The sequence below is a fragment of the Planococcus sp. RAB007_Raresut genome (assembly GCF_057369535.1).
This window is the reverse complement of record NZ_JBXYIF010000005.1, coordinates 1-56,591: the sequence shown is the minus strand read 5'-3', so window position 1 is coordinate 56,591 and position 56,591 is coordinate 1. Positions and strand designations below refer to the sequence as shown.

At 45.5% G+C, this 56,591-nt stretch carries 60 protein-coding genes and 1 tRNA gene (1 of these 61 running past the window's edge); 47 read left to right on the top strand and 14 right to left on the bottom strand.

Annotated features, from left to right (window positions below):
- The 3 genes in view from AC2Q9J_RS10975 to AC2Q9J_RS10965 are tightly spaced (at most 44 nt apart) and all read left to right on the top strand, a layout consistent with a single transcriptional unit that may run on beyond the window.
- Positions 1-1,174 carry the 3' portion of a penicillin acylase family protein gene (locus AC2Q9J_RS10975; protein ID WP_499039837.1) on the top strand. Its footprint begins 1,193 nt before the window's first position, so only the last 1,174 of its 2,367 coding nucleotides appear in the window; its start codon lies off the left edge, out of view; the stop codon is at positions 1,172-1,174.
- 44 nt (positions 1,175-1,218) lie between these two features.
- Positions 1,219-1,563: a fluoride efflux transporter FluC gene (locus AC2Q9J_RS10970; RefSeq protein WP_499040458.1), complete on the top strand. Its 345-nt coding sequence runs from the start codon at positions 1,219-1,221 to the stop codon at positions 1,561-1,563.
- Positions 1,560-1,895, top strand: coding sequence for a fluoride efflux transporter FluC (locus tag AC2Q9J_RS10965; protein WP_499039836.1), 336 nt, complete (start codon positions 1,560-1,562; stop codon positions 1,893-1,895). The genes AC2Q9J_RS10970 and AC2Q9J_RS10965 overlap by 4 nt, the downstream gene beginning before the upstream one ends.
- A 117-nt stretch (positions 1,896-2,012) precedes the next feature.
- On the opposite strand, the gene AC2Q9J_RS10960 is transcribed toward AC2Q9J_RS10965, so the two are convergent.
- Positions 2,013-2,432, bottom strand: coding sequence for a universal stress protein (locus AC2Q9J_RS10960; protein WP_499039834.1), 420 nt, complete (start codon positions 2,430-2,432; stop codon positions 2,013-2,015).
- Positions 2,433-2,606: 174 nt separating this feature from the next.
- On the opposite strand from AC2Q9J_RS10960, the gene AC2Q9J_RS10955 reads away from it, so the two are divergent.
- Genes AC2Q9J_RS10955 through AC2Q9J_RS10945 form a run of 3 tightly spaced genes read left to right on the top strand, consistent with a single transcriptional unit; the run spans position 2,607 to position 6,169 of the window.
- Positions 2,607-2,963 carry an ArsR/SmtB family transcription factor gene (locus AC2Q9J_RS10955; RefSeq protein WP_499039832.1) on the top strand — a complete coding sequence of 119 codons (357 nt, stop codon included), beginning with the start codon at positions 2,607-2,609 and terminating at the stop codon, positions 2,961-2,963.
- Entirely contained in the window at positions 2,935-5,025 is a 2,091-nt protein-coding gene (locus tag AC2Q9J_RS10950) for a heavy metal translocating P-type ATPase (protein ID WP_499040456.1), read from the top strand. The genes AC2Q9J_RS10955 and AC2Q9J_RS10950 overlap by 29 nt, the downstream gene beginning before the upstream one ends.
- A 25-nt stretch (positions 5,026-5,050) precedes the next feature.
- A complete protein-coding gene (locus AC2Q9J_RS10945) occupies positions 5,051-6,169 on the top strand; it encodes a GNAT family N-acetyltransferase (protein ID WP_499039830.1) in 1,119 nt (372 codons plus the stop codon).
- Between the two features lie 55 nt (positions 6,170-6,224).
- Here the strand turns inward: AC2Q9J_RS10945 and AC2Q9J_RS10940 are convergent, their stop codons facing one another.
- Positions 6,225-6,380, bottom strand: a complete 156-nt coding sequence (locus AC2Q9J_RS10940; RefSeq protein WP_117313425.1) for a lmo0937 family membrane protein — start codon at positions 6,378-6,380, stop codon at positions 6,225-6,227.
- A gap of 164 nt (positions 6,381-6,544) precedes the next feature.
- On the opposite strand from AC2Q9J_RS10940, the gene mntR reads away from it, so the two are divergent.
- The 7 genes from mntR to AC2Q9J_RS10905 all read left to right on the top strand — a co-directional run bounded on the left by mntR (position 6,545) and on the right by AC2Q9J_RS10905 (position 12,431).
- The gene (gene mntR / locus AC2Q9J_RS10935) at positions 6,545-6,967 is read left to right on the top strand and encodes a transcriptional regulator MntR (protein WP_499039828.1); all 423 of its coding nucleotides are present in this window, start codon (positions 6,545-6,547) and stop codon (positions 6,965-6,967) included.
- Positions 6,968-6,987: 20 nt separating this feature from the next.
- Entirely contained in the window at positions 6,988-7,851 is an 864-nt protein-coding gene (locus AC2Q9J_RS10930; protein WP_499039826.1) for a CvfB family protein, read from the top strand.
- Positions 7,852-7,903: 52 nt separating this feature from the next.
- Positions 7,904-8,788, top strand: coding sequence for a DUF1002 domain-containing protein (locus AC2Q9J_RS10925; RefSeq protein WP_499039824.1), 885 nt, complete (start codon positions 7,904-7,906; stop codon positions 8,786-8,788).
- A 991-nt stretch (positions 8,789-9,779) separates the two neighbouring features.
- On the top strand, positions 9,780-10,751 hold the full coding sequence (locus tag AC2Q9J_RS10920; RefSeq protein WP_499039822.1) for a ring-cleaving dioxygenase: 972 nt from the start codon (positions 9,780-9,782) through the stop codon (positions 10,749-10,751).
- A gap of 16 nt (positions 10,752-10,767) precedes the next feature.
- Entirely contained in the window at positions 10,768-11,049 is a 282-nt protein-coding gene (locus tag AC2Q9J_RS10915; RefSeq protein WP_499039820.1) for a GNAT family N-acetyltransferase, read from the top strand.
- Between the two features lie 21 nt (positions 11,050-11,070).
- Positions 11,071-11,241, top strand: a complete 171-nt coding sequence (locus tag AC2Q9J_RS10910; protein WP_499039818.1) for a hypothetical protein — start codon at positions 11,071-11,073, stop codon at positions 11,239-11,241.
- A 590-nt stretch (positions 11,242-11,831) separates the two neighbouring features.
- The gene (locus AC2Q9J_RS10905) at positions 11,832-12,431 is read left to right on the top strand and encodes a DUF4064 domain-containing protein (protein ID WP_499039816.1); all 600 of its coding nucleotides are present in this window, start codon (positions 11,832-11,834) and stop codon (positions 12,429-12,431) included.
- Positions 12,432-12,768: 337 nt separating this feature from the next.
- Here the strand turns inward: AC2Q9J_RS10905 and AC2Q9J_RS10900 are convergent, their stop codons facing one another.
- The gene (locus AC2Q9J_RS10900) at positions 12,769-13,260 is read right to left on the bottom strand and encodes a GNAT family N-acetyltransferase (RefSeq protein WP_499039814.1); all 492 of its coding nucleotides are present in this window, start codon (positions 13,258-13,260) and stop codon (positions 12,769-12,771) included.
- Positions 13,261-13,354: 94 nt separating this feature from the next.
- Between AC2Q9J_RS10900 and AC2Q9J_RS10895 the strand changes: the two genes are divergently transcribed.
- Complete coding sequence (locus tag AC2Q9J_RS10895) at positions 13,355-13,822, top strand: GNAT family N-acetyltransferase (RefSeq protein ID WP_499039812.1); 468 nt, start codon at positions 13,355-13,357, stop codon at positions 13,820-13,822.
- Positions 13,823-13,885: 63 nt separating this feature from the next.
- Positions 13,886-14,266 carry a YbyB family protein gene (locus AC2Q9J_RS10890; RefSeq protein ID WP_499039810.1) on the top strand — a complete coding sequence of 127 codons (381 nt, stop codon included), beginning with the start codon at positions 13,886-13,888 and terminating at the stop codon, positions 14,264-14,266.
- A gap of 29 nt (positions 14,267-14,295) precedes the next feature.
- Here the strand turns inward: AC2Q9J_RS10890 and AC2Q9J_RS10885 are convergent, their stop codons facing one another.
- Positions 14,296-15,423, bottom strand: coding sequence for an MFS transporter (locus AC2Q9J_RS10885; protein ID WP_499039808.1), 1,128 nt, complete (start codon positions 15,421-15,423; stop codon positions 14,296-14,298).
- Between the two features lie 105 nt (positions 15,424-15,528).
- Between AC2Q9J_RS10885 and AC2Q9J_RS10880 the strand changes: the two genes are divergently transcribed.
- From AC2Q9J_RS10880 to AC2Q9J_RS10865, 4 genes are all read left to right on the top strand, one after another.
- The gene (locus AC2Q9J_RS10880) at positions 15,529-16,434 is read left to right on the top strand and encodes a diacylglycerol/lipid kinase family protein (protein ID WP_499039806.1); all 906 of its coding nucleotides are present in this window, start codon (positions 15,529-15,531) and stop codon (positions 16,432-16,434) included.
- Positions 16,435-16,716: 282 nt separating this feature from the next.
- Positions 16,717-17,502 carry a helix-turn-helix domain-containing protein gene (locus AC2Q9J_RS10875; RefSeq protein WP_084243052.1) on the top strand — a complete coding sequence of 262 codons (786 nt, stop codon included), beginning with the start codon at positions 16,717-16,719 and terminating at the stop codon, positions 17,500-17,502.
- 181 nt (positions 17,503-17,683) lie between these two features.
- On the top strand, positions 17,684-18,493 hold the full coding sequence (yidC, locus tag AC2Q9J_RS10870) for a membrane protein insertase YidC (protein ID WP_499039804.1): 810 nt from the start codon (positions 17,684-17,686) through the stop codon (positions 18,491-18,493).
- 54 nt (positions 18,494-18,547) lie between these two features.
- Positions 18,548-18,793, top strand: coding sequence for a hypothetical protein (locus AC2Q9J_RS10865; RefSeq protein ID WP_499039802.1), 246 nt, complete (start codon positions 18,548-18,550; stop codon positions 18,791-18,793).
- 292 nt (positions 18,794-19,085) lie between these two features.
- Here AC2Q9J_RS10865 and AC2Q9J_RS10860 read toward each other — a convergent pair whose 3' ends face one another.
- A complete protein-coding gene (locus tag AC2Q9J_RS10860) occupies positions 19,086-20,237 on the bottom strand; it encodes a 3-phenylpropionate MFS transporter (RefSeq protein ID WP_499039800.1) in 1,152 nt (383 codons plus the stop codon).
- A gap of 121 nt (positions 20,238-20,358) precedes the next feature.
- Here AC2Q9J_RS10860 and AC2Q9J_RS10855 point away from each other — a divergent pair, with 121 nt between their 5' ends.
- Positions 20,359-21,222: a M15 family metallopeptidase gene (locus AC2Q9J_RS10855; protein WP_499039798.1), complete on the top strand. Its 864-nt coding sequence runs from the start codon at positions 20,359-20,361 to the stop codon at positions 21,220-21,222.
- Between the two features lie 212 nt (positions 21,223-21,434).
- Here AC2Q9J_RS10855 and cls read toward each other — a convergent pair whose 3' ends face one another.
- The 5 genes from cls to AC2Q9J_RS10830 form a co-directional block, all read right to left on the bottom strand.
- Positions 21,435-22,889, bottom strand: coding sequence for a cardiolipin synthase (cls, locus tag AC2Q9J_RS10850; protein ID WP_499039796.1), 1,455 nt, complete (start codon positions 22,887-22,889; stop codon positions 21,435-21,437).
- Positions 22,890-23,028: 139 nt separating this feature from the next.
- Positions 23,029-23,859: a squalene/phytoene synthase family protein gene (locus AC2Q9J_RS10845; RefSeq protein ID WP_499039794.1), complete on the bottom strand. Its 831-nt coding sequence runs from the start codon at positions 23,857-23,859 to the stop codon at positions 23,029-23,031.
- Between the two features lie 204 nt (positions 23,860-24,063).
- Positions 24,064-24,783: an HAD-IIB family hydrolase gene (locus AC2Q9J_RS10840; RefSeq protein WP_499039792.1), complete on the bottom strand. Its 720-nt coding sequence runs from the start codon at positions 24,781-24,783 to the stop codon at positions 24,064-24,066.
- A complete protein-coding gene (locus AC2Q9J_RS10835; protein ID WP_499039790.1) occupies positions 24,728-25,990 on the bottom strand; it encodes a glycosyltransferase in 1,263 nt (420 codons plus the stop codon). The genes AC2Q9J_RS10840 and AC2Q9J_RS10835 overlap by 56 nt, the downstream gene beginning before the upstream one ends.
- A 217-nt stretch (positions 25,991-26,207) precedes the next feature.
- Positions 26,208-27,050, bottom strand: a complete 843-nt coding sequence (locus AC2Q9J_RS10830) for an MBL fold metallo-hydrolase (RefSeq protein ID WP_499039788.1) — start codon at positions 27,048-27,050, stop codon at positions 26,208-26,210.
- Between the two features lie 153 nt (positions 27,051-27,203).
- On the opposite strand from AC2Q9J_RS10830, the gene AC2Q9J_RS10825 reads away from it, so the two are divergent.
- Both AC2Q9J_RS10825 and AC2Q9J_RS10820 read left to right on the top strand, forming a co-directional pair.
- Positions 27,204-28,322, top strand: coding sequence for an NAD(P)/FAD-dependent oxidoreductase (locus tag AC2Q9J_RS10825; protein ID WP_499040454.1), 1,119 nt, complete (start codon positions 27,204-27,206; stop codon positions 28,320-28,322).
- 15 nt (positions 28,323-28,337) lie between these two features.
- The gene (locus AC2Q9J_RS10820) at positions 28,338-29,873 is read left to right on the top strand and encodes a GNAT family N-acetyltransferase (protein ID WP_499039786.1); all 1,536 of its coding nucleotides are present in this window, start codon (positions 28,338-28,340) and stop codon (positions 29,871-29,873) included.
- A 23-nt stretch (positions 29,874-29,896) separates the two neighbouring features.
- Here the strand turns inward: AC2Q9J_RS10820 and AC2Q9J_RS10815 are convergent, their stop codons facing one another.
- Entirely contained in the window at positions 29,897-31,123 is a 1,227-nt protein-coding gene (locus AC2Q9J_RS10815) for a helix-turn-helix domain-containing protein (RefSeq protein ID WP_499039784.1), read from the bottom strand.
- Positions 31,124-31,240: 117 nt separating this feature from the next.
- Between AC2Q9J_RS10815 and AC2Q9J_RS10810 the strand changes: the two genes are divergently transcribed.
- Together AC2Q9J_RS10810 and AC2Q9J_RS10805 are read left to right on the top strand one after the other, a co-directional pair.
- Positions 31,241-32,539 carry an MFS transporter gene (locus AC2Q9J_RS10810; protein WP_499039783.1) on the top strand — a complete coding sequence of 433 codons (1,299 nt, stop codon included), beginning with the start codon at positions 31,241-31,243 and terminating at the stop codon, positions 32,537-32,539.
- A 98-nt stretch (positions 32,540-32,637) separates the two neighbouring features.
- On the top strand, positions 32,638-33,495 hold the full coding sequence (locus AC2Q9J_RS10805; RefSeq protein ID WP_499039781.1) for an SDR family oxidoreductase: 858 nt from the start codon (positions 32,638-32,640) through the stop codon (positions 33,493-33,495).
- Positions 33,496-33,521: 26 nt separating this feature from the next.
- On the opposite strand, the gene AC2Q9J_RS10800 is transcribed toward AC2Q9J_RS10805, so the two are convergent.
- The gene (locus AC2Q9J_RS10800; protein WP_499039779.1) at positions 33,522-34,697 is read right to left on the bottom strand and encodes an MFS transporter; all 1,176 of its coding nucleotides are present in this window, start codon (positions 34,695-34,697) and stop codon (positions 33,522-33,524) included.
- Positions 34,698-34,990: 293 nt separating this feature from the next.
- On the opposite strand from AC2Q9J_RS10800, the gene AC2Q9J_RS10795 reads away from it, so the two are divergent.
- Complete coding sequence (locus AC2Q9J_RS10795) at positions 34,991-35,125, top strand: Lmo0850 family protein (protein ID WP_499039777.1); 135 nt, start codon at positions 34,991-34,993, stop codon at positions 35,123-35,125.
- 337 nt (positions 35,126-35,462) lie between these two features.
- Here AC2Q9J_RS10795 and AC2Q9J_RS10790 read toward each other — a convergent pair whose 3' ends face one another.
- Positions 35,463-36,650 carry an FtsW/RodA/SpoVE family cell cycle protein gene (locus AC2Q9J_RS10790; protein ID WP_499039775.1) on the bottom strand — a complete coding sequence of 396 codons (1,188 nt, stop codon included), beginning with the start codon at positions 36,648-36,650 and terminating at the stop codon, positions 35,463-35,465.
- Positions 36,651-36,809: 159 nt separating this feature from the next.
- Here AC2Q9J_RS10790 and AC2Q9J_RS10785 point away from each other — a divergent pair, with 159 nt between their 5' ends.
- The 7 genes from AC2Q9J_RS10785 (at position 36,810) to AC2Q9J_RS10755 (ending at position 44,983) form a co-directional block, all read left to right on the top strand.
- Entirely contained in the window at positions 36,810-37,580 is a 771-nt protein-coding gene (locus tag AC2Q9J_RS10785; RefSeq protein ID WP_499039773.1) for a hypothetical protein, read from the top strand.
- A gap of 217 nt (positions 37,581-37,797) precedes the next feature.
- Positions 37,798-38,868, top strand: a complete 1,071-nt coding sequence (locus tag AC2Q9J_RS10780; protein ID WP_499039772.1) for a D-alanine--D-alanine ligase — start codon at positions 37,798-37,800, stop codon at positions 38,866-38,868.
- Between the two features lie 13 nt (positions 38,869-38,881).
- The gene (locus AC2Q9J_RS10775; protein WP_499039770.1) at positions 38,882-40,240 is read left to right on the top strand and encodes a UDP-N-acetylmuramoyl-tripeptide--D-alanyl-D-alanine ligase; all 1,359 of its coding nucleotides are present in this window, start codon (positions 38,882-38,884) and stop codon (positions 40,238-40,240) included.
- An 18-nt stretch (positions 40,241-40,258) separates the two neighbouring features.
- A complete protein-coding gene (locus tag AC2Q9J_RS10770) occupies positions 40,259-40,957 on the top strand; it encodes an alpha/beta hydrolase (RefSeq protein ID WP_499039768.1) in 699 nt (232 codons plus the stop codon).
- A gap of 334 nt (positions 40,958-41,291) precedes the next feature.
- Entirely contained in the window at positions 41,292-42,812 is a 1,521-nt protein-coding gene (gene cshA, locus AC2Q9J_RS10765) for a degradosome RNA helicase CshA (RefSeq protein WP_499039767.1), read from the top strand.
- 169 nt (positions 42,813-42,981) lie between these two features.
- Positions 42,982-43,461 (top strand): PH domain-containing protein, encoded by a 480-nt coding sequence (locus AC2Q9J_RS10760; protein ID WP_499039765.1) that lies wholly within the window; start codon positions 42,982-42,984, stop codon positions 43,459-43,461.
- Entirely contained in the window at positions 43,454-44,983 is a 1,530-nt protein-coding gene (locus AC2Q9J_RS10755; RefSeq protein ID WP_499040453.1) for a PH domain-containing protein, read from the top strand. The genes AC2Q9J_RS10760 and AC2Q9J_RS10755 overlap by 8 nt, the downstream gene beginning before the upstream one ends.
- 575 nt (positions 44,984-45,558) lie before the next feature.
- Here the strand turns inward: AC2Q9J_RS10755 and AC2Q9J_RS10750 are convergent.
- Positions 45,559-46,167 (bottom strand): rhomboid family intramembrane serine protease, encoded by a 609-nt coding sequence (locus AC2Q9J_RS10750; protein WP_499039763.1) that lies wholly within the window; start codon positions 46,165-46,167, stop codon positions 45,559-45,561.
- A 68-nt stretch (positions 46,168-46,235) separates the two neighbouring features.
- Between AC2Q9J_RS10750 and acpS the strand changes: the two genes are divergently transcribed.
- The 15 genes from acpS to AC2Q9J_RS10675 all read left to right on the top strand — a co-directional run bounded on the left by acpS (position 46,236) and on the right by AC2Q9J_RS10675 (position 56,591).
- Positions 46,236-46,622, top strand: coding sequence for a holo-ACP synthase (acpS, locus tag AC2Q9J_RS10745; protein WP_499039762.1), 387 nt, complete (start codon positions 46,236-46,238; stop codon positions 46,620-46,622).
- Complete coding sequence (alr, locus tag AC2Q9J_RS10740; protein ID WP_499039760.1) at positions 46,606-47,721, top strand: alanine racemase; 1,116 nt, start codon at positions 46,606-46,608, stop codon at positions 47,719-47,721. Before acpS ends, alr begins: the two co-directional genes overlap by 17 nt.
- 101 nt (positions 47,722-47,822) lie before the next feature.
- Positions 47,823-48,107, top strand: coding sequence for a transcriptional regulator (locus AC2Q9J_RS10735; RefSeq protein ID WP_112224163.1), 285 nt, complete (start codon positions 47,823-47,825; stop codon positions 48,105-48,107).
- Positions 48,108-48,111: 4 nt separating this feature from the next.
- Positions 48,112-48,462, top strand: coding sequence for a type II toxin-antitoxin system PemK/MazF family toxin (locus tag AC2Q9J_RS10730; RefSeq protein WP_033543552.1), 351 nt, complete (start codon positions 48,112-48,114; stop codon positions 48,460-48,462).
- A 212-nt stretch (positions 48,463-48,674) separates the two neighbouring features.
- Entirely contained in the window at positions 48,675-49,505 is an 831-nt protein-coding gene (gene rsbRA, locus AC2Q9J_RS10725) for an RsbT co-antagonist protein RsbRA (RefSeq protein ID WP_499039757.1), read from the top strand.
- Positions 49,502-49,864 (top strand): STAS domain-containing protein, encoded by a 363-nt coding sequence (locus AC2Q9J_RS10720; RefSeq protein WP_071152217.1) that lies wholly within the window; start codon positions 49,502-49,504, stop codon positions 49,862-49,864. The genes rsbRA and AC2Q9J_RS10720 overlap by 4 nt, the downstream gene beginning before the upstream one ends.
- 2 nt (positions 49,865-49,866) lie before the next feature.
- Entirely contained in the window at positions 49,867-50,268 is a 402-nt protein-coding gene (locus AC2Q9J_RS10715) for an anti-sigma regulatory factor (RefSeq protein ID WP_033543555.1), read from the top strand.
- Between the two features lie 12 nt (positions 50,269-50,280).
- Positions 50,281-51,282 carry a PP2C family protein-serine/threonine phosphatase gene (locus tag AC2Q9J_RS10710; protein WP_499039754.1) on the top strand — a complete coding sequence of 334 codons (1,002 nt, stop codon included), beginning with the start codon at positions 50,281-50,283 and terminating at the stop codon, positions 51,280-51,282.
- Positions 51,283-51,392: 110 nt separating this feature from the next.
- Positions 51,393-51,722, top strand: a complete 330-nt coding sequence (locus AC2Q9J_RS10705) for an anti-sigma factor antagonist (RefSeq protein WP_084243392.1) — start codon at positions 51,393-51,395, stop codon at positions 51,720-51,722.
- Between the two features lies 1 nt (position 51,723).
- Positions 51,724-52,194 carry an anti-sigma B factor RsbW gene (gene rsbW, locus AC2Q9J_RS10700; protein WP_084243025.1) on the top strand — a complete coding sequence of 157 codons (471 nt, stop codon included), beginning with the start codon at positions 51,724-51,726 and terminating at the stop codon, positions 52,192-52,194.
- The gene (gene sigB, locus AC2Q9J_RS10695; RefSeq protein WP_084243024.1) at positions 52,172-52,954 is read left to right on the top strand and encodes an RNA polymerase sigma factor SigB; all 783 of its coding nucleotides are present in this window, start codon (positions 52,172-52,174) and stop codon (positions 52,952-52,954) included. The genes rsbW and sigB overlap by 23 nt, the downstream gene beginning before the upstream one ends.
- A complete protein-coding gene (locus AC2Q9J_RS10690; protein ID WP_499039751.1) occupies positions 52,954-53,553 on the top strand; it encodes a PP2C family serine/threonine-protein phosphatase in 600 nt (199 codons plus the stop codon). Before sigB ends, AC2Q9J_RS10690 begins: the two co-directional genes overlap by 1 nt.
- A 54-nt stretch (positions 53,554-53,607) precedes the next feature.
- Positions 53,608-55,764 carry a Tex family protein gene (locus AC2Q9J_RS10685; protein ID WP_499039749.1) on the top strand — a complete coding sequence of 719 codons (2,157 nt, stop codon included), beginning with the start codon at positions 53,608-53,610 and terminating at the stop codon, positions 55,762-55,764.
- A gap of 63 nt (positions 55,765-55,827) precedes the next feature.
- A complete protein-coding gene (locus AC2Q9J_RS10680; protein WP_499039747.1) occupies positions 55,828-56,280 on the top strand; it encodes a SprT family protein in 453 nt (150 codons plus the stop codon).
- 239 nt (positions 56,281-56,519) lie between these two features.
- Positions 56,520-56,591, top strand: a tRNA-Asn gene (locus AC2Q9J_RS10675).

The window sequence follows — 56,591 nt, the reverse complement described above, 5'->3', positions numbered from 1 at the left end:
ATGGACTGCACTTGAGCCGACTCTGGAACTGCAGGCAGTGCTGGGGTTCAATAAAGCTTCAAACTGGGAAGACTTTGAAACGGCGCTGGAAGATTTCCAGGCACCTGCCCAGAATTTTGTTTTTGCGGCAACTGATGGCACGATCGCCTATAAAGCGAACGGACGCATTCCAATCCGCAAAACGGGTGATGGCCAATTGCCGGTTCCCGGTGATTCCGCGGATTATGGCTGGGAAGGCTATGTGCCATTCAACGAATTGCCGACTGTTGTGAATCCGGAAAACGGTTTTATTGCTACGGCGAACAATGAAGTGGTCGATGATTCCTATGGTTACCACATCACTGATTTTTGGGCTCAGCCTTATCGCTACAAGCGAATCGCGGAAGTGCTTGAAGCATCTGACGATTTAACGCCGGAAGATATGATGGAGCTGCAGATGGATAAGAAAAATCTGTACGCTGAAGAATTTCTGGCGGAGATGATTGGCACAGTGAGGGCAGAGAGCGATGAATATGATGAAGTGCTTTCGGTACTCGAGAGCTGGGATCAAGTGGATAGCGCAGACCAGGCGGCGCCGCTGATTTTCCATAAATGGATGAAACAGCTGCCGCATACATTGCTGGAAGACAGTTTCCCCGAGGATGTCTATGATTTGATGCCCGGCAAAAATCACATTACTGATGCGATGATGCGCGACTCGTTTGCCGGCAATGACGGAACGTGGGTCAGTGAATATGGCGGCGTCGGAAAATGGCTGACGGATGCGCTGGAAACGAGTTTAACGGAAGTCGAAGATGAATTCGGCAATGATGCAGGAGACTGGAAATGGGGAGAATACCATCAGTTGACCTTCCCGCATCCGCTGGCGGGGGCTTCCCCGATATTCGAAAGTATCCTGAATCCGGATCCGGTGGCGCTCGGCGGTTCAAATATAACCGTGCAAGCGGCGGCATTCGATGAAGAAGGCAATGTCGACCACGGTGCGGCATGGCGATTCGTTGCGGATCTCTCCGATATGTCAAGCGCCTATCATATTGTAGGACCAGGTCTGAGCGGTCATATGAAATCTGACTTCTTCCATAATCAGGTCGATAAATGGGCAGAGGGCGATTATCATGAAACACCGATAGATGGTTCAGCGGAAGGATCGACCTTAACACTCAAAGCTGAGTAAGTTATAATGGTGAAAAAAGATATGGGGCGTTTGACTTGAATAAGATGTTAGCGGTCGGATTCGGGGGCATGGCCGGTTCGCTGCTGCGGGCGTGGATTTACGCAGCGGTTCCGAGCACTGTCAGTCTCTGGATCATCAATATAATCGGCAGTTTTCTGATCGGTTTCGCAGTCATGAAACTCAGCGGAAAATCCGCTGAACTTCGGCTGTTCATCTCGACTGGGCTGCTTGGATCATTTACAACTTTTTCGGCTTTCTCGAATGACTGGTTCCGGGCGCTTGAGTCATCTCTGGCTACAGGAATTCTGTACGGTCTCGGGATGACAGCTGCGGCAACGGCGGCAGCTGCCGCAGGGCTGTGGCTTGGCCGGAAAGGGGTGAGGGAATGAGCCTGATTGAAATTGCGCTTGGCGGGTTTCTCGGCGCTATGGCCCGTTACCTGTTTTACATGGTTGCGGAAGTCCGCTGGCGACAGCCGAAAATTGCGACGCTGCTGGTGAATATCCTCGGTTCCTTTGCATTGGGTGCGCTTGTTGGTAGCGGCAATCTGTCCGTTTTTTGGCTGACAGGATTTCTTGGTGCATTCACCACTTTCTCAACAATGGCACTGGATGCGGTGAAGGATTTTGAAGACGGCAAATGGCTTGCAGGGGTTTCGTACCTGCTCGCAAACCTTGTCGGCGGATTGGGTTTATTCGTAGCGGCATATATGATTTTTTGAAAAAAGCTGGAACCAAGGCGATTGCCACCTCGGTTCCAGCTTTTTGTTGTCCAGACTCCAGTACCTAGCTCTTCGGGTCATAAGGCAATCTAGCTGAACAGGCACTTCCGCTTTTCTCTATTTAACTATTACCACAGGCGCATGCACTCGTTTTGCCACTTTGTGGCTGACGCTGCCAAGCATCATTTCCTGAAAGGAATTGAGTCCGCGGCTGCCGATAAAAATGACGTCGTAATTGTTTTCGTTGGCATGCTTTATGATTGTCGGGCCGGGCGTACCATGCAGGGTCGTGGTTTCAAATGGCACCCCGGCAGAACTGAAAATTTCTTCAAGCGGCAAAAGCAGCTGGCGACGGTAATGATGAAGTTCACCGCTGTGTTTATCGTGCTGCACTTCCGTCCGTGCTTTTTCATAATCGACTACATAAAGCAATGTCACAGCGGCATCTTTAAACATCTTCGCCATTTTTAATGCTTCAGCCGCAGCCCGTCTTGAGTGTTCAGAACCATCAGCTGCCAAAAGTATTTTCTGATACATCCCACTACCCCCTTTAGTTAAAAAGCTTAAGTCTTTATTCGACAAAATCAGTGTGAATTCCTTTTCAGCAATGAAGGATGTAAACATTCAAATGAAGGTTTGACTATGAAAAAAAGAAGAGGTAAACTGATAGAAACAATCAAATGTCTATTTGATTGAACAGGGGGAAGTGCCATGAAAGAGATTTGTGAAATTACAAAAGTCCATCCCGAAAGAGTGGAAAATGTTCAAAACCAAATGACGGATCTCACTGATGTGGCGATTCTTTTCAAGGCATTGGCCGATGAGACACGTCTGAAAATCGCTTTTGCGTTAACAATAGAAGAAGAAATGTGTGTTTGTGATATTGCTGCGGTAATTGGAGGGTCAACAGCCACTGCCTCCCATCATTTGCGGTACCTGCGTGAGCGCAAACTTGCGAAATCCGAACGAAAAGGCAAACAAATCTACTATTCACTATCGGATAAGCATGTCCATCAGCTTGTGACCATTGCACATGAACATGCGAAAGAAGGTGTGGAGATTGGTTAAAACGTATCGTCTTGAAAACCTGTCCTGCACAAATTGCGCGGCGAAATTCGAAAAAAATATACGCAGCCTGCCGGAGATCAAAGATGTTGAATTGAATTTCGGCGCATCAAAATTAACTGTGGACGGCAATGTTTCCATCGAAGAACTGGAACGCGCCGGGGCGTTTGACCACATCCGGGTTTATCCGGAAAAAGCGAAAATTGAGCATACGCCTTTTTACAAACGGCGGCAGACGATTGAAACCGCAATTTCGTTTGTGCTGCTGATTGCCGGTGTCATCCTTTCTTTCCAGACGAGCGAAGGCAACCCGTGGGCCATCGGACTGTTCGGCAGTTCCATGCTTGTCGGCGGCTATCATATGTTCCGCACCGGCTTGATGAACCTTAGCCGTCTCGAATTTGATATGAAAACGTTGATGACGATCGCGGTCATCGGTGCAGCCATTATCGGTGAATGGCGTGAAGGGGCAGTGGTCGTGTTTTTATTTGCGATCAGTGAAGCGCTTGAATCCTTCTCGATGAATAAAGCACGACAATCAATACGAAGCCTGATGGATCTTGCGCCTGCACGTGCTTTGATCCAGCGGGGCGGTGAATTGCTTGAAATGGATACGGAAGAAGTGCGGATCGGCGATGTCCTGATCGTCAAACCGGGACAGAAAATTGCAATGGATGGCGTAGTCCTGCGCGGAGAATCTGCTGTCAATCAGGCGGCCATCACCGGTGAATCGATTCCGGAAGTCAAACGACCGGGAGCTGACGTATTTGCCGGCACGATGAACGAGGAAGGCGCGCTTGAGGTGACCGTCACCAAACGCGTTGAAGATACAACCATCGCTAAAATCATCCACTTGGTGGAAGAAGCGCAAGCGGAAAAAGCGCCATCGCAGAAATTTATCGATCAATTCGCGAAATACTACACACCCGCCATCATCGCCATCGCCTTTTTAGTGGCATTGGTGCCGGGTTATGTGACAGGCGACTGGCAGCTATGGATTTATCAAGGTTTGGCTGTTCTGGTCGTCGGCTGTCCGTGTGCGCTGGTCGTGTCAACTCCAGTTGCCATCGTCACAGCTATCGGCAATGCGGCGAGACAGGGCGTTCTCATTAAAGGCGGCATCCATTTGGAAGAAACGGGCCGCATCAACGCTGTTGCGTTCGATAAAACTGGCACACTGACAAAAGGGTATCCCGAAATGACGGATGCGATTCCCGAAAATGGCTATACGAAAGAGCAGCTTGTCCAATTGGCCGCATCAGCTGAATCGATGTCCCAGCATCCATTGGCGCGCGCTATCGTCAAGGAAGCAACACAGCTCCTTCCTTCCGAAGGTTTTAATTCGGTTACCGGCAAAGGTGCTTATGCCCTGGTTAATGGCGAGCGGACCCATATCGGCAGCCTGCTGTGGGCAGAAGAATTTGGGCTTAAGGTCTCTGACGAAGCACGACGTCTGCAACAGGGCGGCAAATCGGTGATGGCGGTCTTTAAAGAAAAAGAAATTATCGGGGTCATTGCTGTCGCTGATGCGATTCGGAACGAAAGCCCGGGCATTGTGCAGAAACTAAAAGAGATGGGCATCGGCAGCACTATTATGCTGACAGGTGACCATCCCGCGACTGCCAATGCCATTGCAGCAGAAATCGGTGTTACCGATGTACGGGCAGGATTGATGCCGCAGGACAAACTATCCTCAATCCGTGAACTTCAGAAGCAATATGGCCGCGTCGCGATGGTCGGCGATGGCATCAATGATGCTCCGGCACTGGCGGCCTCTACAGTCGGCATTGCCATGGGAGGAGCGGGTACCGATGCGGCGCTTGAAACAGCCGACATTGCGCTCATGGCAGACGATCTTGAAAAACTTCCTTATACGATTCGACTAAGCCGCAAGACATTGCGTATAATAAAGGAAAATATCATGTTTGCTTTGGGGCTGAAGGTAATTGCTTTGCTGTTGATCATTCCGGGCTGGCTCACTTTATGGATTGCGATTTTCGCGGACATGGGTGCGACCCTGCTCGTAATCTTGAATGCTCTGCGCCTCGTAAAGGTTCAAAAGTAAGCAATGCATGCTTGGAGGATTTGTTTTGAAATTAACTGAATGGACAATGGAAGAGCAAGAACAGCTGATCCATTTTATGACAACGAATTCCTGGCCATATCACGGACAGGAACACCCTGTCCGTGCTTTAATACAGAAGACGATAGAAGAAGGCGGTTACCAGTCTGATCAGGTGACCACCTTTTGGGTGGAAAATGATGAAGGGGAACAAGTGGGGCTTGTGAAGATCTTTGACTTGCAGGATGACATCCCGCTTTTCGATTTGCGGATTGCCGATCCTTACCGGGGAAAAGGCTACGGGCCTAAAGCGTTGAAAATGACAGCGGATTTCGTTTTCTCATTGCCTGAAAAGAAAATCCGCCTCGAAGGCCATACGCGCCATGATAACTTTGCAATGCGCAAGGCTTTTGAACGGACGGGGTTTGTAAAAGAAGCCCATATCCGCCAAGCCTGGTTTTCTGCAAAAGAAAACCGTTATTTCGATGCGGTCACGTACGGGATGACCCGAGAAGACTGGCAGCAGGGTGTTACAACGCCTGTATTATGGGAAGATACGATTGCGGAACCATCCGTGTCGCCATTCAATCCCGTATTGCTCGACTTCCCGGATGAATTCGAATCTGAGCGATTGCTGATCCGTGCGCCACGCCGTGAAGATGCTGTCCACAGCTATGAAGCGATCAAGCATTCCATTGAATCGCTGCGTCCGTGGATGCCGTTTGCGCAGAAAAAACCTGACCTGAAACAGATTGAAGCGAACCTCATTGAAGCGGCAGCCGATTTCCAATTGCGAAAAGATCTCCGTCTTCATTTCTTCCAGAAAGAAACCGGGGAATTCATCGGATCCAGCGGACTTCACCGCATCGACTGGGAAGTGCGTAAGTTTGAAATCGGCTATTGGGTCGATAATCGTTTTGAAGGAAAAGGCTATGTGACGGAAGCGGTCGAGCGCATAACGCGCTTCGCGTTCGAGGAACTTGGGGCGAACCGTGTGGAAATCAAATGCGATCCTGACAATGTCAGAAGCCGTGCCGTTGCGGAGAGGCTCGATTTTAAACTTGAAGGCATCCTGCGCAATGAGACGATCTCCCGTCTCGACAATAAATTGCGCGATACATGCGTTTATTCGAAAATCAGAGAGTAGCAGGTATATAAACAGAAAAAGAGACGGTGAGGATTGACCCTCGCCGTCTCTTCTTCTATATCCCTTTCCTACCGGAAATCAAGTTAACGATAAGAATGATTGCTGCTACGATTAGTAGTAGGTGAATTAATCCGCCTGCTACGTCCATTAAAAATCCGATAAGCCAAATTGCTAAAATAACTACAAGAATAATCCATAAAATACGAGCCATGTGTTTTCACCGACCTTTCTGCTTAGATAGTAATATGTACCCTCAAAAAATACCCCGCAAACCTTTCGTGGAAAAAAACTGTAATGAGTGTCGGCAAGGCTCGGTTGTTCACAGGGGGAGGGTATAGTAAACTTAAGGTTAGCTACGTTAGGGAGGAACGAAATTTGCCTACTCCAAGTATGGAAGACCATATTGAAATCATATACTCATTAATCGAACAAAAAGGCTACGCCCGTGTCTCAGATATAGCCGAGGCGTTATCCGTGCTGCCTTCATCCGTAACAAAAATGGTGCAGAAGCTGGATAAGGACGGTTATCTGATTTATGAACGTTACCGGGGACTTGTACTGACGCCGCAAGGACAGAAATTAGGCAAACGCCTTGTTAAAAGACATGATTTGCTGGAGCAGTTTTTACGGCTTATTGGTGTTGATGAGGAACGCATCTACAATGATGTGGAAGGAATTGAACACCATTTGAGCTGGAATTCGATCAATCGAATTGCTGATCTTGTCCAGGTACTTGAGGAAAACCCTCAATTTATCGAAAAGCTGGAAAAGCTGAAAAACGAAGAAAAGAATAGTTAAAAGAAACAGGAGGTTTCATTATGGCATTGCATCCAGGTGAAAAAGCAGTATTGCAAATTAAGGACCGGTCGGGTTCCCAGTGGATCTTATCAGACGGTTCAGGCGATGAAGTTCTGATGAACGAGTCGGAAATCGAAGAAGGCCGTGAAATAGGAGAAGAAATTGAAGTTTTCCTTTACCGCAACCGCCAAGGCGGCATTTCAGCGACGCCGATGATTCCGCATATTTTGCCAAGTGTTTATGGCTGGGCGAAAGTGTTGAAAGTTTCCAAGCGCGAAGGAGCGGTAGTGGATATCGGCACTACGCGTGAAGTTTATTTATTGCCGGCAGATTTGCCGCAATTTGAAGAACTGTGGCCAAAACAAGGCGACCATATTTTCATGACGATCCGGACAGACCGTTACGGCGATTTATACGGACGCTTGGCAACAGAAGAAAAGGTCAACGAATTGTATGTTGAGGCGCCGACCTCTGTCTATAATCAGGATTTGAAAGCGCGGGCTTATCGCTTGCTGCCAGTCGGGACCTTCATGATTTCCGTTCCGGAAATGTACCGGATCTTTGTCCATGAAACAGAGCGGGAAGAAGAGCCGCGTCTGGGTGAAGAAAAAACAGTACGCATCATCGGAGTGAAAGACGACGGCACGTTGAATGGTTCACTGCTTCCACGTAAGCAGGAACGTTTATCGGATGACGCTGAAACGATAATGCGTTATTTAACCGAATCAGGCGGCCAAATGCCATTCGGCGATAAATCTTCTCCCGAAGAAATCCAGGAAATGTTCGGCATGAGCAAAGCGGCGTTCAAACGCGCTTTGGGACGCCTTTATAAAGACCGCCGAATTGTGCAGGAAGACGGCTGGACTAAACTTCAGCAGCATTGATGCAACCTTTCTGAAGCGGATTCGTATTATTTCTATGAAAGGGGCTAAAAAGATGAAGAAACTGATAGCAACCATAGCAATGATTCTAATGGTATCGACGCTCATCCCTTCCTGGGCTGCAGCGAACGTCGGCATCAATGAAAAATACGGAGTGCCGATTGTAGTATACGGAGGAAATCTCTCTGAAGACGAAAAAGCAAGCGTCGCTGAAAGCCTGAGTGTTGAAGAAGAGTCAGAAGTGGAAGAAATCGAAGTCACTGGCGAAGACCTTGTCACTTACATCAAAGATGGGGACGCGCGTGCGCGTATGTTTTCTTCAGCAAAAATCACCCGTAAAGATGAAGGCGAAGGCCTGGTCATCCAAATCGTAACACCGGATAACATCACACAAGTAACAACGGAAATGTATGCCAATGCGATGCTGACGGCAGGAATCGAAAATGCGACAGTTGAAGTTGCCGCACCAAAACCGGTAACAGGCCACTCAGCACTTGTAGGTATTTACAAAGCTTATGAAGTAAATGGCGAACAATTAGATCCTGAACGGACAGACGTTGCAAACGATGAACTTGAAGTAGCTACTGAACTCGCTGAAGATGTAGATGAAGCGAAAGTAAGCGAGTTGCTGACAGAAATCAAAAAGCAGATTGCTGAACAGAACCCTGCTTCACGTGAAGATGTGGAACAGATTGTAGAAGAGCAATTGTCGAAGCTGCAAATTGAGCTGAGCCCGGAAGACCGTCAATTATTGATTGATTTGATGGACCGGATCCGCCAATTGGATATCGATTTTTCCCAATGGTCGACTCAACTTGAAGACTTAAGCAAAACGATCGAAGACAAGATCGGCACAATCGTCAACGACGAAGGATTCTGGAACAGCGTCAAAGAATTCTTCAGAAACCTGGCGAACACTGTGCGTTCTTGGTTTAACTAAGAAAAGCGACTGTGAGAGATAGTCCCAAACCAGTTTGGGCTATCTCTTGCGACGTAGCAGCGCAGCGATGCAGGAGCAGCCTTTTCTCCCATGAGCTGGGCGGCAGGAGTCTAGACACAAAAATGCGGATAGCCTTGGCTGTCCGCATTTTTTAATTGAAAGTTATTTATAATCGATATTACACAAAACAGCTTCGCGAAAACAGGTGCTCCTGCATCGCTTCGCTAGCTTCGTCGCAAAGACCCGGCCGAACTCCCTTCGGCCAAGTCTTTCCTGGGGGCTTGCAAAAACCCGTGCTCCTGCATCGCTACGCTAGCTTCGTCGCAAAGAGCCGGCCTTGCAAGCTACGGCCAACTCTTAGCTAACTCGGACTCGTTCCACTTCGTCCGAGTGGATCTCAGCACTTCGCTCGAAACAGAGTTGGCAAACCAACTCTGTTTCTAATCCCCTGGGAGTCTTCGCTGTCTTGCTCCATATCTTTAGATTGCTTTCTATTTAAGAAATTTGCTTCAGCTTGTTTCAAGTAAAGGAGGGGATGTCATATTTCAGAATGCAATCAAAATGAAGTGACAGACGGTGAAGAGCAAAGATATGCTCCTGCATCGCTGCACTAGCTTCGTCGCAAAGACTTTTCCTCGCAAGCTTCGGCCAAAGTCTTTCCTGCGGGAAAAAGAGCGAGTCCTGAGACCCTGCAGGGAAGGTTTGACCGAACTACATTCGGTCGAACCTTTGCGACGAAGCGCAGGGCGCTGCAACGGTTTTTCATGTCTCGAAGCTAGTGCAGCGATGCAGAGACAGGAGCATCGGTTTTCATCGCGACTGAGGAGGCTTAGGCCGCTCCCCGCGGAACGCGTCCGCCTAGAGCGAAATGATTCAAGAAGAGTCGGGTTTTTGCATTTTAATCTAAATCCGTTTTCTTGCTGAAGGAGACGGGGGATGTTATTATTTAATTAATATCTCGAATTCAAGATAATTTAAGGAGGCATTTATTATGAAGTTGGAAGGCATTCACCACGTTTCAGCAATTACGGCCAATGCAGATAAAAACCATGATTTCTTTACACGAATCCTTGGCATGCGTCTTGTGAAAAAAAGCGTTAACCAGGATTCCACATCATCCTATCATTTATTTTACGCAGATGCGGTAGGTACGCCGGGAACAGATATGACGTATTTTGATATTCCGATGGCCGGGCGCACTTATCCCGGTGTTTCAAGCATCAGCAATACAGCTTTTCGTGTGAAAAGCGAGGAAGCATTGCAGTACTGGCTGAAGCGTTTTGAGGAATTCCAGGTGCCTCACGGTGAAATCCGTGAAAGATTCAATCGCAGGACTTTGGAATTTGAAGACTTTGAAGGTTCCAGGTTAATGCTTACGGTTGATGACGGCACCGGCATTGAATACGGTATTCCTTGGACGAAAGCTGGGGTTCCGGAAGAATATGCGATTGTCGGTTTGGGAAATGTAAGGCTGACGGTCCGTAAAAAAGACCGGACGGCAGCGGTGTTGACGGAAATCATGGGCTTCGAGGAAATCGGTTCCTATCCATCTGAAGTTGAAGGAATGGCAGATATTTTTGTCTATTCGACAGGAAAAGGCGGCCCTGCCGGCGAAGTACATGTAGAGGAGCGTCCGGATCTTCCGCCGGAACGTCCTGGGCGCGGGAGTGTCCACCATGTTGCATTTCGGGTAAAGACTTTTGAAGAATACAGCAAATGGAATAAATATTTGCGGGACAACGGATTCATGACTTCCGGGGAAGTTGATCGGTATTATTTCAAAGCCATCTATTTCCGGGAGCCAAACGGTATTCTATTTGAGCTTTCAACGGATGAACCAGGGTTCGCGACGGATGAACCAATGGAAAGTTTAGGGGAAGAACTGGCTTTGCCGCCATTCCTGGAACCAAAAAGAGCTGAAATAGAAGCATCGCTGCGTCCGTTGAGTATTAATAAGCACTAATCGAGGAGGATGGAAGATGGATTTTAAAATGGTAGAGCTTGGCCAGGATGAATTTGCATTCCGCAATGAAGATAATGGAACGGTTAATGCTGAAATCACCTGGACCCAAATGGCAGACGTTATGGTCGTGGAACATACTTTTGTAAATGAAAATATGCGCAATCAGGGATTGGCGAAAAAGCTGGTTGACCGCGCAGTCGAATATGCACGTGAAAATGAATACAAAATCGAGCCTGTCTGCTCATACGTAGCGACAGTCTTCGAACGGTATGATGAATATGAGGATGTAAAGGTGTAAATAGAAAAGCGAAAGTGAGAGATGGCCCCAAGAAATTTGGGGCCATCTCTTGCGACGAAGCAGCGCAGCGATGCAGGAGCACCGAAGAATCCAACTGCCGTGGCGCTCTTTGCCACGGCAGCTGGGATGGCTTATGACCCGAAGAGCTGGGCCACTGGAGTCTGGACAAAGAAAAGCGACAGTGCCCGTTAAGCTCTGAAAGGCGTAAGACAGGCCAGCAGAGTGGCGTTCTTTGCCACGGCAGCTGGGATGGCTTATGACCCGAAGAGCTGGGCCACTGGAGTCTGGACAAAGAAAAGCGACAGTGCCCGTTAAGCTCTGAAAGGCGTAAGACAGGCCAGCAGAGTGGCGTTCTTTGCCACGGCAGCTGGGATGGCTTATGACCCGAAGAGCTGGGCCACTGGAGTCTGGACAAAGAAAAAACAAAAAAGCAATCCGCCATTTATTATGGTTTGGATTGCTTTTTCTATGTCTCAGTTATGTAATTTTTCATAACTACCTCCAATTTCTTATAGGAATGTCATTAAGAAAACGATACCAGTCAAAATTGAAGCTCCACCTACACCGTACATGAAATCTGATTGGCTAAATACTAAGTTTTTTTCCATTTTATAGAACCCCTCTCAAATGTTTGTAATTTTGTTTGTTACTAAATAAATACCCGGGTAAAAGCATTTTAAACATGTTTCAGCAAATTTTTTCAGGGAATCTTATTTATGAACAAGTTTTCTGCGAGCCGTATTAGAAATTGGTGCGGCTGCAAATAAGAGGGAGGTAGTTAGATGAATAATGGAACAATCAGCAGGACAGGAGAAAGAGTCCTCGGCATAATCGGAATTGTATTTAACATTATTACAATCATTTTATTGGCATGGCTGATCACTAGTCTCAGCGGCTTGGAAGGTACTGCCGAGTTTGAACAGTTTGAGCAGGAAATTATGAATGATCCCGCTTTTGAGGGAAGTCCAGAAGAAGCTCAAATGGTAGTGGATTTCATTATGGACGGTGTTGGAGTATTCGGCTGGGCTATAGTAGCGATGCTTGCACTAAGCACGATTTTGGCGGTAGTTGCTCTTATTAACTTGAAGAAAACAAGCAATGCGAGCCTGGCAGGCATATTCTTCATTCTTGCAGGTCTGTTGGCAGGCGTCCTGTCACTGACGTCGATTCTCTTCTATATTGCTGCAATCATGTGCTTTGTACGCAAACCGCCAATGCGCGATGATGAGTTGCACAGAAGAGATGACGGGGCATACCGTGACGAGAAAATCCGCAGAACGGATGAACCTGTATATCGCGAAGACGAAGTTCGCAGAACAGACGATACAGTCCGCCGCGATGATACGCGCCGCGACGACGATACACCGTATCGTCCACTATAAACAGTACAAAGAAAAGCACCTGCTCATAGAGCGGGTGCTTTTCAAGCTGTCGAGAAACTGTAGATTTGATGGGGTGCAGAATCTGTTTGTCGGCTTTCTCACTTCTAAATGGATTGTATAAATTATTGCTTATATAGAAACCATTTCTGAGATATGGAGCAAAACAGCGAAGACTCCCAGGTGATTAAGCCACCAGGTAAAACCATTGTGCTCCTGTATCGCTGCGTTGCTTCGTCGCAAAGACTTAGCCTTGCAAGCTTCGGCTAATGTCTTCGGAGCTGTTTTGCGGAATATCGGTTTCCCAGTTTTCTTTCTAAACAAGCTAAAAAGCACCTGCTCATAGAGCGGGTGCTTTCAAATTATAAACATATTTGGCTGTCTGCAACGGATGGCCTTCAAATAATTCTTCAAATTCTTCCACAAACTCAAAGCCGTTCGCTTCATAAAAACTGCGGCCTTTTTTATTTTCGCATTCCACATAAACAAATAGATTGGAACCGTCGAGCAAATAAGTCAAACCGCTGTTGAGCAGCATTTTTCCATAGCCGTGGCGCTGGTGTTCAGGTTTCAAATACAAGGCAATCAATTCCGCGTCCCCGTCATCATCGAGTTTCGTGAAATTGGCAAAGCCAACGGGTTCGCCTTCGTGTTCAGCCAATAAAAGGATGGTTTTTTTCAGGCGCATTTCCATCATTGGGACGGAATAGGATTTATCTAAGAAACGTTGCTGTATATTCACTGGGATTATGTCTTGGTAAGTGTCATTCCAACTGATATGGGCAATTTCCTGAACAGCTGTAATATCTTTGGGTGTACCTGTGCGAATCATGCAATCACCTCGGAAATTCTTTTCGTCATCATATCAAAATTCCCCATGAATAGCCACTGTTGTGGAATAATAGAGACAAAAGGAGGGAATGCATTTGACTTGGGAATTTTATGATTTCAATGAACTCATTGCAGCTGAACTCTATGACATGCTGAAGCTGCGGGTGGATGTCTTTGTCGTTGAGCAAAATTGTCCGTATCCTGAACTGGACGGCCTGGATCAGAAATCGGTCCATTTGGCATATAAAGAAAATGAAAAGATCCTTGCCTATGCGCGGCTTGTGCCGGGAGAACTTAAATATGGCGTTCCTTCTATAGGGCGGGTAATCGTCAACCCAGAGGCCAGAGGACGCGGTCTAGCCCGTGAATTGATGCACAAAAGCATCGATTTTATTTTCAGTGAATGGCAAACCGAAGAGATTCGGCTGCAGGGGCAGGTCTATTTAAAGGAATTCTACCAATCGTTCGGTTTTGATCCGATATCAGACGTTTACGATGAAGACGGCATCCCGCATGTGGATATGAAACTGGATAAAAAGGATAGTCTGAACATCCCGAAATAGATTAAATAAAAGGAATAAGGGTATATATTATAGAAGACATCAATTCGCGGAGGAGTGAATCGAATGGCAAAAGGAAAAGGATTGTTATTGGCGGGTCTTGCAGTAGGTGCCTACACTTACTTCAAAAACCCCGAAAATCGCGAAAAAGCGACATTGGCTTTCAATAATGCGAAAGAGAAGGTGAATTCATATATGGAATCACAAAACCTGGACGACAATAAAAAAACAGCGCATGATGGATCGAAACCGCAGGAACCACGTGAAAATAAGATGGTTTCAGAAGGTGCGATGACTTCAGTGCAGTATTATAATGAAGAAGAACAGCAAAAAGAAGACAAAAATGAAGAGAAAACAAAATTATCGCCAAACGATACAAGCAAAGAAAAAGCGGAAGATACCGAATCGGCTTCTCCCGAACCAAAAATAAATACAGACAATATTTAAAAGGGTGGTCCGAGGACCACCCTTTATTTTTATTTCCGTAAAGTTGCAAAGTTGATTGCTGCAGCGCTTAACAGCAATATGCCGCTAGTGATAAAACCGTTGTCGGCGCTCAATGCCAGTGCGCCTGTAAAGGATGAACCCGCTACGACACCGATTGAAAAGAAGGCGTAAAAATAGCCGTAGGCTTTGCCCCGGGAACGTTCCGTCGTCGAATCAATCAGCAATGAATTAATGGAGGGAAACAGGAACGCAAAGCCGATTCCGTATGTAATCATACTGATATAAAGCAGGGGAGCCGCAGAAACAGCACTCAATAGAAACAGCGAAGTGCCCATAAGGAAGAAACCGGCTATTAAAGTATAAACAGGCTTAATGGCGTCGAACAGCCGATTTACAGGGAGCAGGAACACCAAAATGGCTGCAATGCCGAAAACGCTCAATAACAGGCCGCTCATTTCAGCGGGCAGACCAAGTCCGGAAACTTTCAGGGGCAGCATATAAGCCAGCACGCCTTGTGAAAACATCAGGAAGAAGGCGCCCAGAAAAGCGCGCAATAAACCTGAGTTAAGAATGATCATATTAAAAGTAAGAGGTTCAGCGGGCAGTTCTTTTCGTTTTTTGATAGTGCGGCTCAACATGAAAAAAGATAAAATGCCGAGAATCAGCAGCATACTACCTGTCACTGCCATAGTTTCCGGTACACTTGTGCGGCTGGAAAATATTGCGCCGTAAGCGGGGCCGATAATGGCGGCAAGTCCGACAAAAGCGCCTGAAACGGCCGCTCCTTTACCACGGCGGCTATGGTCAGTTCGGTTGGCCAAATAGGTGAAAGCTGCAGGGACGATCAGTCCGGCTGCCAATCCATGTAAAAAACGGATGGCGAGCAAGCTGTATGGACCTTCTGCAAGTGAGTAAGTGAAGAGGAATGCCGCAGTCAGCAGCAATCCTGCCACTAAAATGGCAAAGGGCCCTTTTCTGTCAGAGAAAATGCCTGAAACAACGTTGCCAAAAGTATTGGACAGTGAATACATGCCGACGGCCAATCCCGTTAAAAAGGGAGTTGCCTGCAATTCAATCGCAAAAGGGCTGATGATCGGCAATTGAGCAAAAAGATCAAAGAATGCAAAGAAGATGATGAGATAGATAAAAAGCTGCATTGCTGTTCCTCATTCCCTGAAATAATAAAAGATTATGGATTAAGAGAGAGTGTTAAAAGGGTAAATAGAAATAATGAAACTATTATACCACCTGGAGGTAGAAAGATGAAAAAGGCAATGTTTATACTGAATCCGTCGGCAGGAAAAGAAAAAGCTGCCGATTATAGAGAAAATGTGGAAAAAACCCTTAAAGAAATGGGATATATTGTCGATACTAAAGAGACAGAAAAACAAAGGGACGCAACTCTTTTTGCTCGTGAAGCCTGTGAGCAGGAATATGATTTTGTTGTGGCGATGGGTGGAGACGGCACGATAAACGAAGCGGTATCCGGTCTGGCGGAGCAGCCTCATCAGCCGTTGTTTTCCCTGATTCCTCTTGGCACTGTCAATGATTTTGCGCGGGCACTCGGAATTTCCCTGGACCCGGAAGAAGCGATCGAAGCATTGAAAAAAGGAACAGAAAAAGCTGTTGATATCGCGAAAGTGGGCGATATGTACTTCATGAATATTTTGGCTATCGGCGATATAGCGGAATCCACTTCTTCTGTGTCACCGGAACAGAAGACCCGCCTTGGGGCGCTTGCTTATTTTATTGAAGGAATCAAAGCGATTACGTCCGAAGAAGAAACTTATTTCGAAGTTGAACATGACCACGGAGTTTGGAAAGGAGACGCCAAACTGGTTCTGGTTGCATTGACCAATTCAGTTGGCGGCTTTGAAAAGCTGGCACCGGAAGCATTAACGGATGACGGTCTTCTTCATCTATACATTATAGAACATGCAAAACTCGCCGGTTTTGTCAGAATGGCAGGAGCTTTATGGCGAGGAAAACTGGAAGAAGACCCTGAAGTTGAAGCCATCCATACAACAAAAGTAGTCATCAGAACGAAAGAACCGTTAATTTGTAATATTGATGGTGATGAAGGGTGTGCAACACCGTTTAAAATCGAAGTTCTGCCGCGGCATATTCGTGCCCTCATTCCGCCAGACAAAGAAGAATTAAAAGACTAGAATAATAAACGCATTATATTGGGGGAGATGTGGCGTATTTCAGAAATATTAAATGTATGTTACTTTTAAAGATAAAGCGAGATTTTTTATGACATTTGCGGTATGTTTAGTATATATTTAGGGAAGATATTTCCTATAAAATTTACGGATAGGGCATAGGTAATAGACCATATTGCTTAAAAAATTATATTATTTTAAGCAAAACTGTGTCCTTATTTATTGTTTCAGTATATAGTTAACATAGTGAGTGCAAAAACTTGTGAAAAGAAAGACGGGGAAAAGATGAATATAATTGCTGTACCAACAATTCAAGAAACCATTTCCAAGATTTTCATGACAGAAAGTGAAAATTTAAACCAATATGATGGCTTGGAAAAGTTTTTTGAAACCGAAACTCAATTAATTTATGAAATCCATCACCTGGAAAAAGAGAAGGCGAAAGAGACGCTTCGTGCCTTGATCGATATGATTTCATTGCATGCAGGCAAAGATACGATCCGCGCGATCCGAAACTATTACATAGTTCTCTCTTCTGTGATGGCAAGAAAACTATTTGAAATGCGCGTGCCGCCGAAAAAAGCTTTTGCTTTCAATAATGCCTGTATCGAGCTTGTCGATAACCGCATGAATGATTCAGAGTTTTTATATGTAGCGGATGAACTAATTGAGTTCTTCATTTCAGTGATTTCAGAACGCAAACAGCCTTCTTTCGGGCATCAGACTGTAAACAAAGTGGTCATGTTCATCAACGATGAAGTGGAACGTGATTTGTCTGTGGAAGATGTAGCGAAGCATTTCCATATCTCAACAAGCCATTTGTCGCGGATTTTCCGTGAGCATGCCGGCATCACATTGGTGGAATACTTGAATGTGCGCCGTGTTGAGGAATCTCAGCATTACCTTCGCCATTCAGACAAAGGAATTTCAGAGATCTCGAAACAATTCCATTTCTGCAACCAGAGCTACTTTACCCGCATCTTCAAGAAATATACCACGGTTACGCCGAAGCAATTCCGCGACAGCCAGCATATTCCTTATTTCAGATATACATTACCGAATGCCAAGTAACTAGCAAGGAGAAGAAATTCTCCTTTTTTTTCTGGACATTTTCGACTGTATGAATGCGCTGCTGCGCCATAATGTTGTCAAATCTTGTGTCCAATACAGTGTCAGGCTTTTTCGCGGTTTGAAATATACTCTTCGGATGCGGTATACTTCTTAATAGTTTAAAAAGGTGAAGGTGACTAATTTGAAAAAGAAATTTATTTTAATGTCGATGCTTACGGCTGCGGTGCTTTTCCTTAGTGGCTGTTCGGCTGTAGAGAATAAAGAAGGATTTTTCTATAGCATTTTTGTTGCGCCGTTTGATTTTTCCCTTGATTATTTAGGAAATCTTTTTGGGGGCAGCTATGGACTTGCGATTGTAGCCATCACGGTTATTATCCGTCTTGTACTGATGCCTTTCATGCTGCGTACTTATAAACGCCAGCAGGGAATGAAAGTGAAAATGGATGCAATGCGCCCGGAAATGGAAGATATCCAAAAGCGCCTGAAGGGGACAAAGGATAAAGAAGAGCAGATGAAGCTTCAGCAGGAAATGATGGGGCTTTACAAAAAACATGAAGTCAACCCATTGAATATGGGCTGTCTGCCGGTAGTCATCCAGATGCCGATTATTATGGGGCTCTATTTCGCCATCCTGTATTCGCCGGAAGTGCGTTCGCATGAATTCCTTTGGTTCAACCTTGGTGAACCGGATATCGTCATGACATTGATCGCCGGTGCTGTTTACTTCTTCCAGGCAAAAGTATCCCTCTGGACGATGCCGGAACAGCAGCAGAAACAGATGAAGCTTTTCGTCTACATTTCACCGATCATGATCATGTTCATCTCATTCACGTCAATGGCCGCTTTGCCGGTTTACTGGACAGTCGGCGGTATTCTATTGATCATCCAAACATTCATCGGACGCAAGTTTTATTCGAACCATCCCGAGAAAGCTTTGGAAGCAGTGGAAGATGAAGGCGATGAGAAAGTGGTTTTGGAAAAGAAAAAATAATTTTGAAAGCTTGCCGGCATCGAATGCCGGCTTTCTTTTTTGGGAGTGGAACGAATGAATTCAAAAATGCTGCAAGGAATCGGGATTGCTTCACTTAGTATTTTGGCGGTTGTATTCCTGATTATGGGATATATGGATATCGCAGTACTGTTCATGACCGTACTGTTCGTTCTGACGAATATGTTCAGGTATCGGCAGATGAAAGCGCAGGGCATGGACCGCGAAGCGAAATGGATGATGGGGATGGCAGTCATCTTCGGTATTCTCTTTTTCGTAGTGCTTGGAACCATTCTGCTATAAATGAAAGAAACCAAAACTTCATCCAAAACACAAAAACAGCGCCGCCCGTTTAAAGGGAGGCGCTGTTTTTTGCATGCTATATTATATTCCTTGGAAGTCTTCTTAAGCGGTAGCCGCAGTATTTTGAGCTTGCCGTTTATCCTGTTCGCGTTCATTCAGCAAAAGATCTAATCGGTTCATAAGATTGAGAAGATCGCTTTGTGAAATTTGTTTCATTGTGCCCATCTCCTTGTAGCTTTGATACCTATATATTCGAATGGTATCTAAGGCTTTTGGGGGTGGAATGAAAAAATTAATATGAGAATTTTTTTCGGGTCATCAGGACAACGATAATGGCAGGGAACGAAAACGCGATCATTCCGAGGAATGACAAGCCAGGCGAGATTTCATACAGGAATCCGCCGATGAAAGTCAGCAAAGCGACGCTCAGGCTCATGGCAACTGCGGCATACATTCCTTGCGCAGCGGGTATATGCAAAGGATCGAGCTTTTTAAAAATATAGCGGATGAAAGCAAAATGGGCGACGCCGAAGGATAAGGCGTGCAGCACCTGCGAAAAAATGAACACCCATACAGATGGAAACATGAAAATCAAAATCCAGCGCAGAGTCGAGCCGATGCCCGCCAGAAGAAACATCGATGAGACGCTCCATTTGTCAAACCACGTATCCGCTTTAGCAAAAAAGAGGATTTCAAAAATGATGGCGACATTGAGGATCAGGCCGATATAAAAGCTGTTGACCCCGATGTCCTGCAAATAGATGAAGCCGTAGTTATAATAAGCGGCATGAGCGCCCTGCAATAAAATCGACACCGTTAAGATGGTTAAAAATGCTTTGGATTTCAGTAATTCTCCGACAGCGCCTTTGCTCGCTTTGTTTTTTGGCTCCGGTTTTATTGATAGAGGTGCAGGGGAGACGGCTGATTGCGTAACTGCCATGAACAGCAGTCCGGCAAGCATGACCCAAAGAATCGCCTGTTCCTGCCAGATAGCTGTCACTACTCCGACAATCAGTAAAGCAACCGTATAGCCGAGTGACCCGAAAGACCGGCTTTTTCCGTAATGGATGCGGTCGCTTTGCATCAATACAGTGGCGCCGCTTTCCATGGCAGGCAAGATATTCGGATAGATCAGGTTGAAGATGAATGTAATGGCAAAAAGCATTATATAAGAATTGGCAGGTATGTATAAAGCCATACTGATGAGTGAAGCGATGGCCAGAATCTGCATCAGCCGGCCAAGGGAAAACAGCCTTGTGAGCATGGGGAAAAAGAACAAAGTGGATAAAGAGCGGGCAATCATGCCGGCCCCCATGATGATGCTTGCTGCGGAAACGCTGAGTCCTTTATCGTTGGTTAACCAGCCCGTCCAGTAAGGAAGAAATATGCCCCAGGTGAAAAAGAAGGCAAAGAAGTTAAGCGACAGCCATTTTTGATTGTTCATGCGTGTACCCTCTAATCTTTAAAAAGTCATTTCAAGTATATCGAAAGTTCATTGATTTAGGGAGAATTTAAAGCATAAAGGTGTTAGAATGATAAAGAACTTGAGAGAAAGAAGGAGAACTATGCAATCTCGTTATTCAATGAATAAAAAAGATAAGAAACCTTATATAAAATGGATTTTGATCATCGGTGCTTTGCTAATTGCGGCATCAATTACAGTGTGGCTTTATCTTCATGACTGGGATATGGAACGGAGCCTTGATGCTTTAACAGGGGGCAGCAATCAGCAGCAACCTGCGGAAGAGCAGATTGCGGATGTTCAGGAAGATGATATTGTCATTCCTGAAGAAAAAGAGGAAGAAGTCGAAGAAAATCTTCCGGTAACTCAGGAACCAGATGAAGAAGCTGTGGAAGAGGAAGTTAAAGACGCAACCGTGTACCCCGAATCGGTTGAATTGCCGGACGAACCTACAGTGATTGATGGCATTCTGCTGGCAAACAAGCAGAATCCGCTGCCTTCGGATTATGCTCCGGGCGTTAATCCGGAAGCGCAAAGCGCTTTTGAAGCGATGCGTGCCGACGCGTTAAAATTAAATATCGATTTAACCGCCTTCAGTACATTCCGTGATTTTGCCCGCCAGAAGGAATTATATGAAGGATATGTTGCTAAAGACGGACAGGAAAAAGCGGACCGCTACAGTGCCCGTCCCGGTTTTTCGGAACACCAGACAGGTTTGGCTTTTGATATCGGCGAATCCGGTGCGGAGGAGCACTGGGCCGCGGCAAGTTTTGGCGATACCGAAGCTGGCAAATGGGTGGCTGAAAACGCCCACCGCTACGGCTTTATCCTGCGTTACCCGGAAGGCAAAGAACAATTGACCGGCTATATGCATGAATCGTGGCATTTCCGCTTTGTCGGAAAAGAAGTTGCGAAAGAAATTTACGAAGCGGATATCACTTTGGAAGAATATCTTGAACAGCAGTAAACGATAAAAAAAGCGCCGATCAGCAGTTAATGCTGATCGGCGCTTTTTTAAAGATGAAGAATCTAAAGATTCTTTGCAATGAGTGTCTTCTTGTCCAGACTCCAGCGGCCCAGCCCCTCGAGTCGCTTCGGACTTGCCAGCAATGGCAAAGAACGCCATTACTTTCAAGTCCTCCAGCGCTTGTCAGGTCTAAACGGGCGCTTGCGCTTTTCTTACAAAATCGGTGCCAGTAAACGGGCAATCGATTCTTTTGTTTTGATTAATTTAGTCCGCTCATAATAGATCTGCATGGTGAGTTCGTTCGATAACTCCATATCCTGGCGGAACAGTCGGCCGAGTTCTTTGGAAATATCGTTATCGTAGATGAATGCATTCACTTCGAAATTCAATTTAAAGCTGCGGACATCAATATTGGCGGTTCCGACAGTCGATGCCTTATCATCCACTACAATCATTTTTGTATGCAGGAAGCCGTTGTCGTAGATGAAAACACGCGCCCCCGCGCGCAGCAGCTGACCTGCATATGAATAGGTTGCCCAATAGACAAATGGATGGTCGGGTTTATTCGGGATCATCACCCGCACGTCAATCCCTGACAATGCCGCCACTCGAATCGCGTCATAGAAGCTGGCATCCGGGATGAAGTAGGGGGTCTGGATGTAAATATATTCATCAGCCATATTGATCAGTTTCATATAGCCGTCTTTGATCTGTTCCCATTCCTCGTCGGGGCCGCTTGAGACAATCTGCATGGAAGTTGTCCCTTTTTCAGCTATGGCAGGAAAATAGATTTCATCATATTCAATGTCCTGGCGAATGGAAGCCTGGTTCCAGTCACGGATGAAACGGGTTTGGAGCGGATGCAATGCTCCGCCTTCTATGCGGAGGTGTGTATCGCGCCAATAACCGAATTTCCTGCTGAGCCCGATATATTCGTCGCCGACGTTAAAACCGCCGATGTATCCAATGCAGCCGTCGATGACGACGATTTTTCTGTGGTTGCGGTAATTCAACCGCGGATTAATGAGCGGCAGAATGGAAGGGAAGAAAGTCTCCACTTCGCCGCCGTACTTGACCAATTCCTTGAAATGTCTTTTGCTCAATGTACGTGAGCCCATATCGTCATACAATAACCTGATTTTTACCCCTTGCTTCGCTTTTTCGATCAAGGCATCCAGAAGGCGGTTGCCTAATTGATCCAGCCTGAAAATATAGTATTGGATATGTATATGGTGTTTCGCATTCTCGATATCTTTTATCAGCGCTTCGAATTTATCGCGTCCATCATTGAAAATTTGGACATCATTGTTTTGGGTCAAAACAGCACCGTTATTACGAAGGTGAAGATAAATCAGATCTTTATATTCTTTTGAATTTTCATTTCTGAAAAAGAAAGTGTCATCATGAAGCTCGTTCATCTGGTGGGCGATCAAATTCTCAATCCCGACACGGGTACGGCCTTCCCATTTGAATAAAGTCTTTTTCCTGAGGCGCCGCCCAAGCAGAAGATAGATGAAGAAACCGGCAATCGGAATGAAAAACAGCACCAATAGCCATGCCCAAGTTGAAGAAGCATCACGGCGTTCAAGAAAAACCAGTGCTGCGGCAAGGAAGATATTCAATATGAAAATAGCGACTGATAAGACGCTGATGATGGTGAGAGTCATTTTACTTCCCCTTTTATACAAAATACATTGTATTTACAGTATAAACCATTTAATTCTCTATAAGAAGAAATTGTAAAAATCGATTTTAAAATTCTTTCTTAAAGCAAAAACCCGCTTCAAAGGAAACGGGCTTGCCGGCTTAATTGATTTGTTCCTGTTCTTTCAATTGTTCAACAATGCCTTCGACTTCTGTGCGGCTCATTTTTTCTTTGCCGGATTTCAAAGCTTTTAATGTACTGTGCGCTAAGGCGAGCGGTACTTTACAGAACATTAGAATTCGCTTGTTGGTAATTGATTTTACATATAAATCGGCTTGTGCAAGATTTTCATTTGCATAATTGAACATATCTTCGCGTGTCCAGCCTTCCGGTACAAAGCTGACACCGCGTTCGCGGTCTTCGTCCAGATTGCGCAGCATATTGACGGCCTGCAGACCGCGTCCGAAACCGATAGCAAGCTGCGGATCTGTTTCTGTATTGTCATGCCATTTCCAAAGATCGGACAGCATCGTTCCGACTAGTCCCGCGACGTAATACGTATAATCATCGAGGTCTTCGCGAGTGCGGATGACAAACTTCCGGTCTACCCATTTAGCCATTCCTTCCGCCATTTCCGCTGTCGATTCCAAGACTTTGGGTGCGATTTCAGGCGGGCAGACGCTGATCCAATCGGCCAGTCGGAGACTGACTTCCGGCAGCATGTGCTTATAAGGTTTAAGCATCGCTTCATAAGCTTCCCGGTCGAACGGCAAGTGAAGCATCTTGCTGGTTTCCCTTAGTAGCCTGCTTTTAACTTCATCTTCCAGTTCCGGATGATCTTCGAGTTCATCGATTGCGCGCATGCAAAGGTAAGCTGAGCCCACAGTCTTTTTTAGAACGGGTTCCAAAAAGCTGATGGGTATGAAGAAGGTACGGCTCGTTTCTTTCAGCATGACCATTGACTCTTTTTGCAGATTCGCAACTTTACTCATCTCAAATTCCTCCTTTTCGCTTGGATAGTCCATCGTGCATTTATGTATATATGTATATTCTCTTGGCGTCAGCCATTCCTCAGAATGAAATTGCCTTCCCTTTAAATATAAACCATCTGGCGGAAAAAACAAATGATAATACGGTATTGGCACTGAGCAGAAAGAAAAATCCCTTTCCAAAACACGAGGTTTGGAAAGGGGAGGTTATTCCGGATGGAAATGGGTCCAGGCTTCTTGAATGCCTCCGGCACACGCTTTCGAGGCTCTAAAAATCATTGTGCTTGCCGGGGAGTCCAGCAATTCCGGCTGCGCATTGCCAACCATTACAGATGGATGGCCTAAAGTCAGCATTTCTTTATCATTGCCCGAATCACCAGCTACAAGTATTTTGGCTTCGCGAGCACTGAATTTATCAAGGATGTATTCAAGTGCTGTTCCTTTGCCGCTGCCAGCTGGAAGGATATCGAGGTCACGTCCGCCGCTGAATATCAGCTTATGTGGAATCCCTGCTTCACTGAGACGTGTTTCAAAGGCTGTTACAATCCGGCTGTCTTCCGCGTAATAGGAACAGCGATTAGTAACCGGTAAATCCTGTTTCCGCAAACCATCAATAGTGGCTGCTAGCTTATCAATTGCTTCAGGCTGCCATTGTCCCAGCATCTTCTTTTCCCATTCCAGGTCTTTTTCGAACGAATTCCCAAAACGAATTTCTGTGCCGACATCTGTAATCAGCACATCAGGAGCTGGTAAATTTTCTTCTTCAATCAACGACATTGCCGAATGGTAATGCCGTCCGGTGATGTAGATAAAGGAAACATCGAATTCCTGTCTATCGTAAAACTTCAAAAGTTCATCGAGTCCTTCACGATCACCGACGAACGTTCCATCCAAATCGGTTGCCAACAAATGTGTTGCTTTGTGCACTGCTTACCACCTCATACATTTTCATTACTCTTTCCGAAATTGACGGCCAATGGAAATCTTTTTTAGCCAACTCTACAGCCTGTCTACTGAGTTTCTGGGCAAGAAGGGAGTTGATAGAAATAACTTCCATTGCAACTGCCAGATCGACTGCATTTTTTGTTTCCACGAGAAGTCCGGTAACACCATCTTGAACGACATTTTTAAGTCCGCCTATATTTGAAGCGATAACCGGGCTTCCGCAAGCTTGTGCTTCCGCCGCTACCATTCCGAAAGATTCATAGAAACTTGGAACGATGGTCGCCGTAGCAGAGTTGAAGAGCAGCGCCAGTTCTTCCTGTGACTTAGGACCAAGAAAATCCACATGATCTTCTATTCCGCGTAACGCTTTGCGGATTTTATGATTTTTTGGAAGGTTCGTTACAGAATCAATTGCATCCGGTTCGCCTCCAGCGAGCACAAGACGGGGACGATACGTATCTGTCGTCTTTTCGGCGAGCAATTTAAATGCGTTCAGCAAGGTGAAAATACCTTTGGTTTCTTCTAATCTTCCAGCGAAAACGAATAGAGGGCTTGAGTAGCCAAGTTTTTTGCGAATATGGGTCCGGCTTCCGCGTACTTTAAACGCTTCGTCAACACCAATGGGGATTACGCTGATGGGAGAAGGAGAGTCGACATTCTTTTTAATCAAATGCTTTTCACTGTTCGTCGTAGCTAACACCTGGTCGGCTCTTTGCAATATCTCAGTTTCAGCCTCAGTACGACGCTCATCTTCAATTCCTGTGGCTTCCTCTTTTGCCCAGCCAAGGGAATGGGAAGTATGAATGAATGGCAGGTTGAACTCGTCCTTCAATTTTATCCCGATTAATCCTGACAGCCAGTAATGGGTATGGACGATATCATATGTTTCAAGGGGAAGTGTCTCTTTCATTTCTTTATAAAATGCGGAAAGCATTGAATGCATTTCGTTTTTTGAGACAAATCCTTTGTATCCGGCTTCTATGCGGATTACACGGCACGCGTTTCCGAATTCTTCGATGCGGGGTGCAGATTCTTCACACCAATGTGTGACGACGTCCACCTGCAGACCTTTATCCTCCAGCGCAAGTGCCAATTGTTTTACGTAATTATTTTGGCCTCCGGCTTGCTTACCGCCCAACTTTGCCAATGGATCTCCATGATCCGAAACAAACAGCACTTTCTTAATCATCGAGTTCATCTCCGTTTCTATATTCATAAATCATTAACTAAAAAAATTGGGACTACGGTTAATGTATACCCCAAGATTTGGGACTATAAACATTAAATCTGAAAATTAATATATTTGTAAATACTTGGGGATCAGCACAAAAAACGCCAGTAGATACTGGCGCTTAGTGGCTGGTGTTAAAAGTTTTTAAATCACTTAATTTCCAAAAGAGGTGAACTTAATTATCAACAAACTTGCCGTGGGAAGGCACTGCTTTCTCCTGGAAATTTTTCGCCAGGTCGACAAGCCCTTTCGCCAGCGCTGAACCATGGATTGGTTTGCCATGGCCGGTTACAGCAATGGACGGCTGCAAATCTGTAAGCTTCACGACAGATTCCCATGCTGCACGCCAGTCCGTAGTCAAATAAACCGGAGGACCGCAAACTTCTTTTTTCTGGGTCAGCACTTTATAGAGGGAATCCTGTTTGACAGTTACAAAAGCATCGCCTGCAATCAGCAATTTGCCCGCTTTGCGGAACAATGAAACATGTCCCGCCGAATGGCCGGGAGTGTGAATCCATTGCCAGCCGGGCATGCCGGGAACAGAACCGTCTGCTGGAAGTTCTTTAAGGTGAGCGGAAATATCGATTGCTTCCGCAGGGAATGCTTTTGAAATCTTCGCGACCATTCCGCCTTCTACTGAGGAATCGGGTTGCGGATAATCCGTGATGCCTTTTAAATAGCTGAACTCCAGTGGGTGCGCGTAAACGGGCACTGGATATTTTTCAAGGATATCGATAATGCTGCCGACATGGTCGAAGTGGCCGTGCGTTAAAATGATGGCTTTCAAATTATGATCCGGGCCAAAACGGTTTTCGGCTTCCTGAAGAATTTTATTGGCAGAGCGCGGCATCCCGGCATCCACCAGAATATAATCATTGCTTACATGAGGATCACCGATAAAGAAGAGATTGACGATCTGGTTGGTGTAACAATAAACATCCGGGGCAACTTCCACTCCGGAGCCGCTTTTAACGGAAGTCATCGGCAAGATGGCTTCAGTGCTTTTGCTTTTTTCCATTGCTAGTTCCTCCTGTTCTCGTATCGTTTCTATTTCTTGCTTTACCCCGAAATACAGAAAATGAATCAGGAAGGCACAGTTTCCGGTGAAGTTGAGTCTCTTGCAGATGTGCTTTAGAATGAAATGCAGATGAAGCAGAAAAAAGGTGAAATTATGAAGTCATTGATTATTATAGGCGGAGGAATTCTGGGCGCGTCGACCGCATACGAAGCGGCCAAGGCAGGGGCGGAAGTGACTTTGGTGGATCGCGCAGATTCAGGGCAGGCGACGGGAGCAGCAGCTGGGATCGTTTGTCCATGGATTTCCCAGCGCCGCAATAAAGCCTGGTATCATCTGGCCAAAAGCGGCGCGAAATATTATCCGTCGCTGATAAAGGAATTGGAAGAACTCGGTGAAACAGATACGGGCTATAAGCAAGTGGGCATCGTCAGCATCCATGAAGACAGCAAACTGGATAAGATGGAAGCGAAAGCCCGCGAGCGAAAAGAAGATGCACCTGAAATGGGCGTCATCGAAAGGCTGGATGCCGAGCAGACTCAGGCATTATTTCCGCATGCAGGCAGTGAATATGGCTCTCTGTATGTCAGCGGAGCGGCCAGAGTCGATGGCAGAGCTGTTCGGGATGCGCTCGTCAGCGCCGCCAGAAAACTGGGCGCTGAAATTATCGCAGGCGATGCGGAGCTGATTGTTGAAAACGAAAAAGTGATCGGAGTAAAAACAGGGCAGCAGGAAATATACGCTGACAGCATTGTTTCAGCGGGAGGCGCTTGGGCGCCTGAATTATTCGGAGCCCTTGGACTGGAGATGGATGTGGTGCCGCAAAAAGCGCAGATTCTCCAATTGCAGCTTGAAGAAACTGCGACTGGCGATTGGCCGGTGGCGATGGTGCCGTTCGGACAATATATCGTTCCGTTTGCGAATGGCCGCATTATTGCGGGAGCAACGCATGAAAATAACGCTGGTTTTGACACTAAATTGACTGCAGGAGGCATCCATCACATTCTTGATAAAGTGCTGGATGTGGTTCCGGGCTTGGGTGCTGCTGAATTGACAGGAGCGAGCACCGGATTTAGGCCATCGACTTTAAGTGCTTTGCCGTTTATCGGCCAGGTGCCGGGACACGAAAATCTTTTCGCCGCGAATGCGCTGGGTTCTTCAGGGCTGACGGCCGGGCCGTTTCTTGGCGCGCAACTGGCTAAGATAGCGATGGGGATTTCACCGGATATCGATTTGGATGATTATGCGATTGATCAGGTCTTCCAGAAAATATAGAAAGGGGAGAAACGAGTGTATTGGTGTAAAATTGCCCGCACTGCGGCTGAGTATGAAAAAATAGCGAAATTGAATTACACCACATTTGTGGAAGAGATTCCTCAGCACGAAGCCCATGAATCTGAAACTCGAGTGGATCCTTTCCATGAACAGAATACATATCTGATCGTATTGTCCGATGAGGAACTGGTGGGCATGATCGCCGTTCGCTCCGATCGGCCGTTCTCCTTGGACCGAAAAATAGGGAGAGTGGAAGAACATCTCGATCAGCCCGGTAAACTTTGCGAAATCAGACTGCTCGCTGTACGGAAAGAACATCGCAATGGACGGGTCTTTTTCTTGCTGGCGCGGGCTCTGTCCGATTATTGCTGTGAAGAAGGATTTGATGCCGCTGTAATTTCTGGCACGGTCCGCGAATTAAAACTGTATGGACAAATTGGCTTCCGTCAATTTGCGGAACCAGTTGGCAGCGGGGATGCGGTTTTTATTCCGATGATTACAACACGCGCTGATTATGCGGAGTCTGTAGCTGCGCGCCTGCAAGCGAAGCGGCGATTATTTTTGCCTGGTCCGCTGAAGCTTACTGAAGAATTGGCGCGCCCCTTCACCGAAGAAGCGATGTCGCACAGGTCTTCAACCTTCCAGGCGATTTATCAGGAAGTGAAAGATAAATTGCGCGTTATGTCCGGTGCTTCTCCGTATTTGCTGTCAGGGAGCGGCACCTTAGCCAATGAGGCGATGCTTGCGCAGATTTCCCGGTTGAATGAGCGCGGCTTAATCCTCACCAATGGAGAATTCGGCGAACGCCTGATCAAACAGGCGAAGCGCTGGCAGCTTGAATTCGACAGTGTGGAAAATCAATGGGGAGAAAAGTTTTCCGGGAGTGCCATCAACGAGTTAATGAAAAGCGGGCAATACGGCTGGCTGTTGATGGTCCACGGCGAAACATCGACCGGCATGGTGAATAATTTCGAAGCGATAGGCGAGTTGTGCGGAAAAAACAACGTTAAATTTTGCGTTGATTGCATCAGCAGTTTTGGGGCTATTCCATTTTCGCTGGAAGGTTGCTGGCTGGCGACGGCGACCAGCGGAAAAGCAGTCGGCACAATGAGCGGACTCGCTATCGTATTTGCCAATCATCAAATAACGGAAGACCACTCATTGCCAAGCTATCTTGATCTTGGGTTGTATCAGCGTGATATTCCTTTTACTTTGCCTTACAGCTTGCTGAAAAGTTTTGGCAAAGCCCTGAAACAATATCCGGTACGTTATCAATTGCTGCAGGAGCGGTTCGAAGTGGTTAAAAAGGAAATCAACGACTGGCCTTTAGTAGCAGAAGGTTTTCCCACGGCAATCTCATTCAAGACTGTTGATCAATTCGAGAAATTTCCGCAGGACGCGCATTTATCGGGATATGAACTCCACGCACAAAGCGGCTACCTGCGCCGGCGCGGCATCTTTCAGATTTCCTGTATCCAGCCAGACTTTGAAAAAGACTGGGCAGCGCTGCAGAAATTCTTCACACTCTATTTCAATTATCAGAAGGAATGACAAAACCCGCCAATCGGCGGGTTTTATTTTGAAGTTATTTCATTATATACGTCCATGATGAATTTCTTATACGGAAGGTCGGGCATTGGTTCTATGTTTTCCTTGGCGATTTTTGCATGTTCGAGAGCAGCTTGGTGGTCGCCCAGTTTTTCATGGACCAAAGCCAGATATGCATCTTTTTCATAATGCATGGACAAATCATAAGGGTGGTGCAAAAACTCCCAAGTTTTGTGTTTCTTAAGCCAAGTGAGCGCTTCTTCGAATTCACCCAAGCCGTATAAAGCTTTTCCTTTTTCAAGTGTAAACAAAAAAGTGGTAATCTCTTCGTGTTTCGCTAAATTATGATCGATTATTTCGTTGGCTTTCTCAAACTCATGGGCGACAGAATTTAAATAATGAATTTCAATCGCATCTGAAAAAGCTTCCATATCTTCATCGTCCAAAAAGTTGGCGAATAAGCGCAGCTTTTCACAAAAATAGTCTTTTCTTTCGATATCCTGATCCAATACAGCCTGAAAACCAGCGAGCCGGTAAAGACTGTCAATCCGATAAAAAACCTGCTGTTCTTTTGAATAGTCGATTGCATTCTGCATGATTCGCGAAGCGTTAATGCCATCTCCAATCGCGGAATAAAGAATCGACTCATAATAATCGAAATCCAATTTTTTCAATGGATCCAAAACTCCAGCTCGTTCTTCAAAAATCTTACGTGACTCCTGAATCATCGTAAGCGCTTCAGCGTAACGGTGCTCGGTGAAACTCGTCATTGCACGGAAGATATGGATTTCTGCGCTTTGATTGATCATATGCAGCCCTTCATATATTTCTTCCGCCTTTTTTAGACTGGACTGCCATCCGTCGATTTTGGCGTGATAGCTGCAACGGCTGTAAATTTCAAGAAGTCTTGCTGATTCATACCGGAAAGGAAGCTTCTCCTTATAAGGCTGTATTTTCAAAACAATGGATTCATATTCTTTAATAAGATCTTTGCTCATGACATCTACTTTATAAAGTTCTTCGACTTCCTGAAGCAATTTCCGTATTTCCCCCGTCGAAAATTCTTCAAGCAGTTCATTTTTATCGACACCTAATTGTTCTGCTATATACGCCAAACTCTCCATGGAAGGGTTGGCTTTATTATTTTCTATAAGGCTGAGCATTCCTTTGGTCAGTTCTTCGCCGGCCAAAGCCTGTAATGTCAGGCCTCTTTCTTTCCGTAATTTCCTTATGCGCTCACCTAATGAAGCCATGTCATCACCTGCTTTTCAGTATGGTTTAATTATATTAAACTTTTGCTTGCATTGCCAGAAGGAGCGTGATATATTTTGTTTAATTAAATTAAACTTTTGGAGTGGAGAGTGAAAGAAATGAGTGAAGCAGCGAAGATCGGCAAGGCTACTTATCATTTGTACACGTTTACCATCAGCAAGCTTATCTCAACGTTCGGCAGTTCCGTTTACGCGTTTGGCATCAGTTTATATGTACTTGCGCTCACCGGTTCAGCCGCCAATTTTGCGCTTAATTTGATTTGCAGCATCTTACCGAGAACGCTGCTTGCGCCATTTGCCGGATATATCGCGGATAATTACTCGAAGAAAATGATTGTCATTTTAGCGCAGCTGGCCAGTGCTTTATCAGTTGGCGGGTTGTTGGTCTACAGCATCTATGCGGGATTATCGCTGCCGGCCATCTATACGACCACTGCGCTTATTTCCGTCAGTTCCATGTTCGCCAGTGTGACCTTTTCTTCTTCCATCGCGAACCTGATCGATACTGACCGTATACAAAAAGCGATGGGCTTTAATCAATCAGCCATCGCAATTGCCACAATCGGCGGGCCGGTTGTCGGCGGAATATTATTTGGCTTCGTTTCAATGAATGTTTTTCTGATTATCCAGGTGGCCGCTTATTTATTGGCTGTTGCTCTTGAATCGACGATGAACTTCAAGCTGTTTACGAATCGAGTCGCCGAAACTGTTGAAGATGCGAAAAAATCAATGGTTGCGGGAATGAAGGAAGGCTTTGCCTATTTAAGATCGAACCGGGTTGTCATGGTAATTGTGACGGTTGCTGTCGGCATCAATTTCTTTTTTTCCGCATTAATGATCGGACTGCCGTTTATCGCGGTCCAGGAATTGAACATCGAAGCGACGCATTTTGGCTTTATCGAGGCGATGATTGCAGTAGGGATGCTGTTGGCATCCATTTACTTCTCCGTAGGGAAAGAAGTGAAATTTCCATTGCGCTTTTCAAAAAGAGGGATTCTGGTAATGTCGGTTCTCCTTGCAGGACTGGCATTGCCATTGATGATTGACTTATCATACACCGGTTCAGTCGTTTTCTTTCTGGTGCTGATGCTGGTTTTTGGTGTCACAAATGTATTCGTCAATACACCAATCGGCGTCATGATGCAAAAAGATGTCGAAGAAGAATACCGGGGACGTGTTTTTGGGATTTTGGAGTCCATGGCGATGGCGATGATGCCGCTTGGCTATCTGATATTCGGCTTGTTATATGATGCTGTACCCGCTGAGTATGTCGTTATCGGCAGCAGCCTTTGTCTGGTGGTGTTGACGAGTTTCTTAATGCGCCCATCCGTTTTGAAACAAGCCCATCCTGAACTGGATCAAAATTTTATCCCAGTTAATCCGGAACTGCAGAAATAAAAATGCGGGTGCTCTATTGAGGAGGTTCAGCCAGGTTTATGATTATCCAAAAGGGGAAAATCCACAAGGACATATAAATCTGGAAAGGATGATTCTGAATGGATAAGGATAAGCCGAAAAAAGTTCCCGGTCAGGAGCAGGAACGCCAACCGGGATTTGAATCAGAAATGGATCCTGCACCTGATTTCGCCAAAAATCTAGCCGGTAAAGCACAGCGTTTACCAGATAAAAAAGCGATGATCACAGGCGGAGACAGCGGCATTGGCCGTGCAGTAGCGATTGCATACGCCAAAGAAGGAGCCGACGTTGCCGTTCTTTATCTGGATGAGCATGAAGATGCGGAAGAAACGAAACGATTGATAGAACAGGAAGGGCGGAAATGCATACTGATTGCCGGGGATGTCGGAGATGAGTCTTTCTGCAAAGAAAGTGTGCAAAAAGTAGTGGATGAATTCGGGGGGCTGGATATCCTTGTGAATAATGCAGCCGAACAGCATATGCAGACTTCGTTGAAGGATATTACAGCTGAACAAATGGAACGCACTTTCCGCACGAATGTTTTCAGTATGTTCTATTTGACGAAAGCGGCACTTGAACATATGAAGCGCGGTGCCTCCATCATCAATACCACGTCGATCACCGCCTTCCGGGGAGAGCCGACATTGATCGATTACTCATCAACAAAAGGTGCGATTCTGGCATTCACCCGCGCTTTATCGGGGTCACTGGCGGAAGAAGGCATCCGTGTCAATGGCGTGGCGCCAGGTCCTATCTGGACGCCGCTCATTCCGGCATCGTTCCCTGCTGATAAAGTTGAAGGCTTCGGAAGCCAGACACCGCTTGGGCGCCCGGGTCAACCGGACGAACTGGCGCCAGGGTATGTCTACCTTGCATCCGACGATTCTTCTTATGTAACAGGACAGGTTCTGCACATTAACGGCGGAACATCCTATTAATAAAGATAGAAAAAGCAAGCACCCTGTTAGGCAGGTGTGCTTGCTTTTTCTGATGCGGTTTTAGAAGAACCGCGGTAAAGGACGATCAACAGGATGCTGGCAATCGCTAACGCACCGGATAAATAATAGATGGCGCCTGCTTGCATCGTTAACAGCCAAGTGAAGAACAAAGGACCGATGATGCGCCCCATATTGTCCATCGAATAGGTCATTCCTGCAGCTGTTCCATATTTCCCGCCGGATTCTTTCGACGTCAATGAAACGAGTGCGGTACGGGCAAGCGCATTTCCGGCTGTGAATATACTTAAGGCGACCCCTGCAAAAATCAGGCTTGTTGTAAAAGGTAAAAGCAGCAAACCGGCAGCTGTAACGATTTGGGCTCCGATAATCCACTTTGTTTCAGCGCCGTCTTTTATTTTGCGGACAACGCCGCCCTGAATCGCGGCGTCAACAAAACCGCTGGCCATGAAAAGATAGCCGAGCTGCAGAGGGGTGATTTCAATCTGGTCAATTTGGAAAAGCTGGAAAGTCGACTCCAGACCTGCCAGAAGGAAAGTCACCATAAACGACATCAGGAATAAATAGCGGATCCGGAATTGCCATAGAGTGCTTGCCCCTTTCGGGAGAATAGCGCGTTTTGTCGCTTCGCCCTGCCGGACAGGTTCTTTCAATATAAAACTTGCGTAGACCATCAGAAGCAAAATCAGCACAGCGGAAACTGTGAACGGCAAGGACAGTGAAATTGCCCCCAGCAAACCTCCGATTGCCGGTCCGAAAATGAATCCAAGGCCAATCGACATTCCAAGGAAGCCCATGTATTTATTGCGTTCTTCATCAGTTGTTATATCTGCCACATACCCAGTCACCGCTGTATACAGGGCACCGGAAAATAGTCCGCCGACAATTCGTGACATGTACAAAAGCATAAGGTTATCCAAAAACAGCGAGAACAGGAAAAAGCTCAAGCTGAATCCGGCGAGCCCGGTCAAAATCAATTTTTTCCTGCCGGTGCGGTCTGACAGCTTCCCCCATAATGGCGCAGTGAAAAAGGATGAGAGCGCGTAAATGGTTATCAGGCCGCCGACATGGATTTCGCTGTAACCTTGCTGGACGATTACTTCGGGCAGAATCGGAATGATAATACCGAATCCGAGATACACGAAAAACTGGACTGACATCAGCAACAAAATAGTTTTCTTCATAAAATAATTTCCCGCTTTCTAAAAAGGCTGTGCTTTCAGTTTACTCCTGTTCGCTGAGAAGGTAAATGAAGGAATAGAGCCGGCATATCAAATGCTTCTTCTGATACTGTCATTAGATGAACCAGCAGATTTACAATATTGCAACTTTGTAATGAAAATGAAAAGTTTAAAAGCTCGAAAAGATGGTATTATATACATAGACACAGAAAAGTCAACTATTTACCTGTTTAGATGAATCTATTTTGGAGTTACATACGTTATTATAAATGAATGACTACGGAGAGGTGATATGGATGGCGAAGGAAGCAGAGGTTCGCAATATTGTTTCAAATTTATCGAAACTTGGAATCCAAGCAAAAATCACTAAATCACGCACCGAATTATTGAAAGCACTTGCATTACCACAACCCCCGCAAACACAATCTTGATATGAAATGCGTAAGCGCCTGTTCAGCTCTGAAAGGCATAAGACGAACCAGCGAAGTGGCGTTCTTTGCCACGCAGCTGGGGTGGGTTATGACCCGAAGAGCTAGGTGCTGGAGTCTGGACTAAAGAAAAGCGGAAGCGCCTGTTCAGCTCTGAAAGGCATAAGACGAACCAGCGAAGTGGCGTTCTTTGCCACGCAGCTGGGGTGGCTTATGACCCGAAGAGCTAGGTGCTGGAGTCTGGACAGGGAACCTCCCTTTCCAAAGCTTTTTTGATTGAAAAAAATTATTTGTTATTTATCTATATATAAAAACTCCGACGCGAGCAGCGTCGGAGTTTTTATTGGTCTTCTTTATCATTGCCGAACATATAAGTTTTGTGGTGAAACTTCATACTGAAGACAATTCCGATTGCCAGCATATTCCCGATCAGTGAACTGCCGCCATAACTGATGAATGGCAACGGGATACCGGTAATCGGCAATAACTGGATGGTCATTCCGATGTTTTGGAACACGTGGAACGTCACCATAGCGATAATCCCCGCGCACACGTAAGTGCTGAAAGTGTCCTTCAATTGAAGAGTAATCTTCGTCAGGTGGTAAATCAGCATAAAGAACAGGATGATTACGGCGCTGGCGCCGATAAAGCCGAAGTCCTCGGAAATAACGGTAAAGATGAAATCGGTATGATTCTCCGGTACGTAAACTTCGCGCCCCTGGTAGCCTTTTCCGAAAACTTCGCCTGAACCGATGGCATTCATAGCGGCAATCAGGTTATAGCCTTCCCCGTCCGCGTACGAGTAAGGATCGAGCCACGTATAAATACGGGCAAAGGCGTATCGTTGGATACCGAATGTATTTGTTAAAAATTCCTGCATATTGATGGTCATCCATAACAAGGTCGCGCCGATAACAGCGACTCCGCCGAAACTCGGCAGGATGATTTTCCACGAAATGCCCGCTACCACAATGATTGCCAGCGTAATAGCGATAAATACAAGAGCTGTACCCATATCGGGCTGCTGTAGGATGAAGGCCAATGGAATCAGGAGGAAAAATCCTATTTTCCCCAATAAAAACAAATCGGTTTTAATTGTTTTCAAGGCGTTATTCTCGTGATGGGCTGAAATCATTTTTGCCAAAGCAAGTATATAGAAGGTTTTCATGAATTCAGCCGGCTGGATATTAACGAAGGGGGTATGGAACCAAGCTTTCGCGCCGTTTACCGGTTCGCCGATCTGACCTGGCCCTGCTGGTGCAATCATCAAAAGGATCAGTAAAAGAATACCGAAGCCGTAAAGGTAATAAGCCATTTTCTTGTATTGTTCCGGGTCGAAATACATTAAGACCCCGATCATGCCGATGGAAATTATATAGAACAACCCTTGACGGGGTACAAAATTAACAGCGTATTGTCCTGAAGTCTGTGCGGAAGAAATCGCGATCAGACTGACAATGAAAAAAAGGAATAATATGAAAGCGAGCGACCAGTCGATCCGGTCGGCAAAGCTTTTATTTGTCTGCATTTAGATTCACCTGTACTTTTTTATTATTGAGAGTCGATTTACATTATAACTTATTCTTACAGTTTATGCGCATTACAAAAGTAATGACGCCGCTCAAGCTTAGATGTTTCATATTTAATATGGCTACCCGTATAATAAGGGAAGAATGGAGTGAAGGAAATGGTGAAGAAAGTGAATAATACAGAACATTATGTTCAGCATCTTTACATCTATTTAAACGATGCTGACCAATTTGCCTTGTTCAGTGGCCTGACCTTCGCCCAGTTTATGGACGCTACCCGGATGCCCAAGAATCTGCTGCTGCTGAAGCATTCCTATCCGGATGCTTCATATAATATGCATACTCAAATGGAGTTTGCTGCTCAGGAGGAATTTCCGGAACTGCGCAAGTCCCGGACCGCAAAAACAGGTGAATTTTGCTGGATTGATTTCCGCAGTGAAAAACAAGTCAATTCTCTGACCCCGCAGGAACAAGCTGAACTTTTATATATAGGCCATAAGAAAGAACCGATGCGGCCGCCTTTTTATTCAACTTTATTAAATGATTTTGTTTATTTATCGAGTGAAGAAGAACAGACAACCAAAATCTATTTCCGTAATCTGGAGCGCTTGAACGAATTGGTCGGGAATTATTTTATCCAATCGATTCGCCGCGAAGCCCATGGCCAGAATTTTTGGCGGCGCAAATCGAAAGACATGATCCCGGATTTGCCGGCTGATATCCTAAAGGAAATGAAGGGATATTACCGGGAAGGAATCTTGATTTCGCTCGCCGATCCCGAAAAAACCAAGAACACGGTGGAGCTGCATATCCGCCAGATTGAAGAGGTCTCTTTCATGGATGATTTCTGGTCGGATATTAATGAGTACACCAAGCAAAAGGTTGAGCGGAAAGTGATATATGACCGCAAACTCAAACAATGGAAATAAAATGAATGTCCAGGTGCTGTCGATCAACATCGGCAGCTTTTTCATTTTCCTGAAGTGTGAATTCTTTCAAATTACGATGGCGCTGCATTAATTCATATAGAAGAAAACCGGACAATAAAATGACGGATTATTTCAATCCATACGGGAAAAAATTTTTCGTCTAATCCTGTTCGTGATAAACTAAAGCATATTGGAAAACGAAATGAGGTTTATTGGGATGAAAAAAAGAATCGGTTTATTATATGGCGGTAAATCCGCAGAACATGAAGTTTCCCTTTCGACGGCACAGGCGGTAACGAAAGCCTTGAATTTTGAAAAATACGAAGTATATCCGGTTTACATTACTCAGGAAGGGGAATGGCGTAAAGGCGCTTCCCTTGAAGGACCGGCAGGAAGCATCGAGCAATTGCAGCTGGAACAAGGAGGCTCGGCACCTAACGATATCTCCGGATTTCTCCCGGCAGAGCCTGAAAAAGGGCTTGATGTCATCATTCCGCTTCTTCACGGACCAAACGGCGAAGACGGAACAGTGCAAGGCATGCTTGAAGTGATGAACCTTCCATATGTCGGAAATGGTGTTTTGGCTTCTTCTGCCGGCATGGACAAAGTGGTTATGAAGCAATTATTCGAGATCGCTGGTTTGAAACAAACGCCTTACGTGTATTTTATAAGAAGAGAGTGGAAAAACAGCCAGACGGAATTAGTGGCTAAGATTGCGTCTGAACTGGCTTGGCCGGTGTTTGTGAAACCCGCGAATCTGGGTTCGAGCGTAGGCATCAATAAAGCCGAAAACGAAGAGGAATTGATTGCGGCAATTGACGAAGCTTTGAAATTCGACCGTAAAATCGTCGTTGAACAGGGTGTCGTTGCACGCGAAATTGAAATCGGCGTCCTTGGCAACGATGCACCGGAATGTTCAGTTGCCGGTGAGATCAAACCTTTAAAAGCATTCTATGATTACCAGGCAAAATATAAAGACGGCAATACGGCGATGATCATTCCGGCGGAACTTCCGGAAGAAGTCTACGAACAATTGGTGGAATCGGCCAAGAAGGCATTCAAGATCCTGGATTGTTCAGGTCTCGTGCGCGCAGACTTTTTTGTGACAGCTGACAACGATATTTTGATCAACGAAGTCAATACCCTTCCAGGATTTACGCCATTCAGCATGTTCCCGTTGTTATGGGAAAACACCGGACTGGCATACCCGGATTTGATTGAAAAACTGATTGATCTTGCCATAGAACGTTATGAGGAAAAACAATTACTACAAGTAAAAATGGATTGAGTGGAGAAACCTAATGAAAAAGACGATAGAACAAGTAGCCAAGTGGCTGGATGTTAAAACGAATTTAAAAGGCATTGAAATCACCGGCGTATCGATCAATACCCGAACGCTTAAAACAGGGGATCTTTTTGTGCCGTTTCGTGGAGAAAAAGTCAATGGCCATCAATATGTGCGCCATGCAATTGAAGCAGGGGCGGCTGCGGCTCTTTGGCAAAGCGATGAACCTTCACCACCGGATGATCTGCCAATTCTGCTTGTCGACGACTGCCAAAAAGCGCTGCAGGAAATGGCGCGGGCCTACCGTGATGAACTGCCTGTTACCGTTATCGGTATAACGGGTTCAAACGGCAAGACTTCGACTAAGGACTTAGTGGCAAGCGTGCTGAAGCCTTATTTCAAGGTGCAGAAAACCCAAGGCAATTTCAATAATGAACTGGGTTTGCCGCTTACGATCCTGTCGCTCGAGGAAGATACGAAGTTTGCTGTCCTTGAAATGGGGATGAGCGGTTATGGCCAGATCGAATTCTTATCGGAATTGGCGCGGCCGGATTATGCGGTCATCACCAATATCGGTGAGGCGCATATGCAGGACCTTGGATCACGTGAAGGAATCGCCCAGGCGAAATTCGAAATTACAGCCGGCCTCGAAACTCACGGCAAATTGTTCTATGACGGTGACGAACCGTTGCTGAAACCTTTTGTTGAAGATTTCCCGCAAGCTGTTTCATTCGGCTTTGATGATAACAACGAATTGACGGTGACGGATATCCGCGCAACCGAAAACGGCAGCACTTTCATGGTCAGCGGCATTATCGACGCCACCTTCACCATTCCGGTTCTTGGCCAACATCAGGTGAAAAATACTTTGTCGGCGATTTTAATAGCGCTGGAGGCAGGATTAACGGAAGAAGATATTCGGAAATCCCTCAAAGACGCAGCTTTGACTGATATGCGCATGCAGATGATTCCCGCGAAAAGTGGAGCAACATTCATCAATGACGCCTATAATGCTGCGCCTTCTTCCATGAAAGCGGCATTGAACTTCATCCGTGAAACGACGATGAAAGATGATAAATGGGTTGTGCTCGGCGATATGCTGGAACTTGGCGATCAGGAGCAGGAATACCATGAAGCGATTGCAAAATCCATCAATTCGGATATTAACGGCGTCTGCTTATATGGTCCGCGAATGGAATGGCTTTATACTAAACTTCAGGATACGTTTGAAGGGAAGCTGATCTGGAGCAAAGATGAATACCAGCCGATTATTGATTTTCTCGACAAATCAATATCTGCGAAATCTGTCATTTTAGTGAAAGGGTCGCGTGGTATGGCTCTTGAGAACATCATCGAACCCTTTATCGGAAACTGATTGAAAGAAGGAAGCACTTTGAAAATCGGAGTATTAATGATCCATGGTTTCACCGGAGGGCCTTTTGAAGTGCAGCCGTTTGCTGATTATATAGAAGAAAAAACGGATTGGGTGGTAAAAATCCCTACTCTTCCGGGCCATGGAGAAAGTCTCGATCTCCGCAATAAATCTGCGGAATCGTGGATGATGGCAGCTGAACTGGCTTTAAAGGAATTGAAGAAGCAGACCGACCGGGTGATGATTGTCGGCTTTTCAATGGGCGGCCTGATTGCCATGTATTTGGCGATGCGCTATAAAATTGAAAAAATCGTTTTGTTGAGCGCAGCTGTGAAATACATCAGCGCTGGCCAAATGCTGGAGGAAATCCGGCTGGCTGCTGCTGATGCCGTCAAAGGACAGATTGCACAGAATCCGTTATTTCATTTGTATGAATATAAATTATTGAACACCCCGGTAAGTTCGGCTTTTGAATTTTTACGGGTAGTGAAGATGGTCGAACCATACTACGACAAATTGACGCTTCCGGTTTGCATCGTGCAGGGGAAGAAAGATGGCATCGTGCCCGTGAGCGCCGCGGAACATATATACAATCAAATCGGTTCTGTGGAAAAAGAAATCTTTCATTCCGACAACGGTAAACACCTCATATGCTACAGCGACGATTGCGAAGAATGGTTTGCCCATGTTTTGGCTTTTATGGCAAAAGCACATGAATAAACTGATTAATGGAACCTTTGCGTATTGATTGCAAGTGCCTATGAAGCGTGTTATTCTATTTAGAGCAATGGATACATTTTTGAAGCACTCTTCCCTGTGAAGAGTATTTTTTTGAGCAAAACGGTTTGTTCTATATTTTGGGCATGAAACACCCGCCGATCAGACCGCTCGGCAAAGCCCGAGCTTTTTCTGTTCACACATCCCTCTGAACTTAAAACTACAGAGTATGATTTTCGACGTGAAACTTCCTCATAAAGGCTCGACCTTGTCACGAATTCATCTAAAATGTGTACCATTTGTAAATAAGATGAAGACAAAAGGAGATTGAAAAAATTTGGTTAAATTTTCAGAGTTAAATATCAGCGAAACAACTTTAAAGTCTGTAAGACGCATGGGGTTTGAAGAAGCAACACCAATCCAGGAAGGTACGATCCGTCTTGGTATGGAAGGCAAGGACATCATCGGCCAGGCACAGACAGGTACTGGTAAAACTACTGCCTTCGGTATTCCGTTGATTGAAAAAATCGACACTAAAGATGGTAACGTACAGGGATTGGTCATTGCACCAACTCGTGAACTCGCTATTCAGGTTTCTGAAGAGCTTTACAGACTCGGGCAGGATAAAAACGTACGTATTCTTTCCGTTTATGGCGGACAGGAAATCGGCCGTCAAATCCGCGCGCTTAAAAACCGCCCGCAAATTATCGTTGGTACGCCGGGACGTCTTTTGGACCATATCAACCGCCGCACGCTTAAACTCGACAATGTTAACACATTGATCCTTGATGAAGCGGACGAAATGTTGAACATGGGCTTCATCGAAGACATCCAAACAATCATGTCAAGTGTTCCTGAAACACGCCAGACATTATTGTTCTCAGCAACTATGCCGGATGCTATCCGCCGTATTGCAGAGAAATTCATGAAGACTCCAGAAATCGTTAAGATCAAATCAAAAGAAATGACAGTTGAAAACATCGAACAATTCTATGTTAAATCTGTTGAACGCGAAAAATTCGACGTTCTTTCACGCCTTTTGAATGTTCAGCAACCTGAACTTGCAATCATCTTCGGACGCACTAAGCGCCGGGTTGATGAGTTGGCTAAAGCTTTGAATATCCGCGGCTACGTAGCTGAAGGAATTCACGGTGACTTGAGCCAGGCAAAACGTATGTCTGTATTGAAGCAATTCAAAGCAGGCAAAGTCGATATTCTTGTTGCAACTGATGTAGCAGCCCGCGGACTTGATATCTCAGGCGTATCACATGTATACAACTTTGATATTCCTCAAGATCCGGAAAGCTATGTTCACCGTATCGGCCGTACTGGCCGTGCTGGTAAAAAAGGAGTCGCAGTCACGTTTGTTACACCACGTGAAATGGGCTACTTGACTATTGTTGAGCGCACAACTAAGAAAAAAATGGAAGCATTGGTACCACCGACTGCTGATGAAGCCGTACTTGGCCAAAAACGCGTCGCAATGGAACAATTGCTTGAAATGACAGATAAAAATAATCTTGGGGACTACCGCGAATTCGCAACGCAAATGCTTGAAAAGCATGATGCAGTTGACTTGATTGCAGCAGCTCTTAAAACATTGACGAAAGAACCGGAAGATGTTCCAGTTTCTATTTCTGAAGAGCGTCCATTGCCATCACGCGGTGGCGGAGGCTACAAAGGGAAATCTGGTGGATCACGCAGCGGAAGCGGCGGTGGCTATAAAGGCAACCGTTCTTCAGGCTCAGGCCGTCCGGCAAGCCGCGGCGCAAGCTCAGGCGCTAGCCGCCGCCGTGAAGGCGGATCTGGTGGAACTGGCGGAGGACGTCCAGGACGCACTCGCCGTCACGAATCTTAAGATCAACTTTCAAATAGCCCGTCAGCAGGAAACTGCTGGCGGGTTATTTTTTTGCATTAGGCTGGGCGCGCCTTCATTAAAATAAAACCTGCCGAATCTTTCCCGCTATTGAATCGTATAGAAGAATGTGAAAGACTGAAGATAAGAATATTGGAATGGGGAATCGGATATGAATAATCAGCCGAAAAACAGGATATCAAGAAAAGGGCTAACAGTTTGGCGGCTTTACGGAATCATTGAAACTGCTGTTCTCGCAATATTGGCAGGAGGTGCAGCGGCACTTACTTATTTCTTTGAATGGCCGGTTTGGCTATATGCCATTTATGGTGGAGTAATTTTACTGTTTGCTTTTCTGTTGATTTACTTATTTCCAAAAATCCGTTGGCAGCGCTGGCGTTATGAAGTGCGGGAGCAGGAAATCGAATTGCAGCATGGTCTCTTCATCGTTACGCGCACATTGGTTCCAATGGTTCGTGTGCAGCATGTGGACACGGAGCAGGGACCGATTCTCCGGCGTTATGATTTAGCTGAAATTTCCATTTCGACAGCTGCGACTACACATACCATTCCGGCTTTGATTACCGCTGAAGCTGATGAGCTAAGAGGCATGATTTCGGCGCTGGCAAGGGTGGCGGAAGATGATGTCTGATATTCGCTATAAACTCCACCCGGTTTCCGCTTTTATTAATTTCATGAAAAGCCTGAAGGAATTAATTATTCCCTTTATCGTAATTTTTGGTGTCAACATTTTTAGGGATGGCGGCATCAGCGCTATGTTCAATCAGGGATGGCTCGGCTTGTTGCCATTGTTGATCGGTTTGGTGGTTGTATTGTTTTCCTTAATCATCGGAATCATTAAATGGAAGAGGTTTGTCTACTGGTTTGAAGATGGGGAATTGCGCATCGAATACGGCCTTTTTGTGAAGAAAAAGAGATACATACCTTTTGAACGAATTCAAAGCTTGAATTATACAGAAGGAATCTTCCACCGGCCGTTCAATCTTGTGAAAGTTCGTGTCGAAACTGCAGGATCCGGCAAAGCCGGAGAAGCCGAAGCGGAACTTACGGCAATCAACCGTGAAGATGCGGATCGGATTGAAATGGAAATGGAACATGCGAAGCATCGGGTCGCCCCGTCCATGGGGCCGCACGAAGCGGTTGAAGAATCTGTCGAAGAAACAATTGTGCCGAAAAAAGAATTGAAAACCCTTTACCGGATGTCGATGAAGGAATTGTTGATTCTTGCGACGACTTCCGGTGGGATAGGCGTAGTGATTTCAGCGGTCGCTGTATTTTTATCGCAGTTCAGCGATTTGATTCCTTATGAAACAATCTATGAAGAAGTGATGCTGTTTCTGCGTTTCGGCTACCTCATTGTGGCTTTGGCGGTGTTCGCCGGCCTTCTGATCGCCTGGATCATTTCAGTGATATTAACCTTACTGGCAAATTACCAATTCACCATCCAAGTGGATGATGACCATATTTACATCACGAGAGGACTGCTGGAGAAGAAAAAAATCTCCGTGCCTTTTAAACGTATTCAAGGAATAAAAGTATCAAGAAATCCACTGAGGGAATTATTTGGCTACGCTGTAGTGACGGTTGAAAGTGCAGGCGGGTCGATGGGCGGAAAAGATGAGAAGATCCGTTTGTTCCCGCTTGTCAAACAAGCACGCATGCTGCCGATTCTGGAAGAATTATTCCCGGATATGGAATTTCAGCCGGAACTGACGAAAGCGCCTAAGAGAAGCGTCCATTTTTACTATCGGCTCGACTTTCTGTGGATGCTGCCGGTAATCGGTCTCTTGAGCTATTTCTTTTACCCGTATGGTTTGCTGTCGCTGCTTATTGTGCCGCCAGTTATTTTAATCGGCGTCTGGCAGCATCGCACGACAGGATATGCACTGACAGGCAGACAGTTGACGATGGAATTCAGGGGTTTCAGCAAACACACTTTCTTTGTGTGGAAAAAAAGAGTGCAGGCGGTCAACGTGCTGCAAACGTATTTCCAGCGGAAGAAAGATCTCGCTTCCATTCAGGCGACAATCAAGTCGGGCATGCTCGGCTACTCAGCGCGCATCAATTACATGGAGAAAGATGATGCCAGCCGCATTCTTGACTGGTACCATCCAACAACGATTTCACCCAAACAAAAAGGTCAGCCGGAATAACTCGGGCTGACCTTTTTAGGATGTCGAGAAACATTATCTGCTTCAATCATTTCGCTGCAAATCTTTTAATGTCTCGAAGCTAGCGAAGCGATGCAGAGACAGACGGACGCGTTCCGCAGGGAGCTGCCTGAGCCTCCTCAGTCGCGTTGCTCCCTGCGGGGTCTCAGGACTCGCTCTATTTCCTGCAGGAAAGACATTGGCCGAAGCTGGCGAGGACAAGTCTTTGCGACGAAGCAGCGCAGCGATGCAGGAGCACATCTTTGCCCTTCGCCGCCTGCTGCTACATTTTATATCTGTAGAAACATGGGAATATTTTTCTCAGAAAACCAAATTAGTTAGATTTCATCTTCATAGAAAGCGATTCTGAGATATGGAGCAAAACAGTGAGACTCCCAAGGGATCAGCGAAGTGCTGAGATCCACTCGGGCGAAGGGGACCGAGACCGAGTTAGCTCAGCGCGAGCCCCAAGGAAAGCGAAGCTGTTTTGCGCAATATCGATTACTTACCTTTATCTTTTTTTCAACAAGCTGAAAAGGTCAGCCGAAATGATTCCGGCTGACCTTTTATCTTTTTGTCTACCTTTTATTTTTCCAGCTGACAATTCGTTTCGGATGGAAGAATCCGAGGCCAATCAGGAAGCCGGTGATCAACCCCGCAATATGCGCGGTAACATTGATGTTCGGTGTCAGGAATGTCATGATGACACTGATAACCAGAATCGGAAGAATGATCTGCTTTAATTGCGGCAGCGCACGGCCTCCATAATACAACAACGCGCCGTAAGCACCGAATACACCAAAGATTGCTCCGCTGGCGCCAACATGCAGATATTCCAGTGGCTGAAGGAAGTATGTTGCGACAGTCGCGAATAGTCCAGCCAGCGCATAAACCGTGATGAATCGGACTTTACCGGTCAATCGCTCAAGCTCAGGTCCGAAGAGGAACAGCGAGAACATATTGAACAATAGATGCATCATACCGCCGTGCAGGAACATCGGCGTGATGAAACGCCACCACTCGCCTTCAGCGATGAGTCGATTGTAACCGACCCCGTAATTGAAGATATACACACCGAGTATAGGAATCCATGATAAAATATGTATCAAAACATTAATCGCGATCAATGTGGACACGACAGGATACAAGCGTAAATACTCGGAAAAACTTTCTCTGCGAATAAACATTTCGTCACCTCTGTTTCATACTGATTATTATACCTTTTTCCTGTTTGTGATTGAAAGGAGAAGCATCTATGATTACTGGAATCGGCTTAGATATTGTCGAACTTGGGCGCATCAGGCGGCTTGACGGCAAGTCGGCAAAATTTCGCGAACGCGTATTGACCGACAACGAATTGGTTGAGTACGAACTATTATCAATCAACAGGAAAACAGAGTTCCTTGCAGGGCGTTTTGCTGCGAAAGAAGCTTTCGGAAAAGCAAAAGGGACAGGGATAGGCAAAGTTTGTTCTTTTAAAGATATTGAAATAAGGAAAGATTTGAATGGCAAACCTTCTGTTTATTATAAAGACGAGGAGGAAGGTTTGATTTCCATTACACATACGAAAGAATACGCGGCTGCGCAGATTCTGCTGCAATCAAAGATACAGGCGGAGGAAAAAGATGGAGACCAACTATAGACCGACAAAAGCGATAATCGATTTAGCGGCAATTGAACATAATATATGTGCTTTGAAAGAAATGGCGAATGGAGCGGGATTGATGGCGGTCGTCAAAGCGGATGCTTACGGGCACGGCGTACTCGAAGTCGCGCGTCAGGCATTGAAAAGCGGTGCGTCAATGCTGGCGGTGGCGACGCCGGACGAAGCGCTTTTTTTACGCCGTAACCATATAGATGCTGAACTTCTGGTTCTTGGGGCATCACCCGTGAACTTTATTGAACCGGCGATAAAATATGATGTGAATCTGACAGCCTATTCAATGGAATGGCTGGAATCAGCTGCAAAAGAGCTGAGAGCGGCAGACGGAAGCGGCCCGCTGAAGATTCATCTGAAATTCGATACGGGAATGCGGCGGATCGGCTTTCAGCCTGAGGAAGCTGAAGCGGCCTTTGATTTTGTCGGGCAGCATCCTTTTCAGGTGGAAGGTTTGTATACGCATTTTGCAACCGCCGATGAAGGGGACAATCCTTTGTTTCTGAAACAGGTCGAAAGAATTAATGGCATCAGGAGAAAATGGAACGGCGGCAATCTGATTTTCCATGTTTCGAACAGTGCCGCTACAATCATGCATCCGGAGCTGGCTTTCGACGCTGTGCGGGTCGGTATTTCAATATATGGAATTGCTCCCTCGGCATATGTGAAACACGAAATGCCCTTCGAATTAAAGCAGGCGATGAGCCTGGAGACGGAAATCGTCCATGTGAAGAAAGTGATGAAGGGGGAAACGCTCAGTTACGGAGCGACTTATACGAGCGCGGAAGACGAGTGGATCGGGACTTTGCCGATCGGCTATGCGGATGGGTTGATCCGTGGGCTGCAGGGACAGGAAGTGCTTGTAGACGGAGAGCGAATGCCGATTGTGGGCCGCATTTGCATGGATCAATGCATGATCAGACTGCCGCGCAAATTCCCTATGGGAGAAAAAGTGCAGCTGCTCGGTTCTCAAAAAAATAATACAATTCTAATAGATGAATGGGCGGAGAAATTGGGGACAATTCCTTATGAAATCCCCTGCATTCTGACAAAACGGGTGCCAAGACTCTATATTGAGGTATAAAGAACTTCTAGAATTGTCTTTCCATAAGGCAGCCGGGATGTTAAGATTATAGAATAGAAATATAGAACAGAGAGAACAACGGTATTCCGGAGGTGTCAGCTGTGTACGAGAGATCCAAGACAAAAGAGGTAGTCGTGAAACTGCCGAAACAATTGATTTCAGAACTTACTACACATTCAGATGAACGGGTTCAGGAAGACGGAGATTATATTTACGTTTCCACTCAGCGTGTCATGAAAAATATGTATGACTCAAATCATATTCGGGAAGCAATGATCAAGGGCTACGTGGAGATGTCACAGATCAATCTATCGATTTCATGTGAATGTTCTCATGTGGAATACGAAGCGGAGCATATGACCGTGCGACTCGTAAGCGGAGGGTGACAACTTGATTGTAAAACGCGGAGACGTTTTTTTTGCTGAATTATCACCAGTGGTCGGGTCAGAACAGGGTGGAACCCGGCCGGTGCTGGTAATACAAAATGATATAGGAAACCGGTTCAGTCCGACCGTCATCATAGCGGCGATTACAGCGCAGATCCAAAAAGCCAAGCTGCCGACCCATGTTGAAATCGACGCCAAGAAATATGGCTTTGAGCGGGACTCGGTCATTCTGCTTGAGCAGTTGCGGACAATCGATAAATCCCGGCTGACAGATAAAATAACCCAACTTGATGAAGCCTTAATGGAAAAAGTGGATGAGGCACTTGAAATCAGTGTTGGACTTGTTAAGTTTTAAGTATACATACACCATGAAAACATCCGAAGAGGCTTATTCTTCGGATGTTTTTTGCAATATTTCTCCCCCAATAATGGAAAGAGGGATAAAAAAGATGTGCAAAATGCATATTTCCGATACAATAAAAGATAGAGAACTTAAAAATGAAAGAGCAGGCTAAACAGGGGAACTTAAAAGAGAGTTGCAAGAGTCCAAGGAGGATCCTTTAAAACATGAATAAGCAAATGGCTAGATATATTCAAGAGAATATGACGGAAATTATTTCCAATTGGCAAGAAATGATGAAGAATGAAAAAAGTGAGCGATCATTCGAAGTGATGCCCGCTGAATTGATGGATCAGACAAGCAGGGAATTTGCGGAACTTATGACATCCAACTTGTTGGAAAGCCATCAAGCGTATGAAAGCCGCCTGAATGATTTTGCGGAAAAAGTTGTGCGTTATGGTTGGTCGATCACGTTCGTCACCAAAGCAATCAATCATTTCGGCGAAATCGTCTTTACTGGAATGGAAAGAGACAACATCATCAATAATGAAAATCTTCGCGGATTCACTGAAGAATTCAACAAGTGGATCACCCCTATCCGCGATAGCACCATCGATACATATTCGAAAACCTGGGAACGCACTGTAAGCCTTCAAAAGATTGCGTTGCAGGAACTGTCCGCTTCATTGATTCCGGTTTTTGATAAAGTTTCGGTTATGCCGCTTGTAGGGACAATTGATACAGAACGCGCCCGTCTCATCATGGAAAATCTGCTGGAAGGTGTAGTCAAACATCGCGCAGAAGTAATTCTGCTTGATATCACTGGCGTTCCCGTAGTAGACACGATGGTCGCCCACCATATTATTCAGGCCGCTGACGCTGTTCGTTTAGTTGGAGCAAAATGTATGCTGGTCGGCATCCGGCCGGAAATCGCCCAAACTATTGTCACATTGGGCATTAATCTGAATGAGTTCACCACAACGAGCACCTTGCAGCGCGGCGTTGAACAAGCTTTAGCTTGGACAAATCGAAAAATTGTGGAGGTTGATGAAGTATGAATGTCCGTATACCGATACTAAAACTGAGAGATACACTGATTGTTTCTATTCAATGGGAATTGGACGATCAGACTGCTATACAATTCCAGGAAGATTTATTGACTAAATTACATGAAACAAGTGCCCGTGGTGTAGTAATCGATTTGACTTCAATTGATTTCATCGATTCTTTTATCGCTAAGGTTTTGGGAGACGTCATCAGCATGTCAAGCCTAATGGGAGCGCGAGTTGTTATAACAGGTATCCAGCCGGCAGTTGCTATCACTTTGATCGAGTTAGGAATTCGACTTGAAGATGTCATGACAGCATTGGATTTAGAAAACGGTTTGGATAAACTTCAATTGGAATTGGAGGCTTAAAGATGAGCAACCAATCCTCAGTGGAAATTCAAACAGAATGGGATATTGTAGCCGCCAGACAACTTGGCCGCAATGTGGCTAAAGAGTTGGGTTTCGGAACAGTAGACCAGGCTCGTATCACAACGGCAATCAGCGAGCTTGCCCGTAATATCTATTTATATGCTGGCCAGGGAAGAATCGAGATCCAGCGACTGACAGAAAACGGCATCAATGGCATCTTGATCATTGCGGCCGACAGCGGACCGGGAATACCAGATATCCGAAAAGTGATGGAAGATGGCTTTTCAACTTCCGGAGGACTTGGAGCCGGATTGCCAGGCGTCAAAAGATTGATGGATGACTTTAAGATAGAAACAACCCTAGGTGAAGGGACAGATATAAGAGCTACCAAGTGGCTTCGATAGGGGGAATTCTTTATGGTTCAAAAAATCGGCAGTCAATACAAAGAAATATTGAACCAATATATGCAGCGCCAGTCCGAGCAGAACCTTTACGTCGGCCAGAATTTCAGCCGTCAGCTTATTTCTGAAAATACATCTCCGGAAGATGTCATCAGTATGCATAAAGCAGCGATGCAGGAATTATATGAAGATATGCCAGAAACTGTCTGGCATTCTTTTGACTTCCTGATTGAAATGATGATCAATTACGGACTTGCTCTTCAGGAACGGCAAAGCCTGTTGCAGAAACAGGAAGAATTGCGCGTCGAAATGGATTTGGCCGCCAATGTCCAGGACACTTTATTGTCAACGACAATGCCGACATTGGATGGTTTGGATATAGGCCTCCTTTCTGTACCGCTGCGCAAGATGAACGGAGACTACATATATTTCATCAGTGGAAGAGAAGGGCACGCGGGAATTGCGGTTGCCGATGTAATTGGTAAAGGCCTCCCTGCTGCACTTTGCATGTCCATGGTGAAATTCGGTATGGATAGTTTAAATGATTCAACAGCATTTCCAAGTGAAGTATTGAGCACGATCAACCGGATCGTGGAAAAGAGTGTCGACGATTTCATGTTCGTTTCCATGTTCTATGGAAGATATGAAGCAGAAACCGGCGTATTGACCTACGGTTCAGCCGGCCATGAACCAGCGATGATCTACCGTGCAGAAACCGGTGAATTTGAAGAGTTGACAGTGAAAGGCTTATTGCTTGGCGTTTCGCCAATGGCATCTTATGAAGAAAAAGAAGTGAAACTGGATAAAAATGATATGGTCGTCATAATGACTGATGGAGTTACAGAAGGACGGACAGCTGAAGGGTTTATCGACCGCCAGGTAATCAATGAATTGATCCTGCGCAAAAAAGATGAATCTGCACAAACGATTGTCCAATATGTCTATGATGAACTGGTTCGCATGCAAAATGCAGAATTAAGCGATGACTTTACATTAGTTATTTACAAAAAAGTCTGATTGTATGTTTAACCACCACAGCAATGTGGTAAACAAACTTACAGTGGCTTTTTTAATTTTTGTTTATTTTAAATTTACGTTAATCATAGAAAAACGGGGTGTCAAAAAAGATGAATATTCAAGTTGATTTGCAAGAGTCAGATAAAGTCCTTAAGGGATATGTTCGCGGAGAAATTGATGCACACACTGCGCCGGTTCTTCGGGAGAAATTGGAACCTTACCAAAATATAGAATCATTGAATGCCGAATTGGATCTTTCGGATGTTGATTATATGGATAGTACTGGATTGGGAGTTTTCGTAGCTTTTTATAAATCAGTCAACTCGCAGGGCGGACATTTGAAATTGAGCGGCTTGTCAGCCCGCTTAAAACGGCTTTTCGATATTACGGGCTTAGGTGATATCATGGATATCGAATCAGCTGGAAAAGGTGGTATTTAACATGCGTCCTTTTGATTACGTTGAAATGCGTGTCCCTGCTAAATCACAATATGTCGGTGTTGCACGATTAACAATATCTGGACTAGCCAGCCGTATCGGCTTTTCATACGATGATATTGAAGATTTGAAAATTGCTTCGAGTGAAGCTGTCACTAATGCTGTCCAGCATGCTTACAGTGGTGATGAAGACGGTGAAGTCGTAATCGGCTGCGCTCTTTATGGAGATAAAATTGAAATTATGGTTGCTGACCATGGACAAAGCTTCAACTTTGAGGAAACCAAAGCGAAAGTAGGTCCTTACCATGACCAGGCTGAAGGAGATTTTCTTCGTGAAGGAGGACTTGGCCTGTATTTGATCGAAACATTAATGGATGAAGTAAAAGTCCATCATCAAGAAGGCGTAACAGTCTTCATGACAAAGTATGTTGGAGGAGAGCAGGTGGAAGAGGATGTCGAAACGATCTCATCCTAATCAGCCTACCAAAGAACAGGTATTGGAATGGATTGAGGCTTATCAGAAAAATGAAGACGAAGAAGCCCAAACTCATCTGGTAAATAATTACAAAAGACTTGTGGAATCCATAGCGCGGAAATATTCGAATGGTAAATCCTACCACGAGGATATAGCGCAAGTGGGCATGCTTGGGCTTTTGGGTGCAATCAGAAGATATGACCCTTCATTTGGCCGCAGTTTTGAAGCGTTTGCTGTACCGACTATTATCGGTGAGATCAAACGGTTCCTGCGCGATAAGACCTGGGCGATTCATGTGCCTCGGAGAATCAAGGAATTAGGGCCGCGAATCAAAGCGACTGTAGAAGTATTGACGAGTGAGCTCCAGCGTTCCCCGCAAGTTTGGGAAATCGCGGAATATCTTGATGTTGAAGAGGACGATGTACTTGAAGCGATGGAGATGGGCAAAAGCTATCAAGCTCTGTCCATGGACCATTCCTTGGAGGCCGATTCAGACGGAAGCACCGTTACTTTATTTGACGTTGTCGGACAAGAAGACGATGGGTATGAAAAAGCGGATCAGCGCATGTTGGTGGCCAATGCGATGAATGTGCTTTCCGAACGCGAGAAGCAGATCATCCAGTATACCTACATAGAGCAGCTGAGCCAAAAAGAGACCGGTGATAAACTGGGTATCTCACAAATGCATGTTTCACGCCTGCAGCGCAAGGCCATCAAGAAATTACAGGAAGCCATATTAGCGGCGGGTGGAGTTTCGTAGTGGAAAAAATTCGTCACAAGTATATTGACGCCTGTATCTTCAATGAAGCAAAAAAAGGTAATTTTGAATCCGGGGACAGCTACCACACAGTGCTTACCGAAGATTACTTTATTTGCTCAGTAGCCGATGGTCTGGGGAGTGGCCCTATTGCGAGAGAATCTTCGCAGGTCATTCCGCAAATTCTGAGAGAACATCACCATGAATCGATAGACAGTCTGATGAACCGTTTTAATGATTTGATGGTGCAAAAAAGAGGCGCAGCGGTTGCCATCTTTAAAGTGGACTTTAAGAAAAAGACACTTGAATACAGCTGCGTCGGGAATATCCGGTTTTATCTATACCGGAAAGGGACGGATGAAATGATCTACCCGCTCCCGGTAATGGGTTATCTTTCCGGACGGCCACAAAAATTGCACACACAGCTCTACACTTATGTAGAAGATGATTTATTCCTCATCCACTCAGATGGTGTGGAATTGCGCAATCCGAAAAACTTGATGCGCCGTTCAGGATTTCCTGAACAACTGTATTACGATATTCTCGCCACCATTCAAACAGGTGACGATGCGACATTCATAACCGGAAGCCTTCTCAAATGAGTTGGCTTCTTTTTTGTATGGTAAAATAGAATGGAAATAAAGGAGAGTGTTTTGATGGAATCACAACAAATCCAAAACCTGATCGCAAAAGAGACAGGGGTGCGCCCGAATCAGGTGGCGCAGGTTATTGCTTTGATTGAAGACGGCAACACCGTCCCTTTCATCGCCCGTTACCGCAAAGAAGCAACGGGCTCACTTGATGAAGTGCAGATTAAAGCGATAGATGACCGTTATGCTTATATCCAAAATCTTGAACAACGAAAAATAGAAATCATCCGTTCAATTGATGAACAGGAAAAATTGACTCCTGAGCTGGAGAAAGAGATTCAGGGAGCGACAGTTCTTCAGCGAGTAGAAGATTTGTACCGTCCATATAAACAAAAACGACGGACAAAAGCGATTATTGCAAAAGAAAAAGGCTTGCAGCCACTAGCCGACTGGCTTTATGAAGGCGGCAATGGCGATGTACTGAAAAAAGCTTCCGATTTCGTGGGCGAAGAAGTGGCGGATGTCGAAGAAGCACTGCAAGGGGCACAGGATATATTGGCTGAGCTTTTCGCAGATGACGCGGATATTCGCGAAAAAATCCGTTATATGACGAGAAAAGATGGTGTAATTGCCACTTCGGTCAAAAAAGACCATGACGATGAAAAACAGGTTTTTGAAATGTACTATGAATACGAAGAAGCAATCCAGAAGATCGTTCCTCACCGTATTTTGGCGATTAATCGGGGCGAAAAGGAAAATGTACTGAAAGTATTGATCCATCCGCCAGCCGACCGGATCATTACTTTAATGAAGAGAAAGTGGATAACGGGTTCAGGAAGCACTGTGCCTTATTTGGAACAAGCGATAGAAGACAGCTATAAACGCCTGATTCAGCCATCAGTGGAGCGGGAAATCAGGAACGAACTCAGTGAAAAAGGGGAAACGCAGGCTATCCATATCTTTTCCGAAAACCTGCGAAACCTTTTACTGCAGCCGCCAATGAAAAACAAAATGGTGCTGGGTGTAGACCCTGCTTACCGAACTGGCTGTAAATTAGCTGTAATTGATGAAACTGGAAAATTACTGGAAGTTGCTGTTATTTATCCGCATGCTCCTAAAAATGACCAAACAGGTGCGAAAAAGACCATGAAACGCCTAACTGATAAGTATCCGATTGAGATTATGGCAATCGGCAACGGCACGGCATCCCGTGAAACTGAGCAGTTTGTAGCGGATTTCATTTCTGAAAACTCTGCTGATGTCTCCTATGTCATCGTGAATGAAGCGGGTGCCAGTGTTTATTCCGCATCGGACATCGCCCGGGCAGAATTTCCGGACCTTCAGGTGGAAGAACGGAGTGCAGCGTCAATTGCGCGGAGACTGCAGGACCCACTGTCGGAATTGGTGAAAATCGATCCAAAAGCAGTAGGCGTGGGGCAATACCAGCACGACGTATCCCAAAAGAAATTGGCTGACCAGCTGACATTCGTAGTAGAAACGGCGGTAAACCAAGTAGGGGTCAATGTAAACTCAGCTTCTTCTTCATTGCTTCAGTATGTAGCCGGTTTAAGTAAGACGGTAGCCGAAAACGTCATCAAAGTTCGCGATGAAAACGGACGCTTCACTTCACGTGTTCAATTGAAGAAAATTCCGCGCCTCGGTGCTAAAACCTATGAACAGGCGATTGGCTTCCTGAGAATTCCGGAAGGGAAGAATCCATTGGATGCTACAGGCATCCACCCGGAGAGTTATGCCGTAGCCGAAAAACTGCTGGAAATGGTCGGCGCCGATAAAAAAGATGTCGGCAAGCCGGAGACAGCCGACAAACTTGATGGGTTGAATACGAAAGAGCTTGCCGAAAAACTGGAAGTCGGCGAAATTACATTGCAGGATATATTGGATGCCTTGAGAAAACCATTCCGCGATCCGCGCGACGAATTTCCGCAGCCGCTATTGAAAAATGACATCTTGAAAATGGAAGACTTGCTGCCGGGGATGGAACTCCAGGGCACCGTCCGAAATGTTGTCGACTTTGGCGCATTTGTAGACATCGGTGTGAAGCAGGATGGACTTGTCCACATTTCGAAACTGAAAAAAGGGTTTGTGAAGCACCCGCTTGAAGTCGTCGCTGTCGGAGATATCGTGACTGCATGGGTGGAAAAAGTGGAAAAAGATAAAGGGCGCATCGCCTTGACTATGCTTCAGCCGAAAGAACAGATTTAACTTTATGGCCGTTCTGCAATTCGGGACGGCCATTTTCTATAATAACGAAACAGGGGAATCCGTATGACTGATTACGAACTGACAGGATTAATAAAGGAAATCTCTGAAACGATTTTCAATAAGCCTTTCATCCATAAAGGTATTTTCAATTCCAGGCTGCGGACAACAGGCGGACGTTACATGCTTCGCTCGCATCATATCGAAATCAATCCAAGCTCCTATGAGAGGTTCGGTTATAAAGAGTTGGAAGGAATTATCAAACATGAGCTTTGCCATTACCATCTTCATTTGGAAGGGAAAGGCTATAAACACCGTGACGCAGATTTCCGGAACCTTTTAAAGCAAACTGGTTCTCCGAGGTTTTGCTCACATATTGAACAGAACGGGAAACGCCAGACAACAAAGCGTTATATTTATCAATGCGTTTCTTGTCAGACCGATTACATCCGTAAGATCCGAATGAATACAGAGAAGTATCGCTGCGGAAGATGCGCGGGCAAACTGGCCATGAAATAATCTTTTTAAAATTCCAGTCGATATTTATCCGGTGGTTTTCAATTTTTGTGAGCTGAAAAAATTCCGCGAAGTTACAAGAACTGATTCTTAAGAAGGTCCTCGAAATTGGGGGTCTTCTTTTTCTTTTCGGCTTTTAACGTGCCGAGAATTTAAATTTAAAATTATTTGTTGAAAAGTAGTTGACGATTCTCTCAGCGCTCTTTATAATAGAAAAAGTCGACAAGTACTTAAAACATTATTCCGAAGTAGCTCAGTGGTAGAGCACCGCACTGTTAATGCGATGGTCGTAGGTTCGAGTCCTACCTTCGGAG

What these genes read in the sequence shown, in the direction of transcription:
- AC2Q9J_RS10780 (WP_499039772.1), top strand. Translation starts at nt 37,798, where the DNA reads ATGAAAAAAAGAATCGGTTTATTATATGGCGGTAAATCCGCAGAACAT.
- AC2Q9J_RS10805 (WP_499039781.1), top strand. Translation starts at nt 32,638, where the DNA reads ATGGATAAGGATAAGCCGAAAAAAGTTCCCGGTCAGGAGCAGGAACGC.
- AC2Q9J_RS10920 (WP_499039822.1), top strand. Translation starts at nt 9,780, where the DNA reads ATGAAGTTGGAAGGCATTCACCACGTTTCAGCAATTACGGCCAATGCA.
- AC2Q9J_RS10815 (WP_499039784.1), bottom strand. Translation starts at nt 31,123, where the DNA reads ATGGCTTCATTAGGTGAGCGCATAAGGAAATTACGGAAAGAAAGAGGC.
- AC2Q9J_RS10835 (WP_499039790.1), bottom strand. Translation starts at nt 25,990, where the DNA reads ATGATTAAGAAAGTGCTGTTTGTTTCGGATCATGGAGATCCATTGGCA.
- AC2Q9J_RS10970 (WP_499040458.1), top strand. Translation starts at nt 1,219, where the DNA reads ATGTTAGCGGTCGGATTCGGGGGCATGGCCGGTTCGCTGCTGCGGGCG.
- AC2Q9J_RS10915 (WP_499039820.1), top strand. Translation starts at nt 10,768, where the DNA reads ATGGATTTTAAAATGGTAGAGCTTGGCCAGGATGAATTTGCATTCCGC.
- AC2Q9J_RS10760 (WP_499039765.1), top strand. Translation starts at nt 42,982, where the DNA reads ATGAATAATCAGCCGAAAAACAGGATATCAAGAAAAGGGCTAACAGTT.
- AC2Q9J_RS10790 (WP_499039775.1), bottom strand. Translation starts at nt 36,650, where the DNA reads ATGCAGACAAATAAAAGCTTTGCCGACCGGATCGACTGGTCGCTCGCT.
- AC2Q9J_RS10795 (WP_499039777.1), top strand. Translation starts at nt 34,991, where the DNA reads ATGGCGAAGGAAGCAGAGGTTCGCAATATTGTTTCAAATTTATCGAAA.
- AC2Q9J_RS10940 (WP_117313425.1), bottom strand. Translation starts at nt 6,380, where the DNA reads ATGGCTCGTATTTTATGGATTATTCTTGTAGTTATTTTAGCAATTTGG.
- AC2Q9J_RS10865 (WP_499039802.1), top strand. Translation starts at nt 18,548, where the DNA reads ATGAATTCAAAAATGCTGCAAGGAATCGGGATTGCTTCACTTAGTATT.
- AC2Q9J_RS10785 (WP_499039773.1), top strand. Translation starts at nt 36,810, where the DNA reads ATGGTGAAGAAAGTGAATAATACAGAACATTATGTTCAGCATCTTTAC.
- AC2Q9J_RS10755 (WP_499040453.1), top strand. Translation starts at nt 43,454, where the DNA reads ATGTCTGATATTCGCTATAAACTCCACCCGGTTTCCGCTTTTATTAAT.
- AC2Q9J_RS10685 (WP_499039749.1), top strand. Translation starts at nt 53,608, where the DNA reads ATGGAATCACAACAAATCCAAAACCTGATCGCAAAAGAGACAGGGGTG.
- AC2Q9J_RS10950 (WP_499040456.1), top strand. Translation starts at nt 2,935, where the DNA reads ATGCGAAAGAAGGTGTGGAGATTGGTTAAAACGTATCGTCTTGAAAAC.
- AC2Q9J_RS10680 (WP_499039747.1), top strand. Translation starts at nt 55,828, where the DNA reads ATGACTGATTACGAACTGACAGGATTAATAAAGGAAATCTCTGAAACG.
- AC2Q9J_RS10965 (WP_499039836.1), top strand. Translation starts at nt 1,560, where the DNA reads ATGAGCCTGATTGAAATTGCGCTTGGCGGGTTTCTCGGCGCTATGGCC.
- AC2Q9J_RS10925 (WP_499039824.1), top strand. Translation starts at nt 7,904, where the DNA reads ATGAAGAAACTGATAGCAACCATAGCAATGATTCTAATGGTATCGACG.
- AC2Q9J_RS10830 (WP_499039788.1), bottom strand. Translation starts at nt 27,050, where the DNA reads ATGGAAAAAAGCAAAAGCACTGAAGCCATCTTGCCGATGACTTCCGTT.
- AC2Q9J_RS10880 (WP_499039806.1), top strand. Translation starts at nt 15,529, where the DNA reads ATGAAAAAGGCAATGTTTATACTGAATCCGTCGGCAGGAAAAGAAAAA.
- AC2Q9J_RS10960 (WP_499039834.1), bottom strand. Translation starts at nt 2,432, where the DNA reads ATGTATCAGAAAATACTTTTGGCAGCTGATGGTTCTGAACACTCAAGA.
- AC2Q9J_RS10750 (WP_499039763.1), bottom strand. Translation starts at nt 46,167, where the DNA reads ATGTTTATTCGCAGAGAAAGTTTTTCCGAGTATTTACGCTTGTATCCT.
- AC2Q9J_RS10705 (WP_084243392.1), top strand. Translation starts at nt 51,393, where the DNA reads ATGAATATTCAAGTTGATTTGCAAGAGTCAGATAAAGTCCTTAAGGGA.
- rsbW (WP_084243025.1), top strand. Translation starts at nt 51,724, where the DNA reads ATGCGTCCTTTTGATTACGTTGAAATGCGTGTCCCTGCTAAATCACAA.
- AC2Q9J_RS10810 (WP_499039783.1), top strand. Translation starts at nt 31,241, where the DNA reads ATGAGTGAAGCAGCGAAGATCGGCAAGGCTACTTATCATTTGTACACG.
- AC2Q9J_RS10875 (WP_084243052.1), top strand. Translation starts at nt 16,717, where the DNA reads ATGAATATAATTGCTGTACCAACAATTCAAGAAACCATTTCCAAGATT.
- AC2Q9J_RS10715 (WP_033543555.1), top strand. Translation starts at nt 49,867, where the DNA reads ATGAGCAACCAATCCTCAGTGGAAATTCAAACAGAATGGGATATTGTA.
- AC2Q9J_RS10825 (WP_499040454.1), top strand. Translation starts at nt 27,204, where the DNA reads ATGAAGTCATTGATTATTATAGGCGGAGGAATTCTGGGCGCGTCGACC.
- acpS (WP_499039762.1), top strand. Translation starts at nt 46,236, where the DNA reads ATGATTACTGGAATCGGCTTAGATATTGTCGAACTTGGGCGCATCAGG.
- AC2Q9J_RS10855 (WP_499039798.1), top strand. Translation starts at nt 20,359, where the DNA reads ATGCAATCTCGTTATTCAATGAATAAAAAAGATAAGAAACCTTATATA.
- AC2Q9J_RS10955 (WP_499039832.1), top strand. Translation starts at nt 2,607, where the DNA reads ATGAAAGAGATTTGTGAAATTACAAAAGTCCATCCCGAAAGAGTGGAA.
- AC2Q9J_RS10905 (WP_499039816.1), top strand. Translation starts at nt 11,832, where the DNA reads ATGAATAATGGAACAATCAGCAGGACAGGAGAAAGAGTCCTCGGCATA.
- AC2Q9J_RS10890 (WP_499039810.1), top strand. Translation starts at nt 13,886, where the DNA reads ATGGCAAAAGGAAAAGGATTGTTATTGGCGGGTCTTGCAGTAGGTGCC.
- AC2Q9J_RS10900 (WP_499039814.1), bottom strand. Translation starts at nt 13,260, where the DNA reads ATGATTCGCACAGGTACACCCAAAGATATTACAGCTGTTCAGGAAATT.
- rsbRA (WP_499039757.1), top strand. Translation starts at nt 48,675, where the DNA reads ATGAATAAGCAAATGGCTAGATATATTCAAGAGAATATGACGGAAATT.
- AC2Q9J_RS10720 (WP_071152217.1), top strand. Translation starts at nt 49,502, where the DNA reads ATGAATGTCCGTATACCGATACTAAAACTGAGAGATACACTGATTGTT.
- AC2Q9J_RS10885 (WP_499039808.1), bottom strand. Translation starts at nt 15,423, where the DNA reads ATGCAGCTTTTTATCTATCTCATCATCTTCTTTGCATTCTTTGATCTT.
- AC2Q9J_RS10845 (WP_499039794.1), bottom strand. Translation starts at nt 23,859, where the DNA reads ATGAGTAAAGTTGCGAATCTGCAAAAAGAGTCAATGGTCATGCTGAAA.
- cls (WP_499039796.1), bottom strand. Translation starts at nt 22,889, where the DNA reads ATGACTCTCACCATCATCAGCGTCTTATCAGTCGCTATTTTCATATTG.
- alr (WP_499039760.1), top strand. Translation starts at nt 46,606, where the DNA reads ATGGAGACCAACTATAGACCGACAAAAGCGATAATCGATTTAGCGGCA.
- AC2Q9J_RS10800 (WP_499039779.1), bottom strand. Translation starts at nt 34,697, where the DNA reads ATGAAGAAAACTATTTTGTTGCTGATGTCAGTCCAGTTTTTCGTGTAT.
- AC2Q9J_RS10930 (WP_499039826.1), top strand. Translation starts at nt 6,988, where the DNA reads ATGGCATTGCATCCAGGTGAAAAAGCAGTATTGCAAATTAAGGACCGG.
- AC2Q9J_RS10775 (WP_499039770.1), top strand. Translation starts at nt 38,882, where the DNA reads ATGAAAAAGACGATAGAACAAGTAGCCAAGTGGCTGGATGTTAAAACG.
- AC2Q9J_RS10710 (WP_499039754.1), top strand. Translation starts at nt 50,281, where the DNA reads ATGGTTCAAAAAATCGGCAGTCAATACAAAGAAATATTGAACCAATAT.
- sigB (WP_084243024.1), top strand. Translation starts at nt 52,172, where the DNA reads ATGTCGAAACGATCTCATCCTAATCAGCCTACCAAAGAACAGGTATTG.
- AC2Q9J_RS10910 (WP_499039818.1), top strand. Translation starts at nt 11,071, where the DNA reads ATGGCCCCAAGAAATTTGGGGCCATCTCTTGCGACGAAGCAGCGCAGC.
- AC2Q9J_RS10860 (WP_499039800.1), bottom strand. Translation starts at nt 20,237, where the DNA reads ATGAACAATCAAAAATGGCTGTCGCTTAACTTCTTTGCCTTCTTTTTC.